51 protein-coding genes and 1 riboswitch are annotated in these 56,335 nt (G+C 63.3%); of the genes, 30 read left to right on the top strand and 21 right to left on the bottom strand.

Annotation, left to right across the window (positions count from 1 at the left end; genetic code table 11):
• Positions 1–5: 5 nt before the first annotated feature.
• Positions 6–905 (top strand): metallophosphoesterase, encoded by a 900-nt coding sequence (locus NKH38_RS13345; protein WP_352760983.1) that lies wholly within the window; start codon positions 6–8, stop codon positions 903–905.
• A gap of 144 nt (positions 906–1,049) precedes the next feature.
• On the opposite strand, the gene NKH38_RS13340 is transcribed toward NKH38_RS13345, so the two are convergent.
• Complete coding sequence (locus tag NKH38_RS13340; RefSeq protein ID WP_023700289.1) at positions 1,050–2,300, bottom strand: glycoside hydrolase family 5 protein; 1,251 nt, start codon at positions 2,298–2,300, stop codon at positions 1,050–1,052.
• Positions 2,301–2,365: 65 nt separating this feature from the next.
• Between NKH38_RS13340 and ybgC the strand changes: the two genes are divergently transcribed.
• From ybgC to ftsH, 9 genes are all read left to right on the top strand, one after another.
• Positions 2,366–2,836 (top strand): tol-pal system-associated acyl-CoA thioesterase, encoded by a 471-nt coding sequence (gene ybgC, locus NKH38_RS13335; RefSeq protein ID WP_023700290.1) that lies wholly within the window; start codon positions 2,366–2,368, stop codon positions 2,834–2,836.
• Positions 2,837–3,148: 312 nt separating this feature from the next.
• Positions 3,149–3,859, top strand: coding sequence for a protein TolQ (tolQ, locus tag NKH38_RS13330; RefSeq protein ID WP_023673844.1), 711 nt, complete (start codon positions 3,149–3,151; stop codon positions 3,857–3,859).
• Between the two features lie 9 nt (positions 3,860–3,868).
• Complete coding sequence (gene tolR / locus NKH38_RS13325; protein WP_023673843.1) at positions 3,869–4,321, top strand: protein TolR; 453 nt, start codon at positions 3,869–3,871, stop codon at positions 4,319–4,321.
• A 7-nt stretch (positions 4,322–4,328) separates the two neighbouring features.
• Positions 4,329–5,486 (top strand): cell envelope integrity protein TolA, encoded by a 1,158-nt coding sequence (tolA, locus tag NKH38_RS13320; protein WP_023700291.1) that lies wholly within the window; start codon positions 4,329–4,331, stop codon positions 5,484–5,486.
• 38 nt (positions 5,487–5,524) lie between these two features.
• Positions 5,525–6,829, top strand: a complete 1,305-nt coding sequence (gene tolB, locus NKH38_RS13315; protein WP_023673841.1) for a Tol-Pal system beta propeller repeat protein TolB — start codon at positions 5,525–5,527, stop codon at positions 6,827–6,829.
• 249 nt (positions 6,830–7,078) lie between these two features.
• A complete protein-coding gene (pal, locus tag NKH38_RS13310; protein ID WP_352760976.1) occupies positions 7,079–7,585 on the top strand; it encodes a peptidoglycan-associated lipoprotein Pal in 507 nt (168 codons plus the stop codon).
• Between the two features lie 213 nt (positions 7,586–7,798).
• The gene (ybgF, locus tag NKH38_RS13305; protein WP_023726183.1) at positions 7,799–8,881 is read left to right on the top strand and encodes a tol-pal system protein YbgF; all 1,083 of its coding nucleotides are present in this window, start codon (positions 7,799–7,801) and stop codon (positions 8,879–8,881) included.
• Between the two features lie 51 nt (positions 8,882–8,932).
• Positions 8,933–10,339, top strand: a complete 1,407-nt coding sequence (gene tilS, locus NKH38_RS13300) for a tRNA lysidine(34) synthetase TilS (RefSeq protein WP_352760973.1) — start codon at positions 8,933–8,935, stop codon at positions 10,337–10,339.
• Positions 10,340–10,442: 103 nt separating this feature from the next.
• Positions 10,443–12,368: an ATP-dependent zinc metalloprotease FtsH gene (ftsH, locus tag NKH38_RS13295; RefSeq protein ID WP_023673598.1), complete on the top strand. Its 1,926-nt coding sequence runs from the start codon at positions 10,443–10,445 to the stop codon at positions 12,366–12,368.
• Positions 12,369–12,434: 66 nt separating this feature from the next.
• Here the strand turns inward: ftsH and NKH38_RS13290 are convergent, their stop codons facing one another.
• Positions 12,435–12,803: a winged helix-turn-helix transcriptional regulator gene (locus tag NKH38_RS13290; protein WP_023704885.1), complete on the bottom strand. Its 369-nt coding sequence runs from the start codon at positions 12,801–12,803 to the stop codon at positions 12,435–12,437.
• 185 nt (positions 12,804–12,988) lie between these two features.
• Here NKH38_RS13290 and NKH38_RS13285 point away from each other — a divergent pair, with 185 nt between their 5' ends.
• The gene (locus tag NKH38_RS13285) at positions 12,989–13,753 is read left to right on the top strand and encodes an SDR family oxidoreductase (protein WP_352760968.1); all 765 of its coding nucleotides are present in this window, start codon (positions 12,989–12,991) and stop codon (positions 13,751–13,753) included.
• 28 nt (positions 13,754–13,781) lie between these two features.
• Complete coding sequence (locus NKH38_RS13280) at positions 13,782–14,651, top strand: NAD(P)-dependent oxidoreductase (RefSeq protein WP_502896593.1); 870 nt, start codon at positions 13,782–13,784, stop codon at positions 14,649–14,651.
• Positions 14,652–14,724: 73 nt separating this feature from the next.
• Here NKH38_RS13280 and NKH38_RS13275 read toward each other — a convergent pair whose 3' ends face one another.
• Together NKH38_RS13275 and NKH38_RS13270 are read right to left on the bottom strand one after the other, a co-directional pair.
• A complete protein-coding gene (locus tag NKH38_RS13275; protein WP_502896592.1) occupies positions 14,725–15,234 on the bottom strand; it encodes a hypothetical protein in 510 nt (169 codons plus the stop codon).
• 183 nt (positions 15,235–15,417) lie between these two features.
• Positions 15,418–16,416 carry a hypothetical protein gene (locus NKH38_RS13270; RefSeq protein WP_352760965.1) on the bottom strand — a complete coding sequence of 333 codons (999 nt, stop codon included), beginning with the start codon at positions 16,414–16,416 and terminating at the stop codon, positions 15,418–15,420.
• Between the two features lie 343 nt (positions 16,417–16,759).
• Here NKH38_RS13270 and glmM point away from each other — a divergent pair, with 343 nt between their 5' ends.
• From glmM to serA, 5 genes are all read left to right on the top strand, one after another.
• Positions 16,760–18,112 carry a phosphoglucosamine mutase gene (gene glmM, locus NKH38_RS13265; RefSeq protein WP_352760963.1) on the top strand — a complete coding sequence of 451 codons (1,353 nt, stop codon included), beginning with the start codon at positions 16,760–16,762 and terminating at the stop codon, positions 18,110–18,112.
• A 251-nt stretch (positions 18,113–18,363) separates the two neighbouring features.
• Positions 18,364–19,179, top strand: coding sequence for an outer membrane protein (locus NKH38_RS13260; RefSeq protein WP_023728610.1), 816 nt, complete (start codon positions 18,364–18,366; stop codon positions 19,177–19,179).
• 230 nt (positions 19,180–19,409) lie between these two features.
• Positions 19,410–20,180, top strand: a complete 771-nt coding sequence (locus NKH38_RS13255; RefSeq protein WP_352760960.1) for an outer membrane protein — start codon at positions 19,410–19,412, stop codon at positions 20,178–20,180.
• Between the two features lie 201 nt (positions 20,181–20,381).
• Positions 20,382–21,557, top strand: a complete 1,176-nt coding sequence (locus NKH38_RS13250) for a phosphoserine transaminase (RefSeq protein ID WP_352760957.1) — start codon at positions 20,382–20,384, stop codon at positions 21,555–21,557.
• A gap of 58 nt (positions 21,558–21,615) precedes the next feature.
• Positions 21,616–23,217, top strand: a complete 1,602-nt coding sequence (gene serA, locus NKH38_RS13245; RefSeq protein ID WP_352760954.1) for a phosphoglycerate dehydrogenase — start codon at positions 21,616–21,618, stop codon at positions 23,215–23,217.
• Positions 23,218–23,281: 64 nt separating this feature from the next.
• On the opposite strand, the gene NKH38_RS13240 is transcribed toward serA, so the two are convergent.
• Both NKH38_RS13240 and NKH38_RS13235 read right to left on the bottom strand, forming a co-directional pair.
• Entirely contained in the window at positions 23,282–23,746 is a 465-nt protein-coding gene (locus NKH38_RS13240; protein ID WP_352761371.1) for a DUF2231 domain-containing protein, read from the bottom strand.
• A 105-nt stretch (positions 23,747–23,851) separates the two neighbouring features.
• Complete coding sequence (locus NKH38_RS13235; RefSeq protein ID WP_023834649.1) at positions 23,852–24,757, bottom strand: DMT family transporter; 906 nt, start codon at positions 24,755–24,757, stop codon at positions 23,852–23,854.
• A gap of 209 nt (positions 24,758–24,966) precedes the next feature.
• Here NKH38_RS13235 and NKH38_RS13230 point away from each other — a divergent pair, with 209 nt between their 5' ends.
• Together NKH38_RS13230 and NKH38_RS13225 are read left to right on the top strand one after the other, a co-directional pair.
• The gene (locus NKH38_RS13230) at positions 24,967–26,265 is read left to right on the top strand and encodes an adenylosuccinate synthase (protein WP_023684197.1); all 1,299 of its coding nucleotides are present in this window, start codon (positions 24,967–24,969) and stop codon (positions 26,263–26,265) included.
• A gap of 76 nt (positions 26,266–26,341) precedes the next feature.
• A complete protein-coding gene (locus tag NKH38_RS13225; RefSeq protein ID WP_352760950.1) occupies positions 26,342–28,000 on the top strand; it encodes a hypothetical protein in 1,659 nt (552 codons plus the stop codon).
• A gap of 26 nt (positions 28,001–28,026) precedes the next feature.
• Here the strand turns inward: NKH38_RS13225 and NKH38_RS13220 are convergent, their stop codons facing one another.
• Genes NKH38_RS13220 through NKH38_RS13205 form a run of 4 tightly spaced genes read right to left on the bottom strand, consistent with a single transcriptional unit; the run spans position 28,027 to position 31,105 of the window.
• Entirely contained in the window at positions 28,027–28,326 is a 300-nt protein-coding gene (locus NKH38_RS13220; protein ID WP_023707245.1) for a CcdB family protein, read from the bottom strand.
• A complete protein-coding gene (locus tag NKH38_RS13215; RefSeq protein ID WP_023693600.1) occupies positions 28,326–28,568 on the bottom strand; it encodes a type II toxin-antitoxin system CcdA family antitoxin in 243 nt (80 codons plus the stop codon). Before NKH38_RS13215 ends, NKH38_RS13220 begins: the two co-directional genes overlap by 1 nt.
• 55 nt (positions 28,569–28,623) lie before the next feature.
• Positions 28,624–30,444: an ABC-F family ATP-binding cassette domain-containing protein gene (locus NKH38_RS13210; protein ID WP_352760946.1), complete on the bottom strand. Its 1,821-nt coding sequence runs from the start codon at positions 30,442–30,444 to the stop codon at positions 28,624–28,626.
• Position 30,445: 1 nt separating this feature from the next.
• Complete coding sequence (locus NKH38_RS13205) at positions 30,446–31,105, bottom strand: thiamine diphosphokinase (protein WP_023690494.1); 660 nt, start codon at positions 31,103–31,105, stop codon at positions 30,446–30,448.
• 162 nt (positions 31,106–31,267) lie between these two features.
• A riboswitch (TPP riboswitch) is annotated at positions 31,268–31,382 on the top strand.
• Positions 31,383–31,425: 43 nt separating this feature from the next.
• Here NKH38_RS13205 and thiB point away from each other — a divergent pair.
• The 4 genes from thiB (at position 31,426) to NKH38_RS13185 (ending at position 36,788) form a co-directional block, all read left to right on the top strand.
• On the top strand, positions 31,426–32,433 hold the full coding sequence (thiB, locus tag NKH38_RS13200) for a thiamine ABC transporter substrate binding subunit (RefSeq protein WP_352760942.1): 1,008 nt from the start codon (positions 31,426–31,428) through the stop codon (positions 32,431–32,433).
• A 249-nt stretch (positions 32,434–32,682) separates the two neighbouring features.
• Entirely contained in the window at positions 32,683–34,290 is a 1,608-nt protein-coding gene (gene thiP, locus NKH38_RS13195) for a thiamine/thiamine pyrophosphate ABC transporter permease (protein ID WP_352459870.1), read from the top strand.
• On the top strand, positions 34,287–35,051 hold the full coding sequence (gene thiQ / locus NKH38_RS13190; RefSeq protein ID WP_352459869.1) for a thiamine ABC transporter ATP-binding protein: 765 nt from the start codon (positions 34,287–34,289) through the stop codon (positions 35,049–35,051). The genes thiP and thiQ overlap by 4 nt, the downstream gene beginning before the upstream one ends.
• Positions 35,052–35,381: 330 nt before the next feature.
• Positions 35,382–36,788 (top strand): M48 family metalloprotease, encoded by a 1,407-nt coding sequence (locus tag NKH38_RS13185; protein WP_245260137.1) that lies wholly within the window; start codon positions 35,382–35,384, stop codon positions 36,786–36,788.
• Positions 36,789–36,870: 82 nt separating this feature from the next.
• Here NKH38_RS13185 and NKH38_RS13180 read toward each other — a convergent pair whose 3' ends face one another.
• Positions 36,871–37,728 (bottom strand): RNA polymerase factor sigma-32, encoded by an 858-nt coding sequence (locus NKH38_RS13180; protein ID WP_023693606.1) that lies wholly within the window; start codon positions 37,726–37,728, stop codon positions 36,871–36,873.
• 397 nt (positions 37,729–38,125) lie between these two features.
• Here NKH38_RS13180 and NKH38_RS13175 point away from each other — a divergent pair, with 397 nt between their 5' ends.
• From NKH38_RS13175 to NKH38_RS13165, 3 genes are all read left to right on the top strand, one after another.
• Complete coding sequence (locus NKH38_RS13175) at positions 38,126–38,899, top strand: amino acid ABC transporter substrate-binding protein (protein ID WP_023707253.1); 774 nt, start codon at positions 38,126–38,128, stop codon at positions 38,897–38,899.
• A 137-nt stretch (positions 38,900–39,036) separates the two neighbouring features.
• Positions 39,037–39,717, top strand: a complete 681-nt coding sequence (locus NKH38_RS13170) for an amino acid ABC transporter permease (protein WP_023693608.1) — start codon at positions 39,037–39,039, stop codon at positions 39,715–39,717.
• Positions 39,714–40,481 (top strand): amino acid ABC transporter ATP-binding protein, encoded by a 768-nt coding sequence (locus NKH38_RS13165; protein WP_023685808.1) that lies wholly within the window; start codon positions 39,714–39,716, stop codon positions 40,479–40,481. The genes NKH38_RS13170 and NKH38_RS13165 overlap by 4 nt, the downstream gene beginning before the upstream one ends.
• A 197-nt stretch (positions 40,482–40,678) precedes the next feature.
• Here NKH38_RS13165 and NKH38_RS13160 read toward each other — a convergent pair whose 3' ends face one another.
• The 5 genes from NKH38_RS13160 to NKH38_RS13140 form a co-directional block, all read right to left on the bottom strand.
• Positions 40,679–41,260, bottom strand: coding sequence for a CarD family transcriptional regulator (locus tag NKH38_RS13160; protein ID WP_023673664.1), 582 nt, complete (start codon positions 41,258–41,260; stop codon positions 40,679–40,681).
• A gap of 426 nt (positions 41,261–41,686) precedes the next feature.
• Positions 41,687–42,025: a ferredoxin FdxA gene (gene fdxA / locus NKH38_RS13155; RefSeq protein ID WP_013529180.1), complete on the bottom strand. Its 339-nt coding sequence runs from the start codon at positions 42,023–42,025 to the stop codon at positions 41,687–41,689.
• Between the two features lie 253 nt (positions 42,026–42,278).
• Positions 42,279–42,665 carry an RNA-binding S4 domain-containing protein gene (locus NKH38_RS13150; protein ID WP_023693611.1) on the bottom strand — a complete coding sequence of 129 codons (387 nt, stop codon included), beginning with the start codon at positions 42,663–42,665 and terminating at the stop codon, positions 42,279–42,281.
• 17 nt (positions 42,666–42,682) lie between these two features.
• Positions 42,683–46,228, bottom strand: a complete 3,546-nt coding sequence (locus tag NKH38_RS13145; protein WP_352761360.1) for a helicase-related protein — start codon at positions 46,226–46,228, stop codon at positions 42,683–42,685.
• Positions 46,229–46,863: 635 nt separating this feature from the next.
• Entirely contained in the window at positions 46,864–47,445 is a 582-nt protein-coding gene (locus NKH38_RS13140) for a TetR/AcrR family transcriptional regulator (protein ID WP_023693613.1), read from the bottom strand.
• An 82-nt stretch (positions 47,446–47,527) separates the two neighbouring features.
• Here NKH38_RS13140 and NKH38_RS13135 point away from each other — a divergent pair, with 82 nt between their 5' ends.
• A complete protein-coding gene (locus NKH38_RS13135) occupies positions 47,528–48,778 on the top strand; it encodes an FAD-dependent oxidoreductase (RefSeq protein ID WP_023693614.1) in 1,251 nt (416 codons plus the stop codon).
• A gap of 49 nt (positions 48,779–48,827) precedes the next feature.
• Here NKH38_RS13135 and phbB read toward each other — a convergent pair whose 3' ends face one another.
• Complete coding sequence (gene phbB / locus NKH38_RS13130) at positions 48,828–49,553, bottom strand: acetoacetyl-CoA reductase (protein WP_352760931.1); 726 nt, start codon at positions 49,551–49,553, stop codon at positions 48,828–48,830.
• Positions 49,554–49,682: 129 nt separating this feature from the next.
• A complete protein-coding gene (locus tag NKH38_RS13125; RefSeq protein WP_023673832.1) occupies positions 49,683–50,867 on the bottom strand; it encodes an acetyl-CoA C-acetyltransferase in 1,185 nt (394 codons plus the stop codon).
• Between the two features lie 302 nt (positions 50,868–51,169).
• Here NKH38_RS13125 and phaR point away from each other — a divergent pair, with 302 nt between their 5' ends.
• Positions 51,170–51,784, top strand: coding sequence for a polyhydroxyalkanoate synthesis repressor PhaR (gene phaR / locus NKH38_RS13120; RefSeq protein WP_023685813.1), 615 nt, complete (start codon positions 51,170–51,172; stop codon positions 51,782–51,784).
• A gap of 58 nt (positions 51,785–51,842) precedes the next feature.
• Here the strand turns inward: phaR and NKH38_RS13115 are convergent, their stop codons facing one another.
• Together NKH38_RS13115 and NKH38_RS13110 are read right to left on the bottom strand one after the other, a co-directional pair.
• Positions 51,843–52,277, bottom strand: a complete 435-nt coding sequence (locus NKH38_RS13115; RefSeq protein WP_352760926.1) for a GNAT family N-acetyltransferase — start codon at positions 52,275–52,277, stop codon at positions 51,843–51,845.
• 50 nt (positions 52,278–52,327) lie between these two features.
• Positions 52,328–52,747, bottom strand: a complete 420-nt coding sequence (locus tag NKH38_RS13110; protein WP_352760923.1) for a rhodanese-like domain-containing protein — start codon at positions 52,745–52,747, stop codon at positions 52,328–52,330.
• Positions 52,748–52,836: 89 nt separating this feature from the next.
• On the opposite strand from NKH38_RS13110, the gene ftrA reads away from it, so the two are divergent.
• Positions 52,837–53,829 (top strand): transcriptional regulator FtrA, encoded by a 993-nt coding sequence (gene ftrA, locus NKH38_RS13105; protein WP_502896596.1) that lies wholly within the window; start codon positions 52,837–52,839, stop codon positions 53,827–53,829.
• Between the two features lie 27 nt (positions 53,830–53,856).
• On the opposite strand, the gene NKH38_RS13100 is transcribed toward ftrA, so the two are convergent.
• The gene (locus NKH38_RS13100; protein WP_352639752.1) at positions 53,857–54,996 is read right to left on the bottom strand and encodes a citrate/2-methylcitrate synthase; all 1,140 of its coding nucleotides are present in this window, start codon (positions 54,994–54,996) and stop codon (positions 53,857–53,859) included.
• A gap of 93 nt (positions 54,997–55,089) precedes the next feature.
• On the opposite strand from NKH38_RS13100, the gene NKH38_RS13095 reads away from it, so the two are divergent.
• Positions 55,090–56,178: a citrate synthase/methylcitrate synthase gene (locus NKH38_RS13095; protein ID WP_352760918.1), complete on the top strand. Its 1,089-nt coding sequence runs from the start codon at positions 55,090–55,092 to the stop codon at positions 56,176–56,178.
• Positions 56,179–56,335: the final 157 nt, after the last annotated feature.

The raw sequence follows: 56,335 nt of genomic DNA, 5'->3' as shown, positions 1-56,335 counted from the left end.
GAAAAGTGATCACCAGACGCGGGTTCCTGAAATTCGCCGGAGGTTCGTTCCTCTCGCTGGCTTCGCTCAGTGCCTATGCGGTCGGCATCGAGCCGATGCTGTTGACGCATGTGAAGCGCTACCAGCTGACGCCGCCGTATTGGCCTGCAGATCTCAAGCTGCGCGTCGTAGCACTTGCCGATATTCACGCCTGCCGTCCCTGGATGACGCCTGAGCGGATCGCTTCGCTCGTCGAAGATGCGAACGTGCTGAAGCCCGATCTGATCGTACTGCTCGGCGACTATTTCTCAGGCATGTCCCTGGTGACGAACCGGGTGGAGGCCCATGAATGGGCGCCGGCCTTGTCAGGACTGAAGGCGCCGCTTGGTGTGCTGTCGATCCTCGGCAATCACGACTGGTGGCACGATCCTTTCGCGCAGCAGGCCGGAGCGGGGACTGTGGCGCGCAAGGCATTGGAGGAATCCGGCATCTCGGTTCTGGAGAACGACGCCGTGCGCCTGCAAAAGGATGGATACGGCTTCTGGATCGCCGGGCTCGCCGACCAGCTGGCACTGTTACCGAACAAGGCCGCAGGCCGCGACAGATTTGAAGGCCTGGACGATCTCGACGGCACGCTGGCCAAGATCACCGACCAGGCACCGATCATCCTGCTTGCGCATGAGCCTGACATTTTCCCGAAAGTGCCGTGGCGGGTTTCGCTGACGCTGTCGGGCCACACACATGGCGGGCAGGTCAGGCTGTTCGGCTATTCACCGGTGGTGCCGTCCCGCTTCGGCAACCGCTTTGCCTATGGCCATGTCGTCGAGAATGACCGCAATTTGATCGTGTCAGGCGGACTCGGCTTCAGCATCGCGCCGGTGCGCTTTGGCATGCGGCCGGAGATCCTGCAGATCGACCTCGGTTAGGGCATGCCGGTATTCAGGTGATGCCGGCCTGCAAATGAGGTGTTCCTGCGCTTCCGGTAGTCACGGACCAAAGTCCGCTCCGTTCCGGTTTTCGGACCCCTCATTTTCGACTCGGCCTGACCTGAATCTCGACATGCCCTAGGGCTAATGGAGCGAGCGGATCGCATCCATCACGGCGGGTTCGGCCTTTTCGCCGTTGAAAGCGTCGACGATGCCGAAGGCGCCGCCAAAACTCCACACCGACCATGAGAAGCCATGCGCCTCGGCGCGCGCGATCATGTCCTTGACATAGGCCGCGCGGTATTTGGGCGGCATCACATAGGGATTGCCATATTCCTGGCGGATCATGCCGAACTCGCCCAGCGTGATGTTTTCCGGCTTGATGGCGTTGGCCTTCGCCCAGGCCTCGACCTTTTCGAACGGCGCATCCATGACGCCGAGCAGCTTTTCGTCCGTGTCCATGCTGGCGACTTGTTCATCGAGATAGGCGAGCAGGCCGTTCCGTCTGGTCCGTGGCGCCTCGGCTTTTATCTTGGCGCGGATCGCATCCAGCGTCGCATCGAGCTCGGCGCGCGGCACCGCGGTCAGCGGATAGGGCAGGCCGGTAACATAGAGAATGAAATCGCCGGCCCAGGTCGCGCCCTGATGCGTCAGCAGGAACGGGTCGTAGGAGTGGAAGGTCCAGATGATGTTGTCGTCGGGGATCGACTTTGGGTCGATCCTGACCAGCGAAGCCGCACTGGAATAACAGGCGCCGGTCAGGATCAGCGTCAGCCTGGTGGCCGAGGCGCGCGCGGCCGCGAACAGCTTTTGCTGACGCTCCGGCCACAGGCTGGTGCCCTCGCTGTCGCAGTCGACGATAGGCTCGTTCATCGGCTCGAAAGCGACCTGCGCCGGGTCCTCAGTGGCAAGCGTGCGCGCCATTTTGCGGACGACCTCGACATAGGCCTCGAAGGTTGCGGGATCGTCCATCACCTGGCCCATGCCGATCTCGCGGCCGCCGCCGGCCGGGATCAGGTGCATGTCGACGATCACTTTCAGACCGGCCCGGTTGATCATGCGCGCCGAGTCTCGCACGCTGGCATAGAGGTCGTCGCGCAGCGCCAGCGTCTGGTCCGACATAAACGGCGAGGGGTCGACCGGCATGCGCAGAAAGTCGAAACCGGCGGCCTTCAGCGCCTTGAGGTCACCCTCGTCGAGGAACTTGCGCCATTCCGGATAGGGCAGGATGGCTTGTCGGTCGTTCCATTTGTCTTCCCCGACCCAGGTCGTCCACTGGTCGAGGTTGAGGCCGCGCTTCATCGAAAAGGTCGCGGCCTGACCGGGAAGCGCAGACGCCGCCAGCACCAGCAGCGCTGCCATCAAGGTCTTGATCATCGCCGTCAACAGTGCCATCCGGTTTGCTGCGCTGGTGATTTTGGCAAGACAGGTGCCCCGCCGGGGGCAAAAAGGAAAGCGCGATGGACGATCATGGTGAATCGGCGGCGCTTGCTGCCGGGCTTTCCGGAGCCTTGACGGAATTCGGCCATCGGCTGATGGCGCGAGTCTATTATGCCGACACCGATTTTTCCGGCGTCGTCTACCATGCGCGCTATCTCGAATTCTTCGAGCGCGGGCGCTCGGACTATCTCAGGCTGGCGGGCGTCCACCACACAGAACTTCACGAAGGCAAGCACGGCGAACGGATCGTCTGGGTGGTGCGGCGCATGGAGATCGACTTCCGCTCGCCTGCCCGCATGGACGACATCCTGACCATCGACACATCAACGCAGGATATTTCCGGCGCCCGCATCGTCATGGCGCAGCAATTGAAACGCGGGACAGAGGTTCTGGTCGAAGCAAAGGTCGAGGCGGCGATCATTGGCGAGAACGGCCGGCCGAAGCGCTTTCCGAAAGAATGGATCGCGGCCTTTCTACCAGGAGCAAGCTGATATCCAGGCCTGCCGGCCGGCAACGGGCGGCCAATCGGCAGCGCATTCGATTGTGGATGGATGGTCCGCGTCGTCCCTTGGCGCGGCAATGCGCCGCGCCATATTTCCTAACCCATCCTTAACCATAACGGTTCATGAAGAGATCGGTGAAGATTGGAAGAATCCGCGCGCCTTCCTTTCACCAATATTTGCCCTGAAAAGGCCGCCAACGGTGCATTTTGGGGTTAATCCGGAAGCCAAGCGCGAACGGACCACAAGGGATGCCCATGGGCCAGCCGCCAGCGATGCCCGGAAAATCTTAAGGACTGAAGCATGGAAACTACCGCACTCGCCGATCCGGCAGCGCAATTGTCGATTTGGGCGCTGTTCACACAGGCCAGCTGGGTGGTCAAGCTGGTCATGATCGGTCTGCTCTGCGCCTCGGTCTGGACCTGGGCGATCATCGTCGACAAGCTGGTCAGCTATGCCCGCATGCGTCTGTCGCTCAATCGCTTCGAACAGGTGTTCTGGTCGGGGCAGTCGCTGGAAGAGCTCTATCGCACGCTTGCCGACCGCAAGACCACGGGCATGGGTGCGATCTTCGTCGCCGCCATGCGCGAATGGAAGAAGAGCTTCGAGAAGGGGGCCAAATCGCCGCTCGGCCTGCAGACCCGCATCGACAAGGCGATGGACCTGGCGTTGACGCGCGAGATGGAGAAGCTGGAGGGCCGTCTCGGCTTTCTCGCCACCACCGGTTCGGCTGCACCCTTCATCGGCCTGTTCGGCACCGTCATCGGCATCATGACCTCGTTCCAGGCGATTGCCGGTTCGAAGAACACCAGTCTCGCGGTTGTTGCACCCGGCATTGCCGAAGCGCTGCTGGCGACGGCCATCGGTCTTCTCGCCGCCATACCGGCGGTTATCGCCTACAACAAGCTGTCATCCGACGCGAACAAGATCGCGGTGCGGATGGAAGGGTTCTCGGATGAGTTCTCCGCCATACTCTCGCGCCAAATCGATGAAAAAGTAGCGCCTAAGGGCTGAGGTAAGAAGATGGGTATGTCGGTTGGCATGGCAGGACGCGGCGGGCGCGGACACAGGCGGCGCGGCCGCCACCATGCATTGATGTCGGAAATCAACGTCACGCCGATGGTCGACGTGATGCTGGTGCTCTTGATTATCTTCATGGTCGCCGCACCTATGTTGACGGTCGGAGTGCCGGTCGACCTGCCGGAGACGAAGGCCAAGGCTATGAACGCCGACACCCAGCCGATCACCGTTTCGATCGACGCGGCCGGCAAGATTTTCCTGCAGGAGACCGAAATCCCAAGGGAAGAGCTGGTCGCCAAACTGCAGGCGATTTCCAAGACCGGCTACGAAGAGCGCATCTTCATCCGCGGCGACAAGGCGACTAACTATGGCGCCGCGATGGAGGTCATGGCCCTCATCCAGGCCGCCGGCTACAAGAATATCGGCCTGATTTCACTGCAGCAACAGGATCAGTAGACGCACGATGAAGACCGGCCTCACCACATCGGTGATACTGCATACGGTGGCACTGGCTTTCGGCCTGTTCACCCTGTCGGCGCCGGCCGCGCTGCCGTCCACGGATGTCGAGTCGATAGCGGTCGACATCGTTCCCATGGAAGCCATTGCGCAGACGCTGCAGGGCGACAAGAAGGCGGTAATGCACGAAAAGCCGGCGCCGATGCCGACCAAGCGTCCCGACATCGTGCCAGATGCACAGAAAATCGGCGAGAACAGCGTTGATACCGACAAGCCGGTGACGGACGATCCCAAGCCGAAGCCGGTGGAGAAAACAGCGACGGCTGCTCCGGCGCCGACGCCGACCGAAAAGCCGAAGACCGAGGACACGCCGAAGCCAAAGGAAGCGCCGAAGCCGACACCTGCGACGGAGGTGGCGCCGGAGCCGCAGCCGAAGGAAGAGGTCAAGCCCGAGCCGGTGAAGCAGGTTGAACCGAAGCCGACCCCGGTGAAGGAGCCTGCACCAACACCGCAGCCGGACACGACCGCCGCCATAGAGCCGAAGCCACGCGTGAAGCCCGATGCGGTCGCCGAAGCCATATCGGATCAGCAGCCTCTGGAAGAAGCGCAGCTTCCGACTTCCGCTCCTGCTCCCGAAGCACGGCCGAAGCCGCAGCCGGCGCAGGCCGAAAGCGCGAAGGCTCCGGACCGCAAGGACACCGACAAGCCGGTCAAGGAAGCCTCGTCGAAGCCGAAGTCGGATGACAAGCAGTTCAATGAGGCTGACATCAAGGCTTTGCTCGACAAGCAGAAGCCATCCGGCGGCGGCGCCAAGCGCTCGACCCAGCAGGCATCGCTAGGCGGCGACAAGGATCAAGGCCAGAAGCTGTCGAAGTCCGAGCAAGGGGCATTGGAAGAACAGCTCGGTGGCTGCTGGACCCTCCCGGTTGGGCTTGAGGGTTCTGAGGATTTCACCGTGGTGATCCGTTTCAGCCTGGATGCCTCCGGCAAGCTGGAGGGCCGTCCGACCGTCGAGAAGTCCAGCGGCAACCCCCAATTCGACAGCAGCGCGGTTCGCGCTGTGCAGAAATGCGATGTCGCCGGCCTGCAGGTGCCCGCCGGAAAGCATGACATTTGGTCCGACGTTCGCGTCAACTTCGATCCCAGAGCGATGCTTGGCCTGTAGCCTGAGCACCCAGAAATCAGCAAGAGAAGCGAGAAGACATGAAATCCATCCTCAAGCCGCTCCTGATGGTCGCCGCGATGGCGATGGGCATGAACGCCGTCGTCACCTTGCCTGCTCGAGCAACCCTCGAGCTCAACGTCAACAAAGGCAATGTCGAACCGATGCCGATCGCCATCCCAGATTTCCAGGGAGGGCTCGGCGCGCAGATTTCCGAGATCGTCACCGCCGACCTGAAGCGCTCCGGTCTCTTCGCACCGATAGACAAGAACGCCTTCATCGAGAAGATCGCCAATCCGGATGCGCAGCCCCGTTTCGACGACTGGAAGGTGATCAATGCGCAGGCGCTGGTCACCGGCAGCGTGAGCAAGGAGGCGGACGGCCGAATCCGCGCCCAGTACCGACTATGGGATATTTTTGGCAACCAGCAGATAGCCGGGGAGCAGTTTTTCGCCAACGACGCAAATCAACGCCGTGTCGCCCACATCATCGCCGATGCGATCTATGAGAAGCTCACCGGCGAGAAGGGCTATTTCGACACACGCGTCGTCTTCATCGACGAATCCGGCGCCAAGAATGCGCGCAAGAAGCGGCTCGCCATCATGGACCAGGACGGCGCCAATGTGCGCTATCTCTCCGATGGCCGCTCGATCGTGCTGACGCCGCGTTTCTCGCCGAATCGGCAGGAAATCACTTACATGTCGTATGAAAGCGGCCAGCCGCGGGTCTATCTGCTGCAGATCGAGACCGGACAGCGCGAACTGGTCGGCAACTTTCCCGGCATGACCTTTGCGCCGCGCTTCTCGCCCGACGGCCAGAAGGTGATCATGAGCCTGCTGCGCGATGACGGCAATTCCAACATCTTCGCCATGGACCTGCGCAGCCGCTCGACCACCCGGCTGACCAACTCGACCGCCATCGACACCTCGCCCTCTTATTCGCCCGACGGCAGCAAGGTGGTATTCACTTCCGATCGTGGCGGCCGTGCGCAGATTTATGTGATGGGCGCCGACGGCTCGGGCCAGACCCGCATTTCGTTCGGCGACGGCGTCTATTCGACGCCGGTGTGGTCGCCGCGCGGCGACCTCGTCGCCTTCACCAAGCAGACCGGCGGCGAATTCCAGATCGGCGTCATGAAGACCGACGGTTCGGGCGAGCGCATCCTCTCCTCGGGCTTCCAGCAGGAGGGACCGACCTGGGCGCCCAACGGCCGCGTGCTGATGTTCTTCCGCGACTCCGCCGGCGGCCCAAAACTGGTTTCCGTCGATCTCACCGGCCGCAACGAACAGTCGATCCCGACCGCGAATTTCGCGTCGGATCCCGCCTGGTCGCCGCTGCTGGAGTAGGTTCGGCCGAATTGCCACACCTGCTAAAAAGGGGCCCGTTTGGCCCCTTTTCCATTCATTAGTCGCGTTTCGGCCGCATTTCCGCCTAGGGTCCGCGCCAACTGTGACCGTGGATTTGAAGGTCGTGGACGGACGATCGAAACCAAACATTAACCGTATTTCTTGAATGCCGGTTAACCCAAACGTGGTTACTGGGTGATCAACGAAATCACTCGAAATACGATCACTCGAATACGAAGGAGAGGCGGCATGGGCCGTATCGCAGCACTTACCAGAAACCCGGCGATGATCGCCCTGATCGCAATGCTCGCCATCACCGGTTGCGCCTCGAAGAAAACCCCGAACAGCGCTGAAGAGCTCGGCCTCAACGGCGCGGGTGCGGCAACGCCCGGCTCGGCGCAGGACTTCACAGTCAACATTGGCGACCGCATCTTCTTCGACACGGACTCGACCGCGATCCGCGCCGATGCGCAGACGACGCTGTCGCGGCAGGCACAGTGGCTCAACCAGTACAAGCAGTACGCCATCGTCGTCGAAGGCCATGCTGACGAACGCGGCACACGTGAATACAATCTGGCTCTCGGCGCCCGCCGCGCCGCCGCCACTCGCGACTTCCTGGTCGCCAGGGGCGTCTCGGCGAGCCGATTGAAGACGATTTCCTACGGCAAGGAACGTCCGGTCGCGGTCTGCGACGACATCTCCTGCTGGTCGCAGAATCGCCGCGCGGTCACCACGCTCTCCGGCGCCGGCTCCTGATAGGCAAGACGGCGGCGCCTTAGTCGCATAATTGCAACACTTCCATGCGAAAGGCGGCCTTGTGGCCGCCTTTTTCAGTTTCGGTCCCGGAAACAAACCCGGAAACAAAATTTGGCCGAAGTCTCGCCTCCTGCTAAGAGCCGAGGGCGTCGTGCCGGTCCCACTGTGATCGGAAGGCGCGAACAGGCTCACGATATTCACGGCGAGAGGCACATGCATTTCAGATCGGTCTTGAGCGGCACGCTTGCGCTGCTGCTCGTATCAGGCTTCGCGGCTTCTGCGAGCGGCACCGGACAACCCGCGGATAGCGGCTTTTCCTTCCATCTGCCGACGCTCGGCATTTTCGGCAAGAAGGAGAAGCCGGAGCAGCAACAGATCGCGCAGCAGCAGGACGGCACCGCCGCCGCGGGGCTGGAAGATCAGCTCCGGCAGATGAACGGCAAGCTCGAGGAACTCAACTTCCAGATCCTGCAGATGCAGGAGCAGATGCGCAAGCAGCAGGAAGACAACGAGTTCCGCTTCCAGCAGTTGGAAGGCGGCTCCAGCGGGCAGCCGCCGGCCCAGAAGAAATCGGAGGCCGCGCCGCAGGACGGTGGCGCGGGCACCGGCGTCGCCGAGGCCCCGGCAGACCAGGCGCCGGCCGGTGCCGGCGCGCAGTCGGATGGCGGCCAGAGCGTCGGCGAGGTCATCGTCGAATCGCAGACCGGCGATCCCGGCAAGGTGATCAACGGCACGCCGCCCAAGACCTTCGGCACCATTACCGTCGACAAGAACGGCAATGTAATCGACGCCGGCGGCAACACGCAGGCAGCGGCGCCGGCGGAAGGTGCGGCTCCCGCCGCCGAGGCGCCGGCTGCCGGGGCTAAGACCGGCAAGTCGGACGGCACGGTGGTGGCGGCGCTGCCTGCCACCAACAACCCGGAAGAGATCTACCGCAACTCCTACCAGTTCATCCTGTCGGGCGACTACAGCACCGCCGAGCAGGGTTTTCGCGACCACATCGCCCGGTTCCCGAAGGACGCCAAGGCGGCGGACGCGCATTACTGGCTTGGCGAATCGCTGCTTGGCCAGCAGAAGTATCATGACGCTGCCGAGGTTTTCCTCTCCGCCAGCAAGGACTATCCGAAGGCCAAGAAGGCGCCTGACATGCTCCTGAAGCTTGGCGTGTCGCTGGTCGGCCTCAAGCAGAAGGATGTCGCCTGCGCCACCTTCGGCGAGATCGGCAAGCGCTATCCCGATATTTCGGCCGCGCTCAAGGAACGCGTCAAGCAGGAGAGGGCGCTGGCGGCGTGCTAGTCTTTGCCGTGTTGTCCCAGAACCGGGACCACTTTTGCGCGACATGCATTGATGCTCGATACCGAGCCTGACCTTTCGAATTTTTCGCAGATCGACTTTACCAACGGCGCGCTTGCGGCCGTGTCCGGCGGCAGCGACTCGACCGCCCTCCTTCTTCTCCTCAAGGCTCACCTCGACCGCAGCGCCCCGACAGCCCGGCTGCTGGCGGTGACGATCGACCACGGCCTGCGTCCGGAAGCAGCAGCCGAAGCGCGCAGCGTGGCAAAGCTTTGTGCCGAGCGCGGCATTGCGCACCGGACGCTCAACTGGTACGGCGCCAAGCCGTCGGCCGGCCTGCCCGCGGCGGCGCGCGAGGCGCGCTACCGGTTGCTGGCCGAGGCAGCGCAGGCGCAAGGCATTGGTGTGATCGTAACCGGCCACACCGCCGACGACCAGGCCGAGACCGTCCTGATGCGAGCCGCGCGGAATGACGGGCGAGAGCTTGCAGGCCGAGGTCTCGCCGGCATGGCGCCTGTCACCCTCTATGACTGGCGGATCTGGATCGCGCGGCCGCTGCTCGGCGCTCGGCGCGCGGCGTTGCGCGCCTTCCTGCAGCGCGAACATGTCGGCTGGGTCGAGGATCCGACCAACATCGACACGAATTTCGAACGCCCGCGCATCCGCGCCGTGCTCGGCGAAGACCGGAGCGGGCAGCGTTTTGCCGAAGCGATCGGCCTGGCCAGGCGGGCCGCCGGCGAGCGCGAACAACTCGGTCGCCGCGCCGCCGCCCTGATCGGTGAATTTGCCAGCCGGCCGGCGAGGGGTCTCATCCGTCTCGATCCCGGTCTTGCCGAAGCTGACGACACGCGAGCCTCGGTCTATGCGCTGCGTGTCCTGCTGGCGGCGACGGGCGGCACCGCCTTGTTGCCGGACCAGGCGCGCGGCGAAGCGCTGTTCGAGCAAATGCGGGCCGGTCGGCTTTGCGCCACATTGTCGCGGGCGGTCGTCGATATCAGGCGAAACGGCATCTTCCTGCGCCGTGAATCGCGCGACCTGCCGCGTTCCGCGTCGATAGCTGGCACTCTGCTTTGGGACGGTCGCCGGCGGATCACGCCAGACATCGAAGCCGGGGCGGTCACATTGGGCGACAGTCCGGGTGCATGGTTGATCGCGCCGCTTGGCGCCGCTGCCGCCGCCAGAACGCCGATTGCCGGGGATGGCGCGCCGCCAAGCCTTGTGCGCGCCGCCCTGGCTGCGGAACCGGCGCTATGGCGCGGCGGCGAATGCCTTGGTTTTGCAGGGGATGTAGCGGCGGCGGCGGCAATCGCCGTCAGTCCCGCCGTTGCGCCCTTTGCCCGTTTTCTGCCGTGCTTCGATCTGGTGTTGGCGCAGGCCGTGGCCGAGTTGATCGGCGCACCGCCTGTCCCGGCTTGCCCTTTGGCCGCCACAGTGCCGGTTGATCATGGCGCGAAAGCTTAACCCAGACGTGCTGTTATGCTTGGCAAGGGGGGGCGCTCTCCCTATGTTAGGCGCAAGTTTCCTCTCATGACGCGTGTCCCAGCGGGCACCAACGGGACAATTGATGAATCCGAATTATCGCAATCTCGCGCTCTGGGCGATCATAGCGGTCCTGCTCATTGCTCTCTTCAATCTGTTCCAGACGCCGCAGACTCGCGGGGCCTCGACCGACGTTCCCTATTCGCAGTTCCTGCAAGAGGTCGCGGCCGGCCGGGTCAAGACGGTGGTCATCGCCGGCGCCCGCATCACGGGCACCTACGCCGACAACGCCAATGGCTTCCAGACCTATTCGCCTGGCGATCCGCAGCTGGTCTCGCGGCTGCAGGACAAGAACGTCACCATCAATGCGCGGCCTGAGTCGGACGGTTCCAACTCGCTGTTCAGCTATCTGATCTCCTACCTGCCGATGATCCTGATCCTTGGCGTGTGGATATTCTTCATGCGCCAGATGCAGTCCGGCTCCGGCCGCGCCATGGGTTTCGGCAAGTCGAAGGCCAAGCTTCTCACTGAGGCGCATGGCCGCGTCACCTTCCAGGATGTCGCCGGCGTCGACGAGGCCAAGGAAGATCTGGAAGAGATCGTCGAGTTCCTGCGCGATCCGCAGAAGTTCCAGCGCCTCGGCGGCAAGATCCCGCGCGGCGTGCTTCTGGTCGGCCCTCCCGGCACCGGCAAGACGCTGCTTGCGCGCTCGGTCGCCGGCGAGGCCAATGTGCCGTTCTTTACCATTTCGGGCTCCGACTTCGTCGAGATGTTCGTCGGCGTCGGCGCAAGCCGTGTCCGCGACATGTTCGACCAAGCCAAGAAGAATGCTCCCTGCATCATCTTCATTGATGAAATCGACGCGGTCGGCCGCCATCGCGGCGCCGGCCTCGGCGGCGGCAATGACGAGCGCGAACAGACGCTGAACCAGCTTCTGGTCGAGATGGACGGCTTCGAGTCCAACGAGAGCATCATCCTGATCGCCGCCACCAACCGGCCCGACGTGCTCGATCCGGCGCTGCTTCGTCCGGGTCGCTTTGACCGCCAGGTGGTGGTGCCGAACCCCGACATCGTCGGCCGAGAGAAGATCCTCAAGGTGCATGTGCGCAACGTGCCGCTGGCACCGAATGTCGACCTCAAGGTGATCGCACGCGGCACGCCGGGCTTCTCGGGCGCCGACCTGATGAACCTTGTCAATGAATCCGCTCTGATGGCGGCGCGCCGCAATAAGCGCCTTGTCACCATGGCCGAGTTCGAGGACGCCAAGGACAAGATCATGATGGGCGCCGAGCGCCGCTCGTCGGCCATGACCCAGGCCGAAAAGGAACTCACGGCCTATCACGAGGCCGGCCACGCCATCCTGGCGCTCAACGTGCCGTCGGCCGATCCGCTGCACAAGGCGACCATCATCCCGCGCGGCCGCGCGCTCGGCATGGTCATGCAACTGCCAGAAGGCGACCGCTATTCGATGAGCTACAAATACATGATCTCACGGCTCGCCATCATGATGGGCGGCCGCGTTGCCGAGGAGTTCAAGTTCGGCAAGGAGAACATCACCTCGGGCGCCTCCTCGGACATCGAGCAGGCGACCAAACTGGCGCGCGCCATGGTCACGCGCTGGGGCTTCTCCGACAAGCTCGGCCATGTCGCCTATGGCGACAACCAGGAAGAGGTTTTCCTCGGCCATTCGGTGGCGCGCACGCAGAACGTCTCGGAAGAGACCGCGCAGATCATCGACGCCGAAGTGCGCCGGCTGATCGACGAGGCCTATGTCACGGCCAAATCCATTCTGACCAAGAAGAAGAAGGAATGGATCGCTCTGGCGCAGGGCCTGCTCGAATACGAGACGCTTTCGGGCGAAGAGATCAAGCAGCTGATCGCCGGGCAGAAGCCCGCGCGAGATTTGGGCGATGACACCCCCACAAGCCGCGGCTCGGCTGTGCCGAAGTCCGGCCGCCGCAAGAAGGGTCCCGAGCCCGAAGGCGGCATGGAGCCTCAGCCATCGAGCTGAGCTGACATCACTTGATGCAAGAAAACGCCGCGGCTCAATCCGCGGCGTTTTGCTATTCAGGGTCTCTCAAAGAGCATGCGGGACGGATGCATTTGCTTTGCCGGGGCGCACACCGTCAGTCCGGCCAGCATGTTGCTTGCCCCATCTGGCCAGCGGGATCAGGGCATTGTCCAGCTCGATGCCGAATTCGGTAATCGAGTATTCGACCCTCGGCGGCACCTCGGGAAAGATTTCGCGATGGACGATGCCGTCGGCCTCCATTTCGCGCAGCTGTTGGATCAGCATCTTTTCGCTGATGTCAGGCACCAGCCGCTTCAGCTCACCGAATCGTGCCGGCGCTTTGTGAATCTGCCAGAGCAGTAGCGCCTTCCATTTGCCGCTGATGACCTCCAGCGCCGGCCCCAATCCGCAACTATCTGGCTGTTTCTTTCCCATGTTTCATCCAATTCTGAGCAATCGGTGGGTAGCTTACATTTTTGTCGGTACTTGAGAAAAACCAAGCCGGTCCATAGCTTCAAACCAGCTCGCCGGCATCGGCGAACACCACAACATCATATCGGTACCTCGCTTCGACCTGCAAAGGCCGTCGGCGGCCGGATTTTGTCAAAAAGGGATGGATCATGACACGATACGCAAACAAGAAGGCCGTTGTCATCGGCGGGACGCACGGCATGGGGCTCGCCGTTGCCGAAACCCTGATCGAAAGCGGCGCCGAGGTCCTGGTCACCGGCCGCGACCAGCGCAACATCGAGGCCGCGCGAGCCAAGCTGCTTTCGCGAGCTCATGTCGTGCGGTCCGATATCTCAGACATGGCCGATATCGTCACGCTCGGTGCCGAAGTGGGGCAGAAGCTTGGCCAGATCGACTTCCTTCACGTCAATGCCGGGGTGGCCAATCTCGAACCCGTGGAGCGGGTCACCGAGGACAGTTACGATCGCACCTTCGACATCAACACCAAAGGCGCTTTCTTCACCGCGCAGCGCCTGCTGCCCCTCATCAGGGATGGTGGCGCCATAGTCTTCACCTCGTCGATCGCCGACGAATCCGGCACTGGTGGCATGAGCGTCTATTCCGGATCGAAGGCGGCACTGCGCGCCTTCGCCAAGGTCCTGGCCGCCGAGCTTCTGCCGCGCCGGATCCGCGTGAATGTGGTCAGCCCTGGTTTTATCGATACGCCGACGATGGGTGTGGCCGACGCCTCGGCCGAGGAGCGGGCCGCCTTCATGGCGATCGGCGACGCGGTCACGCCGATGAAGCGCCACGGCACGGTGGAGGAGGTGGCGCGCGCAGTGCTGTTCCTGGCGTTCGACGCGACCTTCACCACGGGCGCGCGGCTGACCGTGGACGGTGGCCTTGGCCAGGACCTGACCCCGACACCGGCGTAACCGCGCAACCAAACCAAGGAGAAGCAGAATGAGCGACATAACAGTAATCGGTCTCGGCGCCATGGGCACTGCGCTTGCCGAAGCCTTTCTGAACCAGGGACATGCGGTGACGGTGTGGAACCGTTCTCCGGCAAAGGCTGAGGCTTTGGCAGCCAAGGGCGCCATTGTGGCCAAGAGTGTCGAGGAAGCCGTCAGATCGAGTCCACTGATCGTGGCGTGCCTGCTTGTCTATGACACCGCTCGTGAGGTGCTCGGCCCAAGCCGAGACGCGCTGTCGGGCCGCACATTTGTCAATCTCACCAACGGCACGCCCGAGCAGGCGCGGGCGATGTCGGGCTGGGCGGTGAGCCAGGGCGCGAGCTATATCGACGGCGGCATCATGGCGGTGCCGCCGATGATCGGCGGGCCGCACGCCCTGATTCTCTACAGCGGTTCGCGCCAGGCGTTCGATGCTTGTTGGGGGCAGCTCGGAGCGCTCGGCACCAGCAAATTCCTCGGTGAGGATGCTGGCCTCGCGCCGCTCTATGATATCTCGCTTCTGAGCGGCATGTACGGCATGTTCGCGGGCGTTCTGCAGGCGTTGGCATTGACGGGCGCAGCAGGAATCCCGGCCGGCGAGTTCATGCCGCTGCTGGCTTCCTGGCTTCAGTCGATGCAAGGCCTGCTGCCGAAATGGGCGGAACAGATCGACAGTGGCGATCACACCAGCAATGTCGTTTCCAATCTGGGCATGCAGGCTGATGCTTACGTCAATCTCATCGATGCCAGCAGGTCGGCTGACGTCAGCACCGAACTCGTCTTGCCGATGCAAAGCCTGATGAAGCGCGGGGTGGCTGCCGGCCAGGCCAATGCCGATCTTACAAGCCTGGTCGCACTGCTCTCGAAACAAGGCGCTTGACGGGGCAAGACCCAAGAGAAGGCCCGCCAACCTTGCGGTTGGGGGCCGTCGATCTTCAAACGCTGCTGGTCGATCAGCTCTTCAGCTTGGCGTTGCAGAGGCTGTAACAGCCGCCGCCCTTCTGGATCCAGCGAAGGCCGTTCAACGTACCCGCGTCCTTGTTGCCGTGGTAGCCCTGCAGGCAGGTCTTCATCCGCGCCTTCGAGGGCTTCTCGGTCTTGAATTCGGCGGCGAGGGTGGTCGGGAATGTCACGCCCGTCGGCGCTACAGCGGGGGCGACCGCCGCGCTGGTTTCCTTCTGCGGCTGCGGCTCGGTTTTGACCGCATCCGCATTGGCACTCTCCGCAGCTGACGTCGCACACTTCTCTGTGCGGAAAGCTGTCCAATCCATGCCGTTCAGAGTGCCGCCCTCCTTGGCTGTGCGATAGGCCTCGCCGCATTCCTTCATCGTCAGTGCGCTTGCAGGGGCGACGCTCCAAGCAATCCATGCCGTCACAGCCAATGCCGCCAATTTCCATCTGGACATAAGACCCTCCTGGTTGACAAAAGTTTGATGTCCTTTTGTATACCATTTGTTCTTCATATGTTCAACTGGAATCTTTGCGAACCAACCATAAGTCTGCGGTGGGCAGTGTGGGCGAATAGATGATGCCAACACCTTCCGCGGTATGTAAACGCGGGCAACGCCAGGTGTCTTCGAGCGCAATAAAAAGGCCCGCGCATGCTGCGATGCGCGGGCCATTGTCTGGAGAATATGGCTACGCGATCAGCTCTTCAGCTTGGCATTGCAGAGGCTGTAGAAGCCGCCGCCCTTCTGGATCCAGCGCAGGCCATTGAGCGTGTTGGCGTCCTTGTTGGCATAATACACCTCGAGGCAGGTATGCATGCGGCCCTTGGCCGGCGTCTCGCCGGCGTATTTCTTTGAGATCGCGGCCGGGAACTTGACACCTTTGGGAGCGCTGACCGAGGGCTTCTCGGGCTCGCTGGTATAGGTCGCCTCGCTCGGAGCGGGCACGGTGTCGTCGTCATCTGCGCCGGCGCCGCATTCGGCCTTGCGGAAGTCGTTCCACTTCTTGCCGCCCAGCGTATTGGCAGACTTGGCAGCCTGGTACTTGGCGCTGCAATCGGCCATGCTCAGGCCCTTGCCGCTGCTGTCGGCAGTTGCCTTGGTGGTTGCCTTGGCGGGCGCTGCCGCGGCCGAGGCCCCGGCGGCGCATTCGGTCTTGCGGAAGTCGTTCCACTTCACGCCGTTCAGTGTGCCGGCGGCCTTTGCCGCCTGGTATTTGGTGCTGCATTCCTTGGCCGTCAGGCCCTTGGCGCCATCGTCGGTTGTGGCTGCGGCCTTGGTCGTGGCCTTGGCCGGTTCTGCCGCGGCGGATGCGCCGGCGGCGCATTCGGTCTTGCGGAAGTCGTTCCACTTTGCGCCATTGAGCGTACCGGCGGCCTTGGCAGCCTGGTACTTAGCGCTGCATTCCTTGGCCGTCAGACCCTTGGCGCCATCATCAGCGGCGGCCTTGGTCGTGTCCGTCTTGGCCGCAGCTGCCTTCTTGGCCGCCGGCTTTGCGGTCACGGTGGTGGCCGCCGCGTCGGTGCCGCACTCGGCCTTCCGATACTGATTCCAGGTCTGCCCGTTCAGCGTGCCGGCGTCCTTGGCGGCATTATACTTGGTACTACACTGGGCCATGGTCAGCGCGCTGGCGGGCGCCGCCATGAACAAGGTTGCGACGGCAAGACCCGTCAAGGTTGCAAGTCGGTGGATGAGCATGGCGTTCTCCCGTTGCTGCGCCCATAGGTTGTATCTGTGTCAATCAATAGCTCTCAACGCTAGGCTGCGCCAGATGCTAAACGGCGTTCTCCCGATAAGGTGATGGACCCTTGCGATCTGCCCCTCCAACAGTCCGGCTTACCGGCCCAATCTGCGCAGTGTGGCCCAGTGTGAATGTTATATTGCGGCAAGACCGTGTCATGATACGCTGCCAACGCTCCGAACAGCCTGCTACAATGATTTTCTAAGAATTGGTAATATACAATCACACAATGTGATAGTCGGGCTCGGACCAATTGTGGCATTACGAGCCGGCTGAAAACCGACGGGGATTCTGGTAAGCATGGAAGGACGTTATTTTGGCACCGACGGCATTCGCGGGCGCGCCAACAAGTTTCCGATGACGGCTGAGATCGCGATGCGGGTCGGCATGGCCGCCGGCCTGTCGTTCCAGCGCGGCAGCCATCGCCACCGCGTCGTGCTCGGCAAGGACACCAGGCTGTCCGGCTACATGATCGAAAACGCCATGGTGTCCGGCCTGTGCGCGGCCGGCATGGATGTGTTCCTGCTCGGCCCGATCCCGACACCGGCAGTCGCCATGCTGGTGCGCTCGCTGCGCGCCGATATCGGCGTCATGATCTCGGCCTCGCACAACCCTTATTACGACAACGGCATCAAGCTGTTCGGTCCCGACGGGTACAAGCTCTCCGACGAGATCGAGGAGCGCATCGAGAGCATGCTCGACAAGGATATCGAACTGGCGCTCGCCGATTCCGACGGGCTCGGCCGCGCCAAGCGCGTCGACGGCGTGCATGACCGCTACATCGAATTCGCCAAGCGCACGCTGCCGCGCTCGATGTCGCTGTCGGGTCTCAGGATCGTCGTCGATTGCGCCAATGGCGCAGCCTACAAGGTGGCGCCTGCCGCACTTTGGGAACTGGGCGCCGAGGTCATTGCCATCAATGTCGATCCGAACGGTTTCAACATCAACAAGGAATGCGGCTCGACCCATCCGGCCGGCCTGCAGAAGAAGGTGCATGAAGTGCGCGCCGATATCGGCATCGCACTCGACGGCGATGCCGACCGTGTCGTCATCGTCGACGAGAACGGCGCCATCGTCGACGGTGACCAGATCATGGCGCTGATCGCCGAGTCCTGGCACCAGAGCGGGCGATTGGCCGGCGGCGGCGTCGTCTCGACGGTGATGTCCAATCTCGGCCTCGAACGCTTCCTTGGCGACATGAAGCTGCAGCTGCATCGCACCAAGGTCGGCGACCGCTATGTCGTTGAGCATATGCGCGCGCATGGGTTGAATGTCGGCGGCGAGCAGTCGGGCCACATCGTGCTGTCCGATTTCTCGACCACTGGCGACGGGCTGGTCTCGGCGCTGCAGGTGCTGGCCTGCATCAAGCGGCAGAACCGGCCGGTCAGCGAACTGTCGAAGAAATTCGAGTCGGTACCGCAGCTGCTGAAGAATGTCCGCATCGCCGGCGGCAAGCCGCTTGAGGAAGCCACGGTCAAGGCGGCGATCGAAGACGCGCGCAACCGTCTCGGCAAGGCCGGCCGCCTGGTCATCCGGCCCTCCGGCACCGAGCCGCTGATCCGCGTCATGGCCGAGGGCGACGACCCGCAGCTGGTCGAGGCCGTGGTCAACGACATCGTCGACATCATCTCGGAAACGCGCAGCGCCGCCTGATTGCGCTGCCTCCGACGGCAGGGGCGAACTGCCGGCTCAAGACTTCAAGCCCGCCTGCAGGCGGGCTTTTTGTTTCGGCCAGGGTTGGTCCCAGCGTCATGCCGGCGGAGGCCGTTTGCTAAAATGTCGAGAATTCGTGGTTAATCGACAGGGTTAAACGCCTTTTAACTTTTCCAATTCATTATCCACAACTGAGGTCAATCACATTCGGGCAAGTTGGACTTTCCCGACGGTTCTCAGGGGTGACAAACATGTTCAATACAGCAAAAAAGGCCCTCCTTGCCGCGCTGTTCGCAGGTGTGGCCGGGCCAGTATTCGCCGCCGATCTGGCGGAGCCGCCGGTGGTCGAAGAGGCGCCGGCGCCGATCGCCTACGAGCAGCCGGCCGATTTCGGCGGCTGGTACATCCGCGGCGACATCGACTATCATAAATCGGATTTGCGCGGCATCGACTATATCACCTACGGGCCGCCTCCCGGCAGCAATGTTTTCGATTCCGGCGAGCTTAAGGGCGGCTTCTCACTCGGCGCCGGCATTGGCTACAAGATCAACGATCATTTCCGTACCGACCTGACAGCCGACTATTGGTTCGCTTCGGACTTCAACGGATCAACCAACGATGGCGTTACGACATCGGTCGAAGTGTCGAAAATGAGCGCATTGCTGCTCTTGGCCAACGCCTATTACGATATCGGCACCTGGCACGGCATCACGCCTTATGTTGGCGCTGGCATCGGCGGCGCGCACGTCAAATGGGATACCGTCCACGACCCGAACACAACCGAGACCAACCCCGGGTCGAAGAATTGGCGCTTTGCCTACGCGCTCATGGCCGGCGCGTCCTATTGCCTTACGAACAGGGTGATCCTGGATGCCGGCTATCGCTACTCTCACATTGAGGGGGGCCGCATGTTCGACTTCGACGTGAGCAGTTCCGGGCCCGGCTTCGACCATGGCATCAACACACATGAGGTACGAGGCGGTCTGCGCTATCAGTTCGGCGGCAATAATGGTTGCACATCGCCGGAGCCCTACGTTCCAGAGCCGGAGCCGATCTACACCAAGTAGTCGCTTCGAAATCCAGGAATTCGCGAACCGCCCGGTCTTGCCGGGCGATTTTCGTTTGCGGATGCTTGCGCGTTTTCAACCGACCGCGTGTGCCGAAGAAATCCAATCGAAATCAATTCGGTAACGCTCCGTTATCCTTAACCCTGACTTAACCACTATGGTTAACAATGCTTGGTGAAACGGCGCTTGCGATCAAAATGACGGGCGCCAATTTCAGGAGCCGGGGACCCATGAATTTCAAATCGCTGACAGCGCCGGCGCTCGCCGCACTCGTCCTTGTGCCGCTGACGCCGGCGCAGGCCGCGGACTACGATCCGCCGATCTATGTCGATCAGGCGCCGGACTATCAACCGGTCGAGGTCGGCTCGGGCTGGTATCTGCGCGGCGACGTCTCTTATCTGGCGCAGAAGAGCTACGAGGATCAGGATTTCACCTTCGCCCCCGCGAGCTTCAGCGAGAAGCAGGATCCGGCCTTTGCCAGCATCGGCTTCGGCTACCACTTCAACGACTATCTGCGCGGCGACGTCAATCTTGGCTATCTGCCCGGCAACAACATCGGCGTCGGCTTTGACGATTCGGCGACGCCGCCGCCGGGTGGTGCGACCATCGCGTCGGCATCGCTGCAAAATTATTCCCTGTCGGGCATGGTCAATGGCTATGTCGATCTCGGCACTTATGTCGGGATCACGCCCTACCTCGGCGCCGGCATTGGGCTGGTCCGGAGCAAATACAAGCTGTCGGCGAGTTACTTCACCGACAATGTCGACCCTACGGATGATTTCGTCCGGAACGACAACAAGACCCAGTATTCCCTCGCCTACACGCTGGATGCGGGCCTGGCCTATCAGGTGACCAAGAATGTTTCTGTAGATCTCGGCTACCAGTACTTCTCCGCGCCGGATGCCGAATATGTCACGGCCGAGAGCCTGACCTCCTATCCGATCCGCAAGGGCATCAGCAATCATCAGGTCAAGCTCGGCCTGCGCTACGACCTCTGGTAGGAAGCTTGCTGTTCGGAAGCCCAACGGCGGATCTCTTCGATCCGCTGTTTGCGTTTTAGCCCACGACATGCTGATCCCGTATCGCCGGTATCCCGCCAGCGACAAAAACTTTCCTCTTGACGCCTGAGGGCTGAACGCATATCGCCGTCCGTGGGCCACCCCTCCCCAACGAGGGGCCACTATCTGGAAGGATAGACCACGATGACGACGCATACGAAGCCCGGACTCCGTCCGGCAAACCCCAATTTCTCCTCAGGTCCCTGCGCAAAACGCCCCGGCTGGTCGGTCGAGGCACTGAAGAATGCTGCGCTCGGCCGTTCCCACCGCGCCAAGATCGGCAAGACCAAGCTCGAACAGGCGATCGAGCTGACGCGCGAGATTCTCCAGGTTCCGGCCGATTACCGCATCGGCATCGTGCCGGCGTCGGACACGGGTGCTGTCGAGATGGCGCTGTGGTCGCTGCTCGGTGAACGCGGTGTCGACATGGTGGCATGGGAAAGCTTTGGCTCCGGCTGGGTCACCGACGTGGTCAAGCAGCTGAAGCTCGCCGATATCAGAAAGGTCGAGGCAGGCTATGGCGAACTGCCGGATCTCACCAAGATCGATTTCGACCGCGATGTGGTCTTCACCTGGAACGGCACGACCTCAGGCGTGCGCGTGCCGAATGGCGATTTCATCCCGGCGGATCGCAAGGGCCTGACCATCTGCGATGCCACCTCAGCGGCATTCGCGCAAAAGCTCGATTTCCAGAAGCTCGATGTCGTCACCTTCTCCTGGCAGAAAGTGCTGGGCGGCGAGGGCGCACACGGCATGCTGATCCTGTCGCCTCGCGCCGTCGAGCGACTGGAAACCTACAAGCCGGCGTGGCCGCTGCCGAAAATCTTCCGCCTGACCTCGGGCGGCAAGCTGATCGAAGGCATCTTCAAGGGCGAGACCATCAACACGCCGTCGATGCTGTGCGTCGAGGACTATCTCGATGCGCTTCATTGGGCGAAGTCGATCGGCGGTCTCGATGCGTTGATTGCCAGAGCCGATGCCAATGCCGCCGTGCTCGATGGTTTTGTCGACAAGTCGTCCTGGCTCGGCCATCTCGCGGTCGATGCGGCGACACAGTCCAACACGTCCGTGTGTCTGTCCTTCACCGACGCCGATGTCGCGGCGCTCGACGCCGACGGGCAGGCGGCTTTCGCCAAGGCGATCGTCTCTGTGCTCGACAAGGAAGGGGTCGCCTACGACATCGGCTCCTATCGTGACGCACCTTCCGGTCTGCGCATCTGGTGCGGCGCCACCGTCGAGACCTCCGATCTCGAAGCGCTGCTGCCTTGGCTCGACTGGGCCTTCGCCACGCAGAAGGCTTCGCTGAAGGCCGCAGCCTGAGATTTCGTGGTGGCCTGCGGGCCGCCCTTTCCCGACAATCCAATTCAAGGAGGCCGCCATGGCGCCCCGCGTTCTCGTCTCTGACAAACTCTCCACCACCGCCGTCCAGATATTCAAGGACCGCGGCATCGAGGTCGACTATTTGCCCGATCTCGGCAAGGACAAGGAAAAGCTGCTTGAAGTCATCGACCAGTATGATGGTCTTGCCATCCGCTCGGCGACCAAGGTCACGGAAAAACTGATCAACGCCGCGACAAGACTCAAGGTCGTCGGCCGCGCCGGCATCGGTGTCGACAATGTCGACATCCCCGCGGCGAGCCGCAAGGGCATCATCGTGATGAACACGCCTTTCGGCAATTCGATCACCACAGCCGAACATGCGGTGGCGATGATCTTTGCACTCGCACGGCAGATCCCGGAGGCCAATGCCTCGACCCATGCCGGCAAATGGGAAAAGAACCGCTTCATGGGCGTCGAGATCACCGGCAAGACGCTGGGTGTCATCGGCTGCGGCAATATCGGCTCGATCGTCGCCACGCGCGGGGTCGGCCTGAAAATGCATGTCGTCGCCTTCGACCCGTTCCTGTCGGACAAGCGCGCCGAGGAACTCGGCGTCGACAAGGTCGAGCTGGACGAGCTTTTCGCCCGCGCCGATTTCATCACGCTGCACACGCCGCTGACCGACAAGACGCGCAACATCATCGACGCGGCGGCGATCGCCAAGATGAAGAACGGCGTGCGCATCATCAATTGCGCGCGTGGCGGGCTCATCGTCGAGGCCGACCTGGTCGCGGCGCTGAAGAGCGGCAAGGTGGCGGGCGCCGGCGTCGATGTGTTCGAGGTCGAACCGGCGGAAAACAATGCGCTGTTCGGCATGGAGAATGTGGTGGCAACGCCGCATCTCGGCGCCTCGACAGCGGAAGCGCAGGAAAACGTTGCGCTGCAAGTAGCCGAGCAGATGGCCGACTATCTGATCAAGGGTGCGGTTTCGAATGCCATCAACATGCCCTCGATCACGGCCGAGGAAGCACCGCGGCTGAAGCCGTTCGTCAAGCTCGCCGAAGTGCTCGGCGCCTTTGTCGGCCAGGTCACCGAGGACCCGATCAACGAGGTCGAGATCCTGTTCGATGGCTCGACCGCGACGATGAACACGCGTGCCCTGATCAGTGCCGCGCTTGCCGGACTGATCCGGCCGCAGGTCGCCGACGTCAATATGGTGTCGGCGCCCATCATGGTGAAGGAGCGCGGCATCATCGTCGCCGAGGTCAAGCGCGACAAGTCGGGCGTGTTCGACGGCTACATCAAGCTGACGGTGAAGACCGAGCACATGACGCGCTCGATCGCCGGCACCTGCTTCTCCGACGGCAAGCCGCGCTTCATCCAGATCAAGGGCATCAATCTCGACGCCGAGGTCGGCCAGCACATGCTCTACACAACCAATGCCGATGCGCCCGGCATTATCGGCCTGCTCGGCACGGTGTGCGGCGAGAACTGCGTCAACATCGCCAACTTCCAGCTCGGCCGCAACCGGCCGGGCGGCGACGCGATCGCGCTGCTCTATCTCGACGCGCCGTTCCCGGAGAAAGTGCTGGAACAGGTCAAGGCGCACAAGTCCATCGACTCAGCCAAGCGGCTGCAGTTCGACGTCAACGCAATGTAGTTGACGGCTTGGCGGATGCGGCGGTCCTCCCCCCATCATTGGGGCGGCCGTCGCAGAGGCCGGTTCAGGTCAATTCGTCTGAGCCGTCGGAGACGCCCACGCGATGCCGATAGACCAGTTCCCAGCCCTTCCACCCTGTAAACAGCAGGATCAGAACCACGATCAGCGATAAGATAAAGCCGGTCGGGATCACAGCCGCCGCTCCAGCGACATAACGCGAGTACCAGTTATAAAGCTCGATCAGCACGACGAGAGCGTTGCCGCCGGCATGGAGCCATGCCGTCGTGAGATTGCGGATCCGAACATCGCCGAGAACATCCGTCAGGCCGGTAAGAGCGGCCAAGGCGCCCATGATCAGGCCGGCGCCGAGAAGCCAAAGCGATCCGGTGACCCACCCTGGATCGGCTGTTTGCCAGAAAATCAGATCGCAAACGAAGGTGCCGACAAAGAAGGCGATCGGAAACGGAATCAGCATTGGATGAATGGGGTGACCGGCAATGCTTGCCGTGCTGCGAGGGTTGTGGCTCATCTTGTTGCCTCCCTCCCCAGCAAACTCCGCCAGAGGTAAAATGTTCCAGGTCGGCGCGCGGCAGCAGTTATCGCGACGGCGGCGCAGCGCGGCAGCGGCCAAATGTTATCCGCGGCGGTTCGGTGCCGCCATCTTGCGCCCGCTGTATTCGGCGAGCGAAATGCCGCCCAGCACCAGGACGAGCGCCAGCGCCTGGTAGAGCTGGAATGTCTCGCCGACGATCAGCACTGACAGCAACGTGCCGAAGATCGGCACCAGATTGATGAACAGCCCGGCACGGTTGGCGCCGATCAGTTCGTTGCCCCGGATGTAAGTGATCTGCGAAATGACCGAAGCGCCGATCGCGGTATAGACGATGACCACCCAGCCGCTGATATCGGGGACGATAACCTTGCCGGCGGCGACCTCCCACAGGAAGAACGGCAGCGAGGTGATGAGGGCAGCGATCGCCAGGGACAACATCAGGCTCTGCCAGCGCATGACCGGCTTCAGCCGCAGCCCGACCGAATAACCGCTGTAGAGGACGACCGCGACCAGCATGATGGCGTCGCCGAAATTGAGTTCCAATGTGAGCAGCCGGCGCGGATCGCCGTGGCAGGCAGTCAAGATGACACCGAAGATGGTCAGCACCACGCCCGCAATCTGAGCCCAGCTCACGCGCAGGCGGAAGAAGAAGAAATTGGCAACGATGATCAAGACCGGCATCGCCGCCTGTTCGATCGAGACATTGATCGCGGTCGTGTAGTTGAGCGCGGTGTAGAAAATGGTGTTGAACAGAGTGAAGCCGCTGGCGCCAAGTGCAGCCAGCACGAACCAGTGTTTGCGCACCACCGGCCAGTCCTCCCTGATCGTGCGCCAGCCGATCGGCAGCAGGATCGCAACGGCCAGCACCCAGCGCAGGAAGACCAGCGTCATCGGCGAGACGTGATCGACCGCCAGCTTGCCGGCGACGGAATTGCCGCCCCACAACAAGGTAGTCAGCAGCAGGAACAGGTAGGCGCGTCGATGCATTGCGGGATTCCGGCCGCTTGGGGAGTTGTGTTTGCCGGCCTATTGCCCCCGCCGACGCAAGTAAATGATGTCAAAGCCGAAAATTGTTGTGCCTCAGGGCATTTTCGGCGGCAAAGAAAGGTCGCGCTTGCGAGGTCTTGACGCTATAGAGGCCTGTCGTTTCGAACCATATCCAGGCCGCCAGGGCGGCATCTCAAGGGAAAAGAAACATGGCCAATGTGGTGGTCGTCGGCTCGCAATGGGGCGACGAAGGCAAGGGCAAGATCGTCGACTGGTTGTCGGAGCGCGCCGACGTGGTCGTGCGCTTCCAGGGCGGCCACAATGCCGGCCATACGCTGGTCGTCGATGGCAAGGTCTACAAACTGTCGCTGCTGCCGTCGGGCGTGGTGCGGCAAGGCAAGCTGTCGATCATCGGCAATGGCGTCGTCTTCGACCCGCACGCCTTTGTCGCGGAAGTGGCAAAACTCAAGGCGCAAGGCGTCGAGGTCACGCCGGACCGCCTGAAAATAGCCGAAAACACGGCGCTTATCCTGTCGCTGCACCGGGAGCTGGACGGATTCCGCGAGGACGCCGCCTCCAATTCCGGGACGAAAATTGGCACGACGCGTCGTGGCATCGGCCCAGCCTATGAAGACAAGGTGGGCCGGCGCGCGGTTCGGGTGATGGATCTGGCGGATTTGGAAACGCTGCCTCTCAAGGTCGACAGGCTGCTGACGCATCACAATGCGCTGCGTCGCGGGCTTGGCCATGGCGAAGTCACGCATGAGGCGATCATGACCGAGCTGACCTCGGTCGCCGATGAGATCCTGCCCTATATGGACCGCGTCTGGAAAATCCTCGACGACAAGCGCCGCGCCGGCGAACGCATCCTGTTCGAGGGCGCGCAAGGCACGCTGCTCGACATCGACCACGGCACCTATCCGTTCGTCACCTCGTCCAACACCGTTGCCGGCCAGGCAGCCGCCGGCTCGGGGGTGGGCCCCGGCGCCATCGGCTATGTCCTGGGCATCACCAAGGCCTATACGACGCGTGTCGGCGAAGGCCCGTTCCCGACCGAGCAGAAGAACGAGATCGGCGAATTTCTCGGTACGCGTGGCCACGAATTCGGCGTCGTCACCGGGCGCAAACGCCGTTGCGGCTGGTTCGACGCCGTGCTGGTGCGCCAGGCCGTCGCCGTCAACGGTATCAAGGGCATCGCCCTGACCAAACTCGACGTGCTCGACGGGCTGGATGAGATCAAGGTCTGCACCGGCTACCGTCTCGACGGCGAAACGATCGACTATCTGCCGGCCAGCCAGGGCGCGCAGGCGCGTGTCGAGCCGGTCTACGAGACGCTCGAAGGCTGGAAAGGCACCACAGCCGGCGCGCGCAGCTGGAACGACCTTCCGGCGCAGGCCGTCAAATATGTCCGTTACATCGAGGAGCTGATCGGGGCACCCGTCGCGCTCCTTTCCACCAGCCCGGAACGGGACGACACGATACTTGTGACCGATCCGTTTCAAGACTAGTTTTCTGAAGCCTTTCCGGGCATCGCGGCCGATTTGCGGGGGCCGGCGCGGAAACAAAATACAGGTCGACTGAAGCATGGCAGATTTCGTTGCTATTCTGAAAAAGGCGCTCGACAAGCACGGCGACGAAGCGCCCGAAAAGCGTACGCGGATCTATGACAGCGTTCGTACCATGCTGGCGAAGAAGCTTGCGGAGTATTCGCCGCCGCTGGCCGCCGAAGCCATAAGCACGCAGAAGCGATCCCTGGAAGATGCCATCTCGAGCGTCGAGCGCGACTATGCCAGGGCACTGCCGGCATCCGATCCGCTGGCGGAGCTGGAGCACATCTTCTCCTCCATAGACCGCAACAAGAACCAGTCCAGTCATGTAAAGCCTTCCGCCACGCCTGCGCCGGCCTGGCAGCCGGCGAAACCCGTGCAGCCGGCGCCGACCACCAGGACAGAGCCGAGCTGGCAGAGGCCCGCTCCGACACCGCCTCCGCCTGTGGCGCGTGCAGAAACCATCGACAAGCAAGCCGCGGAGCTGGACGCCGACGACGATAGCGCCGATGTCTTTGCCAATGACGAGCAGCCGGCGGCGGACACGTTCCAACGCCTGCGCCCCGCCGAGCGCAGGCGCAGCTATGGCGGGTTGATCGCGGCTGTCGTCGCGCTTTTGGTGGTGGCCGGCGGTGGCTATGGCATCTGGCTGAACAAGGATGCCTTTGGCTCGATGCTGGGCCTCGGCGGCGACACCAAGACGGTCTCGACCGAACCGCTGGTAAAGCCGGCGCCGGCCAAGCCCGCGGCCGATGCACCCGCACCGGCTCCTGCCGGCGAGGGAACGAAGTTCACCCAGCGCCTGTCGCCCGAAGGCGGTGAGACCGATCCCGGTCCCGCGGCCGGTCAAAGCGGCATCGGCGAGGGCGAGTCCGTCGCCGCGCTGACCACGCCGCCACCCCCGGCTCCAGCGCCACCTGCGGCTCCAGCGCCTGCGACCCCGCCGGCCGGCGACGCCGCAGCCACGGGCGCGCCCGCCACGCCGGCGCCCGACGCTTCCGCCACGCCACCGGCAACGCCGCGCGCCGATGGCGTCGCTCCGCCGGCCAACGGGGCAGCACCGGCTGATGCCGCCGCCACGCCGCCCGCGGCCGGCACGCCGCCCGCTGCGCCGGCGGCCGCCGCTCCCGCGCCGACCGTTGCGGTCGGCCAGAAGGCGATCTTCTACGAGGAACGCACCTCGACCGCGCAAGGTTCGGCCGAACCCGGCAGCATCGTCTGGTCGCTGGTGCAGGAATCGCCCGGCGGCGACCTGCCGCCCGAGCCGGCGATCCGCGCCGAGGCGACCATTCCCGGCAAGGACATCCAGCTGCGCATGACCATCCGCCGCAATACCGACCAGACGCTGCCGGCCAGCCACATCATCGAGATGATCTTCCTGACGCCCGAGGGCTTTGACGGCGGTGGCGTCGACAACATCCTGCGCGTCGCCATGAAGAGTTCGGAACAGGATGCCGGCAGCCCGCTGATCGGCATTCCGGCCAAGATCGCCGACGGCTTCTTCCTGGTGGCGCTCAACGACACCAAGGCCGACGAGGACGCCAATATGACCTTGCTTCGAGGCCAGGACTGGATCGACGTGCCGGTGGTCTACAAGACCGGACGCCGGGCGCTGCTGACCATGGAAAAGGGCATTCCGGGCGAGAAGGTGTTCGACGAGGCGCTGAAGGCCTGGCAGGCCAAGACGGCAGGTTGACGGGCGGCAGTAGCGGCTGCCTTCGCTCAGAAGCCCTGGAACAGCATGTCGAGCGCGGCGACGATGTCGTCGTGATGTCTAGAAAGGTTTCCCTCTGGCATCCGCAATTCGGACGCGCTGAAGGCCGACACAAACTGTGTCACCATCACAAGATCTTTGCCGTTTATAGCGAAGGTCGGGTTCAGGCGGCGGCCAGGAAGCGGGGCAATCTCGGGCGGCATCAAAGGAACGACCACCGTCGTGCTCAGCCCTTCAAGCATATCTGACTGCACGTCGAGAAGATAACCGTCGCTCTCGGTACTCCGATAGAAATCGTAACGCGCCATCAGAACGGCCGGTGTTTAGCCAATGGCAGTCCGTTCTTTCGGACATATTCGTTGGAGCTTTCGATGGCTTCCCTGTTTTCTTCTTGCCATCGACGCGTTTTCTCCGCCGCAATCGCTTTCGCGATCCCTGCTTCGGCAGCGCGGGAGATGTTGATGCCCAACGCTTTGGCGTCCTTGATCAACTGAGAGTCAATGGACGTGTTCACAGAGGTCCGCTGAGTTTTTGGCGTCGATTGAAGCACGGAGATGCCTCCTTTCATGCGCACAACATACGCGCATAAAAGACCGCAGGCAATGCTACCCCTCCATCTCCTCACGCAGCATTTCCAGTTCCAGCCACTCTTCCTCGAGTGCGGCCAGCGTGGCGCGTTCTTTGTCGAGGGCGGCGATGGTCTTTTGGAACGAGGCCGGGTCGCGCTCGTAATAGGCGGGATCGGCAATGTTGTTTTCCAACCGCGAGATCGAGGCCATTATCGCCTCGATCTTCTTGGGCAAGGATTCCAGAGCGAATTTCTGCTTGAACGACAGTTTCTTAGACGGCCCTTTTGGCGCTGCCGGCTCGCTCTTGCCCGGCGCCGGCGCATCGCTGGCTTCGGCCTTGGCGCGCGCCTTGCGGTCGTCGAGCCGGGTGCCGCCGCGCTGCGCGAGCATGTCGGAATAGCCACCGGCATATTCGATCCAGCGGCCGCCTCCGTCCGGGGCGATGATGCTGGTGACGGTGCGGTCGAGGAAGTCGCGGTCGTGGCTGACCAGGATGACCGTGCCGGCAAAGCCGGCGACAAGTTCCTGCAACAGTTCCAGCGTCTCCATGTCGAGATCGTTGGTCGGCTCGTCGAGCACTAGAAGGTTGGCCGGCCGCGCCAGAACACGCGCCAGGAGCAGCCGCGCCCGTTCGCCGCCGGACAGCTCGCGCACCGGGGTGCGCGCCTGTTCCGGCTTGAACAGGAAATCCTTCATGTAGGACACGACATGGCGCTGCTCGCCATTGATGACGAGGTTTTCGCCGCGCCCGTCCGTGAGATACTGCGCCAGGGTCTCGGCCGGATCGACCGCCTCGCGCTTCTGGTCGAGCGTGGCGATTTCCAGATTGGTGCCGAGCCGCACCGAGCCGGCGTCGGGCTTCATCCCGCCGGTGAGCATCTTCAACAGCGTCGTCTTGCCGGCGCCGTTCGGCCCGACAAGGCCGATGCGATCGCCGCGCTGGATGCGGGTCGAGAAGCCTTTGACCACGGTGAGGTCGCCAAAGCTCTTTTCGATGTTCTTGGCCTCGATCACCAGCTTGCCGGATTCGGCGGCGTCGCTGGCCACCATGGTGGCCGAGCCCTCGGCGCCGCGATGGCCGCGAAAACGCTGGCGCATGGTCTGCAGTTCGCCCAGGCGGCGCATGTTGCGTTTGCGGCGAGCCGTCACGCCATAGCGCAGCCAATGCTCCTCGCGCACGATCTGGCGGCCCAGCTTGTGCTGTTCGCGCTCTTCCTCTTCCAGCACAAGGTCGCGCCATTCCTCGAAATGGCCAAAGCCCTTGTCGAGGCGGCGGGTCTGGCCACGGTCGAGCCAGACAGTGGCGCGCGAGACGCGTTCGAGGAAGCGTCGGTCGTGCGAGATGACGATCAGCGCCGAAGACGTCCGGACGAGCTCCTCTTCCAGCCATTCGATGACCGACAAATCGAGATGGTTGGTCGGCTCGTCAAGCAGCAGAATATCGGGTTCGGGCGCCATGACGCGGGCAAGTGCTGCGCGGCGCGCCTCGCCACCGGAGAGATCGTTGGGGTTCTCCGTGCCGGCGAGGCCGAGATGCTCCATCAGATATGTGGCGCGGTAGGGATCGTCGGCAGGCCCAAGCCCAGCCTCGACATAGGCACGCACATTGGCAAAGCCGTTCATGTCGGGCATTTGCGGGAGATAGCGCACCGTTGCCGAAGGCTGGCGGAAGACCTCGCCGTCTTGCGGCTCGATCAGACCGGCGGCAATCTTCAGGAGCGTCGACTTGCCGGAGCCGTTGCGGCCGACGAGCGCGATCTTGTCACCGGCGGACGCCGTCAGTTCGGCGCCATCGAGCAGCGGCGTGCCGCCAAAGGTCAGTCTTATCCCGTCGAGGTTGAGAAGGGGCGGGGCCATGTCAGCTTTCAGGCAAGGGGTAGGGGTGGGCGAGCAGCAGCGCGCGGCCATGGCCGAGCGCGATTTCGAGGCCGCCCCCGGTCGTGTTGGACTTGACCTCGTTCGAGATGGTCAGCGACGAGCCGAACACGACCTCGACATGGTCGAGCGGCCACTTCGCGCCGGACACGGTGAGGCCCGAAAGATCGGAAAAGCCGAGCACCGAAAACAGCGTTCCGTCGGCATAGTCGAAGCCGGCCTTGCCAGGCAGCAGAGGGGCGCCTTCCTGCGCTCCGCTGGTCAACAGCAATTTTGTGCCGGCCTCGGCCAGCCGCAGGCTGAGCGCCAGATGGAGGAAGGCGTGGTCGGCGCGCTTGCCGCCGAAAGCGCCGGCCAGCACCAGGCTGGTGGCGCCGCGTTCCAATGCCGCCGCGATCGCCAGTTCGCCATCGGTCTTGTCCTTTTCGGGAGGAAACACCTCCCGCGGCACGGCGGCGAGATCGGCAGGCAGGTCCGCCGGCACGGAATCGAAATCGCCGACCCACAGCTCCGGCATCACGCCGAGCAGGCGGGCATGATCGATGCCGGCGTCGGCGGCGATGACGCGCGTGCCCGCGACCTGGCGGTCGAGCCGCGGCGTGCGGACGAGATCGCCGCCAAGCAGGATGGTGAATGTGCTCATATCCGCTGGCCCTTACCAGCCCCGCCGACGAAACGGAAGGCCGAGCGGCACCGTCACTCTTTGTTGGAGCATGATCTTTTTCCGGAAACGGATTCCACTTTCCGGGATCATGCTCGGGCAAACTTCCACTTGCGTGGCACCTTGGCCGGGCCTATGTGTCGAAACGCTCTAACGGGGTGCCGGACGCGATCTTCGCGGACCGGCTGAGAGGCAGTCTCGCCAACCCGCTGAACCTGATCCGGTTTGTACCGGCGGAGGGATTAGACGCTTCGGACAGCCCGACGCCTCAATTCCTTTCAACACGAATGAAGGAGGCGCCGATGCGCATGTTTTTGTCCCGTCTTGTCCCAGCGCTGGGGCTTGCTGTTTCGCTACTGGCAAGCTCTGCGTCCGCGCAGGAAAAACTCACGATCTATACCTATGAGAGTTTCACTGCCGACTGGGGTCCGGGCCCCCAGGTGAAGAAGGAATTCGAAGCCGAGTGCGGCTGCAGCGTCGACTTCGTCTCGGCGGCCGACGGCGTCGCACTTCTCAACCGCGTCAAGCTGGAAGGAGCCTCGACCAAAGCAGATATCGTGCTTGGCCTCGACACCAACCTCACCGCGGAAGCCAAGGCTTCCGGCCTGTTTGTCCGACATGGCGCGGTGGCTGAAAACAACGTGCCGGGCGGCTGGAGCGACGACACTTTCGTGCCCTATGATTATGGTTATTTCGCCGTCGTCTACGACACCGAGAAGCTGAAGAACCCACCGAAGAGCCTGAAGGAACTGGTCGAGGGCGATGCCGCCGACAAGATCGTCATCCAGGATCCGAGGACGTCGACGCCGGGCCTCGGCCTGCTGCTGTGGGTCAAGTCGGTCTATGGCGACAAGGCGCCGGAAGCCTGGGCGAAACTCAAGGGCAAAGTGCTGACGGTGACGCCGGGCTGGAGCGAGGCCTACGGCCTGTTCACCAAGGGCGAGGCGCCGATGGTGCTTTCCTATACGACGTCGCCGGCCTACCACATGGTGGCCGAGAACACCGGGCGCTTCCAGGCGGCGTCGTTCGAGGAAGGCGAGTATCTGCAGGTCGAGGTCGCCGGCATCACCACCACGGGCGCGAAGAACCCGCTGGCGGCGAAGTTCCTGGCCTTCATGACCGGGCCGAAATTCCAGGATGTCATTCCGGAGACCAACTGGATGTTCCCGGCCGGGAAAACCGACAAGCCGCTCAATCCGGCTTTTGATAGGCTGGTCAAGCCGGCGAAGACCTTGCTGTTCAGCCCGGAAGAGGTCGCGGCAAATCGCAAGGCCTGGGTGGATGAATGGCTGGCGGTGATGAGCAAGTAGGAATTCAGGATGGCGCTTGAACACCCCCCTCTGGCCTGCCGGCCATCTCCCCCGCAAGGGGGGAGATCAAGCGCTCGAAAGCTTTCGTCAACCTCCAACGCGGCGAGGATGGGGCGGGGAGCGAAGCTGCTAATCTCCCCCCTTGCGGGGGAGATGTCCGGCAGGACAGAGGGGGGTGGGCGGGAACTCGACCTCCGTGAAATATTTCCGTCAGCAGCCAACATGCGATGTAGGGTTGGATAGCACGAAATGCGTGCGCACTATCCCTCTGACCCCCGCATCACGGCCGGCATTGTCGCGCTTGCGGCAATCGCGCTGCTGATCGGTGGCGCCTTCGCCGGCCTTATCCGGGAAGGCGCGCACGACCTTTCCGGCGCCGCGTCCGCCTTTGACCTCTATCTCGTGCGCGTTGTCCGCTTCACGCTCTGGCAGGCTGCGCTCTCGACTCTGCTTTCCGTCGTACCGGCGCTGTTCGTCGCCCGCGCGCTGTCGCGGCATCCGCGCTTCTTCGGACGCGGCTTCATCCTGCAGCTGTTTACTGTGCCCCTTGCCTTGCCGGCGATTGTCGCAGCGCTGGGCATACTGGCGCTCTATGGCCGCGCCGGTTATTTCGCCGCGATCGGTGGCCAGAGCTGGCCCGACATCTATGGGCTGCCAGGCATCCTCGTCGCCCACGTCTTCTTCAACCTGCCGCTGGCCACCCGGCTGTTCCTCGAAGCGCTGGGAACGGTGCCGGCCGATCAATGGCGGCTGGCGAGCCAGCTCGGCATGGGGGCGAGGCCAGCCTTCCGGCTGATCGAGTGGCCGGTGCTGCGCGCCGCGCTGCCGGGCGTCGCCGGGCTTGTCTTCATGCTTTGCATCACCTCCTTCACCATCGTGCTGATCCTCGGCGGCGGGCCGGCGGCGACGACGCTGGAAGTCGCCATCTATCAGGCGCTGCGTTTCGACTTCGATCCGGCGCGAGCGGTGACGCTGACGGTGCTGCAGATCGCGCTGACTTTTGCCGTCATGCTGGCGCTGACGCGGCTCGGCGCCAATGTGACCGGCGACGCCAATTTGCCTGTCGCGCCGCGCCGCTATCACTTGGCCGGCAAAGCAGAAACAGCGTTCAACGCCGTCCTGATCGTGCTCGCCTTGCTGTTCGTCGCCGGACCAATGGCGGCCACCGTCGCGTCCGGCCTCGACGCCGATCTCGGCCGGTTGGCGGGCGAGAGTGCCGTGCGTCAGGCGACGCTGACCAGCGCCGGTCTCGCCTTCTCGGCGGCGCTACTTTCGGTGGCGCTGTCGCTGTCGCTGATCATGGCGCGTCGGGCATTGTCGCTGCGCCGCCGGTCCAGTGCCCGTTCATTGCTCGAGCATGCCACCGACACCGGCGCCGGCTTCGTCCTCGTCGTGCCGCCCGTCGTCATCGGCGCCGGCTGGTTTCTCCTGCTGCGCACGGTCAGCGATGTCTTTGCCATCGCGCCGGTCATGGTCGTCACCGTCAATGCGGTGATGGCGATGCCCTTTGCCATCCGCGCGATGCGCCCGGCCTATGATGCGGCCAGCGAGCGCCACGAGAAGCTGTGCGCGCAGCTCGGCATTGCGGGCTGGAACCGGCTGCTTCTGGTCGACTGGCCATCGCTCCGGCGGCCGCTGGCCACCGGCTTTGCCTTCGCCGTGGCGCTGTCGCTCGGCGATCTCGGCGTCATCGCGCTGTTCGGCAGCGATTCGGTGCAGACCTTGCCCTATCTCCTGCTGGCGCGCATGGGCAGCTATCGCACGGCCGATGCTGCCGGGCTGGCTTTGCTGCTCGGGGCGGTCTGCCTTGCATTGGTGGTCGCGGCAGACTGGCTGGGACGGGGAGAGAGATCGTGACGTCCGCTGTGGAGAAAGGCACGACTGTCCGGCTGGACAAGGTCTCGTTCAGCTATGGCGAAACGTCATTCCTGTTCGATGTCGAATTCGATACATCTAAGATCACCGCCATCATGGGGGCAAGTGGTTCGGGCAAATCGACCTTGCTCAATCTGGTGGCTGGTTTCGAGACGCCGGAGTCCGGTCGTGTGCTGATCGGCGGCGCCGATGTCGGCGCCGAGCCGCCTTCGGCGCGGCCGGTATCGATGGTATTCCAGGAAAACAATCTGTTTGCTCATCTCTCGGTGGAGAAGAATGTCGGGCTCGGCCGCTCGCCATCGCTCAACCTGACCGACGCCGATCGCGCCGCAATCGCCGAGGCGCTTGACCGCGTCGGCCTGGCCGGCAAGGAAATGCGCCTGCCCCGCGAACTCTCCGGCGGCGAAAGGCAGCGCGTGGCGCTCGCCCGCGTTCTGGTGCGCGACCGGCCAGTGCTGCTGCTCGACGAGCCGTTCGCTTCGCTCGGGCCAGCACTGCGCGACGACATGCTCGACCTGGTGGCCGGCGTTCATGCCGAGCGGGCGATGACGGTGCTGTTCGTCACGCATCAGCCGGAAGACGCTCGCCGTATCGGCGAGCAGATGGTTTTTCTGGACAATGGCAGGGTTGCCGCGACGGGACCTGCCGCCGATTTTTTCGACGGCACTGGCCCTGAAGCGTTTCGGCGCTATATCGGCGCAAGTTCGGGCGGATCACGCGATATTGCCCGGAAGCGGACATAATTTACGACCAAACCGGCTACAGGTGATGTGGCGCTTGCTTGCCATGGTCCAGTCGATGTGGCTAGGTCCGCTTAGTACTGGTCCGGCACGAGCCGTGATTTGCCCCTACAGCGCCGCACCCGGCCGGATGCGTAAACGCTGTAGGTTTTTTGATGTGTGCAGGATTGCCAACGAAAACCGATTTTTCGCTGGCGCGGACCCCGGTCCAAATCATGCGCCGAGAGCTGAAGGAACGCCGTGCTGCCGACCGGCACTGACACTTTGAAACGCAGACCGCTGGTGCGCTTCCTCGCGCTGGCCGGCCTTGCCGTGGCGCTGGCCAGCTGCCAGATGTTCACGCCTCCCGAAGTGCAGGAATCCGGCTTCCAGCCTTCCGACAAGCCGATCACGGTCGACAATGTCGCCGCCAACAGCAAGCTTGCCGAACTGGCGAAGGCGCAACATCCGCGTATCCTTGCCACCTATGGCGGCGAATATTCCGATCCCAAGCTCGAGCGCATGGTGGCCAAGGTTGTCGGCAGCCTGACCGTGGTGTCGGCCAATCCGACCCAGACCTATCGCATCACCATCCTCAATTCGCCCAACGTCAACGCTTTCGCGCTGCCGGGCGGCTATCTCTACGTCACCCGCGGCCTGCTGGCGCTGGCCAATGATTCGGCCGAACTCGCCGCCGTCATCGCGCATGAGATGGGCCACGTCACCGCCAATCACGGCTTGCAGCGCCAGCAGCTCGAGGCCGAGGAAGGCCTGGCGACCAAGGTGGTCTCCGATGTGCTGGGCGACAGCCCGACCGCCAAGCAGGCATTGATCCGCGGCAAGCTGAGGCTGGCGCAGTTCTCGCGCAACCAGGAGCTGGAGGCAGACGCGATCGGCATCAAGTCGATCGGCGAGGCGGGTTACGATCCCTATGCCGCCGGGCGTTTCCTGCAGTCGATGTCGGCCTATACCGATTTCCGCTCGATCAGCGGCGCCACCGACGCCAGCCTCGACTTCCTGGCCACGCACCCCAACACGCCGCAGCGAATTGATCTGGCGCAGCGCCACGCCCGCCAGTTCGGCGCGCCAGGCATCGGCACCCGCGACCGCGATTCCTTCCTGGCCGGGATAGACGGCCTGCTCTATGGCGACACGCCGGAAGAGGGCTATGTGCGCGGCCAGACCTTCCTGCATCCGGGCCTCGGCGTTTCGTTCACGGTGCCCGACGGCTTCATCATCGACAATTCGGCGGCGGCAGTGACGGCGACCGGTCCCGGCGACATGGCGATCCGCTTCGACGGTGTGTCGATCGACAAGGATCGTGCGCTGACCGACTACATCAGAAGCGGCTGGGTGGCCGGTCTCGACGAGACCAGTGTGCGCCAGGAGACGATCGACGGCAACCAGGCGGCGACCGCGCACGCCGGCGCCGATGGCTGGCAGTTCGACATTGCGGTGATCCGCGCCGGCGGTCAGGTCTACCGGCTTTTGACAGCGGCCCCCTCGGCCAGCACGACACTCGATCCGGTGGCACGCTCGGTCAGCGGTTCGTTCCGCGTGCTCAGCCCCGCCGAGAAGGCGGCACTGAAGCCGCTGCATATCCGCGTCGTCACGGTACAGGCCGGGCAGACGATGGGCACACTTTCGGCGCAGATGGTCGGCGTCGACCGCAAGCTCGATCTGTTCCGCGTGCTCAACGCGATGTCGCCGGGCGCCTCGGTTTCGGCCGGCGACAAGGTCAAGATCGTCACGGACAGATAGCGCCGGTCTTCGTCAGAAACCCCAGCCTTCGTAGTGCTTTTTTCTGAGATAACTCAGGGCGGTACCCCTGTTCCTGGCAATCTCACGCTGCCATGAATTCGGGGTTCTGCTTGACCAGCGCGAGCTTGAGCTTTTCCATGGCGCGGGCCTCGATCTGGCGGACACGCTCCTTGGAAATACCGAGGGTCTCGCCGAGCGCCTCAAGCGTCGCACCTTCGTCTGTCAGCCGACGCTCCTCGATGATCCTGAGTTCGCGGGCATTGAGCGCGCGGAGCGCCGTCTTCAGCCACATCAGGCGCCGTTCGACGTCGATGGTGTCGCCGGCGACCTCGTCAGGCAATGGATCGTCCGAAATCAGGAAGTCCATCCGCTCGGTGGTGCCGGCCTCATCGGCGAGCGGTGCGTTGAGCGAAGAGTCAGGTGCTGAAAGCCTGGAATCCATCTTCTCGACATCGGCCTCGGAGACGCCGAGGGCTACCGAGACTTCGCGGTAGAGCGTGGCGTTGGAGATCGGCTCGGCGCCATTGGCAAGACGGGCGCGCAGGCGCCGCAGGTTGAAGAACAGCGCCTTTTGCGCCGAAGAGGTGCCGCCGCGAACGATCGACCAGTTGCGCAGGATATAGTCCTGCATCGAAGCGCGGATCCACCATGTCGCATAGGTCGAGAAGCGCACCTCGCGCTCCGGCTCGAAACGCGCGGCTGCTTCCAGCAGCCCGACATGGCCCTCCTGGACCAGATCTCCGAGCGGCAGGCCGTAATGTCGGAATTTCGAAGCCATGGAGATGACCAGCCGCATATGGGCGACGGTGATCTGATGCAGCGCCTGCTGATCCTGGTCCTCCTTCCAGCGCAAGGCGAGAACATGTTCCTCATCGCGCTCGAGGTAGGGGGCTTTCATTGCCGTGCGGACCATGGTCCGTCCTGCCGTGTCTTCGATCATGCCGCGCTCCTGCTCCCGGACATTTTCGGACGGCCTGGCGGCCGTTATCTCTGTTTGACGCAATTCCGAAGGAAACCGCTTTCCCACTTTCCTGGAATTGCTTCGGGCCTAGCGCAGCCAAGGGTTCTTGAAATGGAAACGCGGCGCCCTACAACAAGCCATGAACGTGCCACACCGGGGATTGGTTCCGCCGCCGATGGCGGTTGTTTTGTGCGGTCCGACAGGGCGCATCGACACCGCAGATCGGGACTATTGGCACCGATCCGAGCTGCTTTGAGAATCTGATTTCTGGATCGTCGTTTTTTTGAAATCTGGTTCCTTATTTTGCTGCGCTGTATCTGTCAGTTTCCGGCTCTCACAAGCGCCGGACACCGGCCAAGGACGGGATCACACAGAAATGAAATGGCTCAATTCGCTCATCGTCGCCGGAACGCTTCAGGTTCTGGCTGTTACATCAGGCCATGCCGGCGCCAATCTTGACCAGATCAAGCAGGCCGGCACCCTCAAAGTCGGCACCGAAGGCACCTATGCGCCCTTCACCTATCATGATGCTTCCGGCGCGCTGGTCGGCTTCGACGTCGAGATCGCCAAGGCGATCGGCGACAAGCTCGGCGTCAAGGTCGAGTTCCTCGAAGGCAAATGGGACGGGCTGATCGCCGGCCTCGACGCCAACCGCTACGACGCCGTGATCAACGAGGTCGGCATCACCGACGCGCGCAAGGCCAAGTACGATTTCTCCGATCCTTACATCGCCTCCAAGGCCGTGCTGATCGTGCGCGGCGACAACACCGACATCAAGACCTTCGCCGACCTCAAGGGCAAGAAGTCGGCACAGTCGTTGACATCGAATTTCGGCAAGCTCGCCGAGACCAACGGCGCCGAACTGGTCGGCACCGACGGCTTCGACCAGTCGATCCAGCTGCTGCTCACCGGCCGCGCCGACGCCACCATCAATGACAGCCTGTCTTTCCTCGACTTCAAGAAGCACAAGCCGGACGCCAATGTGAAGATCGCCGCGCAGGAAGAGAACGCCGACTATTCCGGCGTCATCGTGCGCAAGGGTGATCCGGAGCTGGTCGCGGCGATCAACAAGGCGCTGGCCGACATCAAGGCCGACGGCACCTACAAGAGGATCGCCGATACCTATTTCGGCCAGGATGTCTCGCAGTAAAGACCATCTCCCGGCGGTTTGCCGGCAATGACCAATAGCGGCGGGCCGTCTTTGACGGCTCGCCGTTTTTCGCATGATATGAGAAGCACACAATCGCACTGCCGTCACCGCGGCGGTCTGTGAAGGAGGAGCCGTTCGTGCCGCACTGGCTACACCTGATGCTGGACTCGTTGCCGACACTGCTGTGGGCGGCGTTGATCTTCACCGTACCGCTGACATTGCTATCGTTCGCACTCGGCCTGTTCGTCGGCCTGGTTGTCGCCCTGGTGCGGCTGTTCGGTCCCAAGCCTCTGGTTGCCGTGGTCCGCTTCTATGTCTGGATCTTTCGCGGCACGCCGCTTCTGGTGCAGCTGTTCCTGATCTTTTACGGCCTGCCTTCGGTCGGCATATTGCTGGACGCTTTTCCGGCGGCGCTGATTGGCTTCACCCTCAACATAGGCGCCTACAGTTCGGAAATTATCCGCGCCGTGATCGGCTCGGTGCCGAAGGGCCAGTGGGAGGCGGCCTATTCGATCGGCATGACCTGGAGCCAGGCGATGCGGCGCACCATCCTGCCGCAAGCCGGCCGCGTCGCCGTGCCGCCGCTGTCCAACACCTTCATCTCGCTGGTCAAGGATACGTCGCTGGCCGCCGCCATCACTGTGCCGGAGATGTTCCAGGCGGCGCAGCGCATCGTCGCCACCACCTATGAGCCGCTGATCCTCTATGTCGAGGCGGCGATCCTTTATCTGGCGATGAGCTCGGTGCTTTCGGCCTTGCAGACGCGGCTGGAGGAGCGGCTCAACCGCTATGGCGGCTTCCTGGAGGCGCGCTCATGATCGGCCTCACCGACATCGAAAAGCGCTTCGGCGACAATCTGGTGCTGAAGGGCGTGACGGTCACCATTGCCGAAGGCAGCGTCACCGCGCTTGTCGGCCCCTCCGGCGGCGGCAAGAGCACACTGCTGCGCTGCATCAACCTGTTGGAGATCCCGACCTCGGGCATGGTGCGCATCGGCGACGAGACGCTGGAATTCCGTCCCGGCATCAAGATCCCCAGCCGCGACATCCAGCGCCTGCGGCTGCAGACCGGCATGGTGTTCCAGAACTTCCAGCTGTTCCCGCATCGCACCGCGATCGAGAACGTCATGGAAGGCCTGGTGACGGTGCTGAAATGGCCGACGGCAAAGGCGCGCGAGCGGGCACTGGCGCTGCTCGAGAAGGTCGGCATGGCACACAAGGCGGATGATTGGCCGGCAACGCTGTCGGGCGGCCAGCAGCAGCGTGTGGCGATCGCCCGCGCCCTGGCGCCGTCGCCGAAAGTGCTGCTCTGCGACGAGCCGACCTCGGCGCTCGATCCGGAACTGGCGCAGGAAGTGGTCGACGTGCTGGGAAAGCTCGCCAGCGAAGGCACGACCATGGTGATGGCCACGCACGACCTTCGCCTTGCCTCCAAGATTGCGCAGGAGGTGGTGTTCCTCGACGCCGGCGTCATCGTCGAGAAGGGGCCGTCCGCCGTGGTGTTCTCCAACCCGGAGCGTGAACGGACGAAGCGTTTTATTGCGACGCTGAAGCAGGAGGCGGAGAAGGAAGCCGGCGGCTGAGCCTTCTACCTCCCCCTTGTGGGGAGGTCGGACGGAAGGTCCGGGTCGGGTCTGGTGCCGTCCCCCATCCTCGCTGCTTCGCAGCGACCCTGCCTGGGCGAGCCACGGGTCTCGCCCGTCCTTGGAACCCCACAAGGGGGTAAAAACAAAAACCCGGCACAAGGCCGGGTTTTTCATGAATTCGACGGTGAAAGCGATCAGGCAGCTTCTTCCTGCTCGGCTTCCTCATTGTCGGCCTTGGCGCCGCGCTTCGGGCCCTTGTTGAGGTTGACCTCGATCAGGCGCACGGCTTCGGTTTCCGACATGCGGTTGACTGCCGCGATCTCGCGCGCCATGCGGTCGAGTGCCGCCTCATAGAGCTGACGCTCGGAATAGGACTGTTCCGGCTGGTTGTCGGCACGGTAGAGGTCGCGCACGACTTCCGAGATCGAGATCAGGTCGCCCGAATTGATCTTGGCATCATATTCCTGCGCACGGCGCGACCACATGGTGCGCTTGACGCGGGCGCGGCCCTGGACGACCTTCAGCGCGCGCTCGACATAATCCTCTTCCGACAGCTTGCGCATGCCGATGGAGGTCGCCTTGGCGACCGGAACCTTCAGGCGCATCTTGTCCTTCTGGAAGTCGATGACGAACAGTTCCAGCTTGTGGCCCGCAACTTCCTGCTCGTCGATCGAGACGATCTGGCCGACGCCGTGTGCCGGATAGACGATGTACTCGCCGGTCTTGAAACCGTGGCGTGCCGAGGTGGACTTCTTCTGCGGGGTGATCGTTGCCATTACGCCCTGAACTCCTTGTTGTGGCACCGGCGGCCTGCCGGTCCGAACGCATGCGACCGGGGACACCGATCGTTAGCCGCACAACAGATGAACCCATCGGAAAAAGCCGGGACCGGCAAACCGCATACATAGCGACTGCCTGGCCCAGATCGCTCTGGTCCGATTGGGGATTTCACCTTTCAGTGATTTGGGGCGCTTGCGCCATAAATCGACGTTGTGTCACCGGCATGTTTCAACTGGTGTAGCACAAAAAGTCGGAAGAATCAAGGTTTTGCTGCAAACGCGAAGGTCGAGCGCCATCGCCGCCTGTCAAGGCAGTTAATGTATGATGCGCGTTACGCAGCGTTATGACGATCCAATAGGCCGCACTTTTTTGCTTTGCGCATCACCCTTTCCGAAATCGATTCCGATTCCAGCGTCATGTGCTCAGTCGCCTTCGCCGGGCTCGGCGGAGAAATATTTCTCGAACTTGCCGGCCTCGCCGTCGAAGCTCTTGGCATCTGCCGGAGGCTCCTTCTTGGCGGTGATGTTGGGCCATTTCTCGGCGTATTCGGTGTTGACCTGCAGCCATTTGTCGAGGCCCGGCTCGGTGTCGGGCTTGATTGCATCGGCCGGGCATTCCGGTTCGCAGACGCCGCAGTCGATGCACTCGTCGGGATGTATGACAAGCATGTTCTCGCCCTCGTAGAAGCAGTCGACCGGACAGACCTCGATGCAGTCCATGTACTTGCATTTGATGCAGTTGTCGGTCACGACATAGGTCATTGGTCGGCTCCGGGACGTCCCGTTCTTGCTAGAGCGACGTGCGTCCACTTGGACGCATAAAGTACGCTCTGACACTTTGAATCTGCGCATCGTGCCTTCCGAAAAATCGATTTCCGATTTTCGGGCCGATGCGGCGGCTTTTTTGGTGAGGTAACGCCTTTGCCTGCCGCTTGCAAGGGCAGCCATTGCAGGCGGGGCCCGCGTGTCCGGAATGAAATTCCAGACCGCCGGCATGGCGCAGACGGCCAAGGCTTCAGTCTTCGCCGAACAGCCGGTCGGTTTGCCTGCGCTCTTTCTTGGTCGGCCGGCCGCTGCCGGCGTCGCGCAGCGCCGGAATGGCATCGGCAACAGCCTCGCCTTTTGGGGCCGGCGGCGGGGACATGTCCTCGTAGAGCGTGCGCGCTTCCTCGGCCGGACCGCGCCGCACGCCGGTGCCAAGCACCTTCCAAACGAAGATGCGGCGCTCGTGCGTAATGGTCAAAACGTCGCCAGGCTTGACCAGATCGGAGGCCTGCGCTGCTTTGTCGCTATTAATGCGGACGCGTCCGGCGACAACCAGCTTGGCCGCCAGCGAGCGCGATTTTATCGCGCGCGAAAAGAACAGCCACTTGTCGATGCGCTGACGACCTTCAGCAACCATCGCAGCGAACCTGGGGCTTATTTCTTCAACTGGTCGCGCAAGGCGGCGAGCTTGGCGAAGGGCGAGTCCGGATCGAAGCGCGCCGGGCATTCCTCGCGTGGCTTGGCCTGGAAAGCCGGCTTGGCGCCTTGCGGTCCGCCTTTGCCTTCCGGCCTGCCGCCTTTCCAGTCAGGCCGGCCCTCGCGCGGACGCTCGCCTTGCGGCTTGCCGTCGCGGCGCTGTTCGCCCTCGGCCTGCGGCTTGGGCTTGAACTTCGAACGGTCGAAGCGTGGCTTGGCGGCACCGTCGCGCTGGTCGCGCCGGCCCTGATAGGCCGGCCGTTCGCCCGGTGCCGGCTGTCCGCCGGCAGCGTCGGCCGGCGCATCGGCGCGGCTAGCCTGGCCGTTACGCGGGCGATTGTCTCTGCGGTTGTCTTGCCGATGGCGCGGGCGCTGCTCGAAACGACCCTGCCGCCACAGCAAGATGGGCTTTGGCGCTTCGGCCTCGGGGACAGGCTCAGCGCTTCCACCCTCCCCCTCGTGGGGAGGGTCGGCGCGCAGCGCCGGGGTGGGGGCAGCGTCGGCGTCGGCGGTTGCACTTGCATCGTTTGCACTATCTGCTTCGTCAGCGCTGTCACCCGCGTCGCTTTGCGCCGCGACCTCCGCCATCGAGGGAGAGGTAAGGGCGTCGGCGTTTTCGGCGACGGTGGCGTCGGCAGTGTCGTCAGCTTCCGCAACAGCCGGAGCTTCTTCCGCGATTTCTATGGGAGCTTCGACCTGTTCGTCCGCGACGGGCTCCGCCGTTGCTTCCTCGATGGCTGGAGCTTCGGCGGCGGCTTCAACGGCCGCAGTTGGCTCCGAACCCTCGGGAGGCGCGCCCGGCTGAGCGTCCGCAGCAACAGCCTCCGCTGCGGCTTCGGCGACGGGCTGCTCAGCCGCAGGCTCAGCGGCGGCAACCGCATCCGGCTCCGATCCAACGGCCGGCGCTTCAGCGGCGGCTTCTCTTGCAGCGGCTTCCGCCGCCTTGGCCTGTTCGGCTTTTGCAGCCGCGTCCGCAGCCAGCTTGGCGGCAGCCGCTTCCCGCGCCGCATTGTCCTGTGCTTCCAGCCGCGCCTTGACCTCTGCCGGCGGCTTCGGCTCGGCGCGGTAGCCAAGGCCTTTCAGGATCTCTTCCATGTCGTCGGCGGTTGCGCCGAGGATGGACATCATCGGCGGCGTCACCATGAAGGACTGGCCGTCATAGGCGCCGTCCGGGCGCTGTCCCAGACCGGGCTTCCAGTTGGTCGCAGGCCGGATCAGGTCGGCCAGCCGTTCCAGAATGTCGATGCGCACGGCGCGGCGGCCGAGATTGCGGTAGCCGGCGAGCTTGTAGAAGCTCTTGTCGAAAGCCGGATCGATGACCACCGAGGTGCGGCCGGAGGCCAGCGCGTGCACCACGTCGCCAAAGCCGGGCTTGTCCTTGCCGTCGTTCTTCAGCGCCCACAAAAGCGTGATCAGTCCGGCGGGCGCCGGCTTGATCAGCGCCGGCACGAAGACGTGGTAGGCGCCGAAGCGCACACCGAGCCGGCGCAAGGCGGCGCGACCCTCCTGGTCGAGCGACTTCATTTCCTCGGCGATGTCGCGGCGGTTGATGAGGCCGAAATGCTCGACGAGCTGGAAGGCGATGCCACGGCCGATGCCGGCGATCTGCTCGGCATTCTTCAAGTCGACCAGCGGCTTCAGCAAGGATTCGATCTGGAAATTGACGAAGCGCTCGGCGCGCGCGGCGACCTTGTCGCGGGCGGGACCGGTCAACTGCTCGTCGGCCAAAAGCACCAGGCGCGGCTTCAGCGCGTCCTCGCCGGCAACCAGCGTGCCGATCGGCGCGCCGATCCAGCGCAGCGTGCCGTCGGAGCCGAGCGCAAGGTCGCCATTGGCGCAGGCGCCGAAGCGTTCGGCACGTGCCTCGAACTCGGCGGCCAGCGCTTTTTGCGCTGCCGTACGCACGGCCTTGGCGTCTTCGCCGCCGGCGCTCTGATCGGCGGTGAAGCGGAACCCTTGCAACTCGCCGACATGATGGCCTTCGACAAGGACGGTTCCGGTAGGACTGATTTCGGCTTCAGGCATTGTATTTTCTCTAAGGCGCCGCATGAGGACGGAAGTCCTGCGGTCTACAAACCGTTTCGTCAACCGCTCATGCAGCGCATCCGACAATCTGTCTTCGATTTCGCGCGTCTTTTCCCGCCAGTGTGCCTGATCGGCCAGCCAGCCCGGCCGGTTGGACACGAATGTCCAGGTGCGGATCTGCGCAATGCGGTGCGACAGCGTGTCGATGTCCCCCTCGGTCGTATCGGCGCGGCGCACCTGCTCGGCCATGTAGTTCTCGTCGACATGGCCGTGTTTGGCGAGGTCGGTGTAGATAGAAGCGATCAGGTCGGAGTGCTGGGCCGGCGCGATCTTGCGGTAGTCCGGCAACGCGCAGGCTTCCCACAGCAGCGCGACGCGCTTGGCATTGGTAGCCAGCGCGCGGATGTCCTCGTCGCGGGAGAGATGTTCGAGCGCCTGGGCATCGACCGCCGGCAGCGCCCGCGTCAGGCCTTCGACCGGCGCGTTGGTTTCGATCGAGCGCTTCAGCGCGTCGAGGCTGGCGAAGTCGAAATGCGCGGTGCGCCATTGCAGCACCTTCACCGGATCGAACTCGTGCCCCTCGATGCGCTTGACCAACTCCTCGTCCAGCGGATCGACCTGGCCGGTGACGCCGAAGGTGCCGTCGCGCAGATGGCGGCCGGCGCGGCCGGCGATCTGGCCGAGCTCGGCCGCCGTGAGATTGCGGTACTGATAGCCGTCGAATTTGCGGTTCTGGGCGAAGGCGACATGATCGAGATCAAGGTTGAGCCCCATGCCGATGGCGTCGGTGGCGACGAGATAGTCGACGTCGCCTGCCTGGAACATTGCCACCTGGGCATTGCGGGTGCGGGGCGACAGCGCGCCGAGCACGACCGCCGCTCCTCCTTGCTGGCGGCGGATCAGCTCAGCGATGGCATAGACCTCGTCGGCGGAGAAAGCGACGATCGCCGTACGCCGCGGCAGGCGGGTCAATTTCTTCGAGCCGGCATAGGCCAGGTGCGACAGGCGAGGGCGCGTCACCACCGAGACGCCTCTCAGCAGCTTTTGCAGGATGCCATGCATGGTGGCCGCGCCGAGCAGCAGCGTTTCCTGGCGGCCGCGCAGGTGCAGGATACGGTCGGTGAAGATGTGGCCGCGCTCGAGGTCGCCGGCGAGTTGCACCTCGTCGATGGCCACGAAGGCAACGTCGGTCTCGCGCGGCATGGCTTCGACGGTGCAGACCGAATATTTCGCGCCGGGCGGCTGGATTTTTTCCTCGCCGGTGATGAGCGCCACTTTGTGGGCGCCGACCTTTTCGCAGACGCGGGCATAGACCTCGCGCGCCAGAAGGCGGAGCGGCAGGCCGATAATGCCGCTCTCATGTGCCACCATGCGCTCGATGGCGAGATGGGTCTTGCCGGTGTTGGTCGGACCCAGCACGGCAGTCACGTCGCGGCCCGACAGGATCAGCGGCTCGGTGTGTTTCGGCTGGATGTTCATCGGCCTGGAGATGAGGCTTTCTGCATCGTGTTGTCGGGAGCGCGCCTCGCGTGGCGCGTATGACAGGCGACACATAGGGATTTCAGGCGCGAAGCGAAAGCGGAATGTTCCGGCCGGCAGTCCCACGGTTCGTCGTTGAGGTCTCAATTAACAGTTGGAACGAGTCTGGAACGAATCGGCGACGAATCAGTGACTCCGGCAGATTCAGCTTTTGTTCACGGCTACATGTGGATTTTGCGAGCCTGAGTCTCACCATATGCTGAATCGCGGAAACTGGCCCGATTCCTGCAAGGCGACCATTGGCGTTAACCTTTGCCGGCGGGGCATCGTCGTGATCCGATACGCCTCGGCCAACATTATGAAATTGTTGAATTTTCTTAATCGGCCTTAACCATTTGCCGGTGATTTTCGGCCTTGGTCGTTAACGTTGCGCTCAAAGCCGGAACGAATCGGCGATGAATCAGCGATGGCGGGATTTTCCTGGTTTGTTCACCCCAACATGTTGTGTTATCCACAGCTTGTCCATCGAGAATTCACAGCTTGCGAACCGGGTTTTGCACAGGGCGCCTGGAAATCGTTAATCTTTGCGTGCCGGAACGGGTCAATCGCCGCGACAGCACTCGGTGCCCGCCGGTTCAGGCCGCGTCGTGGCCTGTTGCATAACGTTGCAACACCGGTCCCACATTCCGGATGATTTCCTCATGCGACAGGGCGACGACGGGCTCAAGCCGCAACAGATATCGGCAGGTCGCCAGGCCCAGCAGCTGGCTGGCAACCAGCCCGGCGCGCCGTCCGGCGTCCGCTGGGTCGCCTATCGATGCAACCATCGGCCTCACCTGGTTGGCGAAGACGTCGCGGACCTTCTCGGCCGCGTGCTCGTTCGACGCAGCCGAGCGTAGCAGGATTATCATGCCTGGCCCGTTGGCCTGACCTTCCCAGTTTACCAGAAAGCGCCTGATCAGCGTTTCACCGATGGCGGTAGGGTCTATCCGCTGATCCGGCAGTTGGAGGTCCACGACGGCGGCCCTGGCGAACAGCTCGTCCTTGCTGTGGAAATAACGGATCACCATGGCCGGATCGATCGAGGCCTGCGCCGCAACGTCGCGGATTGAGGTGCCGTCATAGCCGTGCTCGGAGAAAAGCCGGCGTGCGGCTTCAAGGATTTGGGCTCGTGTTCGGTCCGACTTGGTCTGCTTGTTCGGCTGCTTCTCGTTCATCCAGATTCATATGCCAACAGCCGTTGACAAATGCAATCCAACTTACTAGAAGTCAACACGTGTTGATAAATGGAGACGGGGAATGCTGCCTGAGACAACGGAAGTCCTTATCATTGGCGCCGGCCCGACTGGTATGGCGCTATCAATCGCGCTGCATCAAGCTGGCGTCGATCACGTGCTGATCGACAGACTGACGCAGGGTCTGCAAACGTCGCGCGCTGGGGTCATCCATGCGCAAACGCTGGAATCACTGGAGCCGCTCGGCCTCACGCAGCGGCTGAGTGAGCTTTCCGTGAATCTCGACGATTTCGCCATCCGCGATCGGAGCCGGGTGCTGCTCAAGCTCGATTTCGGCAAGCTGCCGTCAAAGCATCCCTACCTGATGATGCTGCCGCAGAACGTGACCGAGCAGGTGTTCGCTGAACGGATCGCGGTCCTGGGTGGCGTCATTCATCGCGAGGTCGAGGCTGTGGCCGTTGCTCAAGACAGTGACGGCGCGCGCGTGACAGTGGTCGAGCAGGGCCACGAAAAACTCATCTCGGCGCGATACGTCGTCGGAGCCGACGGCATGCAGAGCCTGGTGCGCAAGTCGACCGGCATCGAGTTCGATGGCGAGGCCTATGATGGTTCGTTTGTGCTGGCCGACGTTCGCCTGGACTGGCCTGTAGGACCGGCCGAAGTGTCGCTGTTTTTCGCACCGGCGGGCCTGGTGGTGGTGGCGCCGCTGCCGGATGGCTCGTACCGCGTCGTCGCGACGATGAAGGATGCGCCGGAAAAGCCCGGCACCGCCGACATCCAGGCATTGCTCGATAGCCGCGGGCCAACCACGACAAGAGCCCGCGTGCTCGACCTGACGTGGAGTTCGCGCTTTCGCGTGCATCATCGTCTGGTCAGGGCCTATCGCAAGGACCGGCTGTTCCTGATGGGCGATGCCGCGCATGTACACAGTCCCGCGGGTGGGCAGGGCATGAATACCGGCATCATCGACGCGGTCGTGCTTGGCCAGTTGCTTGGCGATGTGGTGAACGGCATTCGCTCGGCGACGGAACTCGACCTATACGAAAAGCTGCGCCGCCCAGCGGCTCAGGAAGTGCTCGATCTTGCGGGGAAGATGACGGAGATGGCGCTTGCCCATAATCCGGCGAAGCGGTTCGTCCGCAACCTGTCGCTTTCCTTGGTGAATCTTCTGCCGTTCGTGAAGCGTCGCATTGCGCTGAAGCTGTCGGGTCTCAGTCGGGCCTCAAACGCCCGGCTGCCGGCGCCCGCAAAGGCGCCTGGCTTAATTGCCGCCAGCAAGCCTGAGGCCAAATCAGGGCTGAAGCTCGCCGCCTGACAGTTGCGACGTTCAGGCGAATCGGCGCGTTGCCGAGTGCGGCATGACGTCAGACGAAGTACTGGCCGCCATTGGCTGTAATGGTCGAACCGGTGATGAAGCCGGCGTCTTCGGAAGCGAGGAAGACGACGCAACGCGCGATCTCTTCCGGTTCGCCGAGGCGGCCGACCGGAATCTGCGGGATGATGCGTTCATGCAGCACCTTCTCGTCGATCGCCTTGACCATCTCGGTGGCGATGTAGCCGGGGCAGATGACATTGACGGTGATGCCCGCGCGCGCGCCCTCCTGCGCCAGCGCCTTCGAGAAGCCGATGTCGCCGGCCTTTGCGGCGGAATAGTTGACCTGGCCGGCCTGGCCTTTCTGGCCGTTGATGGAGGAGATGGTGATGACGCGGCCGAATTTGCGGTCGCGCATGCCGCCCCACAGCGGATGCGTCATGTTGAAGACGCCAGACAGATTGGTGTCGATGACTTCCTTCCACTGCTCGCGCGTCAGCTTGTGGAACATGGCGTCACGGGTAATGCCGGCATTGTTGACCAGCACCGAGACCGGGCCGAGATCGGCCTCGACCTGTTTGATTCCGGCGGCGCAGGCGTCGTAGTCGGCGACCGACCATTTGTAGGTCTTGATGCCGGTTTGTGTGCTGAACTTCCCCGCTGCCTCGTCATTGCCGGCATAGTTGGCGGCAACGGTGTAACCGGCATTCTTCAGGCCGATCGATATGGCGGCGCCGATGCCGCGCGATCCACCGGTGACGAGCGCTACTTTGGTCATTGAAAGTTCTTCCTCCCTTTGGTCGGAAGAAGGGAATAGGGAGTAGGGAGTAGCGAGTAGGGATCGATATCCCGCCGCGCTGCTCCTTGTTCCCCATTCACTACTCCCTATTCACTACTCACTTCTCTTTCACAGCGCTTCCACGCACAGAGCGACGCCCATGCCGCCGCCGATGCACAGCGTGGCAAGGCCCTTCTTGGCGCCGCGGCGGCGCATCTCGAAAACCAGCGTGTTGAAGACGCGGGCGCCCGACGCGCCGATCGGATGGCCGATGGCGATGGCGCCGCCATTGACGTTGACGATCGACGTATCCCAGCCCATGCCCTTGTTGACGGCGCAGGCCTGCGCGGCGAAGGCTTCATTGGCCTCGACAAGGTCGAGGTCCTTGACCGACCAGCCGGCCTTCTCGAGCGCCCGCTTCGAGGCGGGAATAGGTCCGGTGCCCATGATCGCCGGATCGACGCCGGCCGTCGCCCATGAGGCGATGCGCACCAGCGGGGTGATGCCGCGCCTTGTGGCTTCAGCCTCGCTCATCAGCAGCGCGCCGGCGGCGCCGTCATTGATGCCCGACGCGTTGGCGGCGGTCACGGTGCCGTCCTTGTCGAAAGCCGGCTTCAGCTTGGACATGGCGTCGATGGTGGCGCCGTGGCGGATGTACTCGTCCTGGTCGACGACAGTGTCGCCCTTCCTGCCCTTGATCGTGAAGGCGACGATCTCGTCCTTGAACTTGCCGGCCTTCTGCGCGGCCTCGGCCTTGTTTTGCGAGGCCAGCGCAAACTGATCCTGGTCGTCGCGGGTGATCTGGAACTGGCGGGCGACGTTCTCGGCGGTGTTGCCCATGTGGTAGCCGTTGAAGGCGTCCCACAACCCGTCCTTGATCATGGTATCGATCATCTTGTAGTCGCCCATCTTGACGCCGGCGCGCAGGTGCTCGGCGTGCGGCGACAGCGACATCGATTCCTGGCCGCCGGCGATGATCACAGTGGCGTCGCCGGCGGCGATCTGCTGCATGCCGAGCGCGATGGCGCGCAGGCCAGAGCCGCAAACCTGGTTGAGCCCCCAGGCGGTGGTCTCCTTGGGCAGGCCGGCATTGATCGACGCCTGGCGGGCGGGGTTCTGGCCCTGCGCGGCGGTCAGCACCTGGCCGAGAATGACCTCGTCGACTTCACCCGGCTCGACGCCGGCGCGCGCCAAAAGCTCCCTGATGACGACGGCGCCAAGTTCATGCGCCGGGGTGGCGGCGAAGGCGCCGTTGAAAGAGCCGACAGCCGTGCGTGCGGCGCTGGCAACGACGATTGAATTGGAAGCGGACATTTTTCTCTCCAGACTTCGAGGTGTCGTGTTCTTGGGGCCTTGTTGGGACTTTTCTTGCCCGTTCCACACCCCAAGTCAAACCGGAAATGGGCATGCCGGCCAAGCGCCGCAAGCAGGGCGTGAGCGGCCGGCGGGATCGCCCAACCTTTGCTGCGCAGCATAATTGGCCGGCCATGCAGCAATAAATGATGCCGCACTGCACAAAGCGCTTGGAATTATAGAGCTTTTGCGCATATCCTTAAAAATGGCGCAATCGTTACCGGCGGCTTACTCAGGCGCGCCGGTGTCCCGGGAGGATGCTGATGGCCGCGAAAGACGACCCTATCATTATCAAGAAATATGCCAATCGCCGGCTCTACAACACCGGCACCAGCACCTATGTCACGCTCGAGGATCTGGCCGAGATGGTCAAGAAGGGCGAGGAGTTCACCGTCCAGGACGCCAAGACCGGTGACGACATTACCCATCCGGTGCTGACGCAGATCATCTTCGAACTGGAGAACAAGGATGGGCAGAACATGCTGCCGATCCCGTTCCTGCGTCAGCTGATCGCTTTCTATGGCGACCAGATGCAGCAGATCGTGCCGAGCTTCCTCGAACAGTCGATGATGGCCTTCTCCAAGGAACAGGAGCGGTTCCGCGAGCAGATGAAGGGCGCGATCGGCAAGTCGCCGCTGGATGTGATGAAGATCGCCACGCCGATCAAGGCGCTGGAAGAGCAGACACGCCGCAACATGGAAATGTTCCAGAACGCGATGCGCCTGTTCACGCCGTTCCCGACCGCCGCCACAAATGCTGCGGCCGCGGCTGCACCCGAGCCGGCCCGCAAGGATGTCCCGGAAAAGAGCGGCGACGACCTTCAGGAACTGAAGCAACAGATCGCCGCCATGCAGCGCAAGCTTGACACCATGTCGTAAGCGACCGCTGCATGATCGAACGCCTCAGTTTGGTGAGGCGGCTTTTACGGGTCGATTTTCAGCTGCCACGGTTCCCAGATATCGTCGGGCTGGCCGTCGAGCGAGCGGCTTTGGCCGGCGAGTTGGATTTCAGCACCGTCCATTTGATGGCGGAGGCGCCAATGCTCAAAGCGTGTTGGCGAAGCTGTTCAACAAGCGCATGGCCGACCCCCATCCCGCGCGTCGCTTCAGTGACGTAGAGTTCCTTCAGCCAGACAACCGGCTTCAGGTCGTAGGTCCAGGGGATGAGGTAGTGGACGGCGATGCCGACGATCACGCCCTCTCGCTCCGCCACCAACACGCCGAACCGGGGCGATGGTCCCAGCCCGTGCTCGAGGAGGTTCGCTTCGGTGACGCGAAGCTTGTCGTCATAACCCTCGAAGACAGCTAGCGCCCGCATGAGGGCGAGCACCGCACCGACATCCTGGCGCTCGAATGGACGAATTCTAACCATGGCCTTCTGCATGCTTGCCCAGTCTTCAAGGCCGACCATTTCGCGTGGCCTCACGCGTGCAAGACACCGGGCTCCTTGCCTGAAGCGAAAGGAAGGTCCTCGTCCTGCCAACCGGTTATGCCGCCGATCATGATCTTCACGGGACGACCGAGGCTGGCCAGCTTGAAGGCCGCCTGATCCGCGCCATTGCAATGCGGTCCCGCGCAATAGACGACGAACAGCGTCTTTTCGGGCCATTGCACCATCCGCTCGGCCGATATTTCGCGGTGCGGCAGATGCAGCGCGCCCGGCACATGGCGGCTTCCATAGGCTTCCGGCGACCCGACCACATGCAGGAGAACAAAGTCCGGCTCCCCGGCACGCAGTGCGGCGGCGACGTCGGAACAGTCGGTCTCGACGGAAAGCCGGCGCAGAAAATGGTCGCGGGCGATATCCGGCGATGCCGCCGGAATGTCTGTCACGTGGCTCATCCTCGTATCTCCATTGCTGATGCGACGGAGAGATAAGACAGGAAGCAGGGCGATTGCAGCTGGCAGCTTTGCCATATATCGTCAAGATCATGCCATCCTCTGCCAATCCGCGCCCTGCCAACTCTCTTGTCGTTGCCGTTGCCTATGACGGGCTGTGCACGTTCGAGTTTGGCGTGGCGGTTGAGATCTTCGCCTTGCCCCGGCCGGAAATGGGTGAGGATTGGTACCGTTTTGCCGTTGCCGGGATCGATGGCGGTGAAATGCGCGCGCTGGGCGGCGTGCGTATTGTTGCCGACGGCGGGATCGATCTGATCGGCCAGGCCGGCACGGTGATCGTACCGGGATGGCGCGGAACGGAGGCTCCGGTGCCGCCGGCGCTGATCGAGGCGCTGCGGAAGGCGAGCGAGCGCGGCGCTCGCATTCTTTCGATCTGTTCGGGCGTGTTCGTGCTTGCGGCGGCCGGCCTGCTTGCGGGCAAAAGAGCGACGACGCACTGGCGCTACAGCGAGAAGCTGACGGAGATGTACCCCGACATCACCGTGATTCCGGACGTTTTGTACATCGATGAGGGCAATGTGCTGACATCGGCAGGCAGTGCCGCGGGCATCGACCTCTGCCTGCATCTGGTTCGGCGCGACTTCGGCACCAAGGCTGCAAACATGGTGGCGCGTCGTCTGGTCGTGCCGCCGCATCGCGACGGCGGCCAGGCGCAGTATGTCGAGAGTTCCGTTCCCGAGCCACATGAGCGCAGCCGGCTTGGACCGTTGATCGACAGGATGCGCGCCGATATTGCCGCCGACTATCCCGTCGCCATCTTGGCCGAGCTTGCCGGGATGAGCGAGCGGACATTCCTGCGCCGGTTCGCGGCCGCGACCGGTGTCACGCCGGCGCGCTGGCTGCTGTCGGAACGGCTTTCGCGGGCGCGCACGCTGCTGGAAGACACCGCCATGCCGATCGAACGGATTGCCGAGACCGCCGGCTTTGGCGCGGCAGGCACGCTGCGGCATCACTTCCGCCGGCAATTCGCCACGACGCCTGTCGCTTATCGTGCGCGGTTTGGGAGCACGGCCAGGTCGGCCTGACGCATATCACCAGAAGGCAATGCGCGGTCAGGTCATGGATCCGACATAGCGGCCACGCGGCCTGATGATGCTGCCGCTAATGATCTGTTCGACCATATGCGCGGCCCAGCCGACGCTGCGTCCAAGCGCGAATAGCTGGAACGGTGCATCGCGCGGCAAGCCAAGGCCGCGCGTCAGAGCGGCCAAGGCAAAGTCGATGTTGGGGTGCGCGCCGGTCGCCGCCATGGCGGCTTTTTGCAACTGTTGCAGTGTCTCGTCGACAGGGATGACTGCCAGAAGTGCGGTGGCACGGGGATCGCCGTCGGGATAGAGCGGATGGCCGAACGCCGGCAAGGGCCGATCATGGCCGAGCCAGCGCCGGATCGCCGCATCCGCGCCGTGGGCTGCTGCATCTTCAGCCAGTTGCATCACCGCTTCGCCGGCGCCACCGTGGCGCGGGCCGGACAGCGTTGCCAGGCCGGCCAGCAGGCATGCGGCAGGCGAGGCGCCTGTGGACGCTGCGACGCGGGCGGCGAAGGTCGATGCGTTGAGTTCATGATCGGCGAGCAGGACGAGGGCGCAGCGGATCGCTTCCGCGCCGGCATCATCCACCGACCAGCCCTGCGCCAGGCGCTTATGGACGGGCGCTGTGCCGGCTTCAGCGCCCAGCGACTGCGCCAGCGCTCCGACTGTGCGCGCGGCCTCGGTGCACAGCGAGGCGGCGCTGCGTCCTAGCGAAGGCCGCCCGTGGCCTGCAAGCATGGCAAGCTGCGCAAAGGCCGAGGCGCGGCCGACTGGATGAGGCGCTTCAGATGACGGAGCTTTGAACATCACCGGTTCAGGCGAGGCCCAGAGCACAGCAGCGGTTTCCTCCAGCGTCGCCGCTTTGGAAAGCGCAACGGCGTCTTGCCCTCGGTAGGTCAGTCGGCCGTGCAGCACAGTCGAAATCGCGGTGACAATCGAGGGTTCGCCCCAGGCGATCGCACTCTCGGCGATGGCCGAGGGACTGCGGCCGCGCGCCCGGCGGGTCGCCAATGCCGCGATGTCATCGGCGCGGTACTGGCTGCGGCGCGGGTCGCTCTCATCCGGCCGCATGCCGATGCGGCCACGGCTGACATAGGCGTAGAGCGTCTGCGGCCGGACCTTGAGCCTTTCCAGCGCCTCTTCCCGCGACAGCCATTCGGACATTTTTAGCTCACATATTGATTATATTGATCAAGATTGATCGAGGCGCAGCCCAACCCTTATCTCCCATGCAGAAAAGCTGCAAGGAGATGAGATATGGCGAACGGGCTCGATGATGTGGTGGCGGCGGAGACCGTGCTCTCCGATGTCGATGGCCTTGGCGGCCGCCTGACGATCCGCGGTCATTCGCTGCCGGAATTGGCGGGACGCTGGCGCTATGCGCAAGTGGTTCGCCTGTTGCTCGACGGCTTCTTCGACGGCCTTCCCGGCGATGCCGAACTGGCAGCGAGGCTGGGCAAGGCTCGCGTCGAGGTGTTCGAGCGGCTTGCGCCCTCGCTGCCGCTGCTCGCACCGCTTGAGATCTATAGCGCCATGCGCGCCGGCATGGCGCTGCTGCCGGATGGCGAGACGCTGACGGACGCCTTGCGGCTGATCGCGGCGCCCGCCGTGCTGACGCCGGCTCTGCTGCGGCTGGCGCGCGGCGAGCAGCCGACCGCACCTGACGCTAAGGCCGATCATGCCGCCGACATGCTGAGGATGCTCGAGGGATCCGTCCCGTCGCCGGCGCTGGCAAGGGCACTCGACACCTATCTGGTGACCGTGTGCGATCACGGCCTCAACGCCTCGACCTTTGCCACCCGCGTCGTCGCATCGACGCTGGCAGGGCTGACATCGTCGGTGCTGGCCGGGCTCGGCGCGCTCAAGGGGCCGCTGCACGGCGGCGCGCCCGGCCCGGTGATCGAGATGCTCGATGCAATCCAGGCGCATGGCGACGCGGCCGGTTGGCTGCGCGAGAAGGTCGCGCATGGCGAGCGCATCATGGGTTTCGGCCATCGTATCTACCGCGTGCGCGATCCGCGCGCCGATGTGCTGAAAGCCGTCGTGCGGCAGCTCGGCAGCGAAGGCGAAGCCGGCCGCCGCCTGGCCTTCGCCGAACAGGTCGAGCAGACGGCGCTCGAAGTGCTGCGGATCGCCAAGCCGCAGCGCTCGCTGCAGACCAATGTCGAGTTCTACACAGCGCTTGTGCTTGAGGCGGCGGGCTTTCCGCCACAGGCGTTCAGCAATGTCTTTGCCGCCGGACGTGTCGCCGGCTGGATCGCGCATGCGCGCGAACAGCAGACGACCGGGCGGCTGATCCGGCCACAGTCGCGCTATGTCGGGCCGGTGCCGAAGCTTGTTGCTTGAGGTTTTTGCGAAGAGGACCCCCACCCTAGCTGTTTGATCCCAGGCTTTGATGGTGCATACTTTTCGTCCGAATCAAAGGATGCGCTATGGGCCAGGTTCTTCATGGGAGCGCCACGACGACAGAGGCGATCCGTCGAGCGATACAGCATAGTCAAGA

The organism is Mesorhizobium sp. M1078, from assembly GCF_040318615.1.
Taxonomy (GTDB): Bacteria; Pseudomonadota; Alphaproteobacteria; order Rhizobiales; family Rhizobiaceae; genus Mesorhizobium.
This window is presented reverse-complemented; position numbering and strand designations above follow the sequence as displayed.

Excerpts from the sequence above, each read along its gene's own strand:
- tolB (WP_023673841.1), top strand. The coding sequence starts at position 5,525 with ATGAAATCCATCCTCAAGCCGCTCCTGATGGTCGCCGCGATGGCGATG.
- tolA (WP_023700291.1), top strand. The coding sequence starts at position 4,329 with ATGAAGACCGGCCTCACCACATCGGTGATACTGCATACGGTGGCACTG.
- NKH38_RS13230 (WP_023684197.1), top strand. The coding sequence starts at position 24,967 with ATGGCCAATGTGGTGGTCGTCGGCTCGCAATGGGGCGACGAAGGCAAG.
- NKH38_RS13220 (WP_023707245.1), bottom strand. The coding sequence starts at position 28,326 with ATGGCGCGTTACGATTTCTATCGGAGTACCGAGAGCGACGGTTATCTT.
- NKH38_RS13235 (WP_023834649.1), bottom strand. The coding sequence starts at position 24,757 with ATGCATCGACGCGCCTACCTGTTCCTGCTGCTGACTACCTTGTTGTGG.
- serA (WP_352760954.1), top strand. The coding sequence starts at position 21,616 with ATGGCGCCCCGCGTTCTCGTCTCTGACAAACTCTCCACCACCGCCGTC.
- phbB (WP_352760931.1), bottom strand. The coding sequence starts at position 49,553 with ATGACCAAAGTAGCGCTCGTCACCGGTGGATCGCGCGGCATCGGCGCC.
- NKH38_RS13175 (WP_023707253.1), top strand. The coding sequence starts at position 38,126 with ATGAAATGGCTCAATTCGCTCATCGTCGCCGGAACGCTTCAGGTTCTG.
- NKH38_RS13100 (WP_352639752.1), bottom strand. The coding sequence starts at position 54,996 with ATGTCCGAATGGCTGTCGCGGGAAGAGGCGCTGGAAAGGCTCAAGGTC.
- NKH38_RS13185 (WP_245260137.1), top strand. The coding sequence starts at position 35,382 with ATGTTCACGCCTCCCGAAGTGCAGGAATCCGGCTTCCAGCCTTCCGAC.
- thiB (WP_352760942.1), top strand. The coding sequence starts at position 31,426 with ATGCGCATGTTTTTGTCCCGTCTTGTCCCAGCGCTGGGGCTTGCTGTT.
- NKH38_RS13145 (WP_352761360.1), bottom strand. The coding sequence starts at position 46,228 with ATGAACATCCAGCCGAAACACACCGAGCCGCTGATCCTGTCGGGCCGC.
- phaR (WP_023685813.1), top strand. The coding sequence starts at position 51,170 with ATGGCCGCGAAAGACGACCCTATCATTATCAAGAAATATGCCAATCGC.
- NKH38_RS13250 (WP_352760957.1), top strand. The coding sequence starts at position 20,382 with ATGACGACGCATACGAAGCCCGGACTCCGTCCGGCAAACCCCAATTTC.
- ybgC (WP_023700290.1), top strand. The coding sequence starts at position 2,366 with ATGGACGATCATGGTGAATCGGCGGCGCTTGCTGCCGGGCTTTCCGGA.
- NKH38_RS13165 (WP_023685808.1), top strand. The coding sequence starts at position 39,714 with ATGATCGGCCTCACCGACATCGAAAAGCGCTTCGGCGACAATCTGGTG.
- NKH38_RS13150 (WP_023693611.1), bottom strand. The coding sequence starts at position 42,665 with ATGGTTGCTGAAGGTCGTCAGCGCATCGACAAGTGGCTGTTCTTTTCG.
- NKH38_RS13340 (WP_023700289.1), bottom strand. The coding sequence starts at position 2,300 with ATGGCACTGTTGACGGCGATGATCAAGACCTTGATGGCAGCGCTGCTG.
- pal (WP_352760976.1), top strand. The coding sequence starts at position 7,079 with ATGGGCCGTATCGCAGCACTTACCAGAAACCCGGCGATGATCGCCCTG.
- NKH38_RS13135 (WP_023693614.1), top strand. The coding sequence starts at position 47,528 with ATGCTGCCTGAGACAACGGAAGTCCTTATCATTGGCGCCGGCCCGACT.
- NKH38_RS13095 (WP_352760918.1), top strand. The coding sequence starts at position 55,090 with ATGGCGAACGGGCTCGATGATGTGGTGGCGGCGGAGACCGTGCTCTCC.
- NKH38_RS13180 (WP_023693606.1), bottom strand. The coding sequence starts at position 37,728 with ATGATCGAAGACACGGCAGGACGGACCATGGTCCGCACGGCAATGAAA.
- NKH38_RS13205 (WP_023690494.1), bottom strand. The coding sequence starts at position 31,105 with ATGAGCACATTCACCATCCTGCTTGGCGGCGATCTCGTCCGCACGCCG.
- NKH38_RS13290 (WP_023704885.1), bottom strand. The coding sequence starts at position 12,803 with ATGGGAAAGAAACAGCCAGATAGTTGCGGATTGGGGCCGGCGCTGGAG.
- NKH38_RS13260 (WP_023728610.1), top strand. The coding sequence starts at position 18,364 with ATGTTCAATACAGCAAAAAAGGCCCTCCTTGCCGCGCTGTTCGCAGGT.
- ybgF (WP_023726183.1), top strand. The coding sequence starts at position 7,799 with ATGCATTTCAGATCGGTCTTGAGCGGCACGCTTGCGCTGCTGCTCGTA.
- NKH38_RS13255 (WP_352760960.1), top strand. The coding sequence starts at position 19,410 with ATGAATTTCAAATCGCTGACAGCGCCGGCGCTCGCCGCACTCGTCCTT.
- NKH38_RS13280 (WP_502896593.1), top strand. The coding sequence starts at position 13,782 with ATGAGCGACATAACAGTAATCGGTCTCGGCGCCATGGGCACTGCGCTT.
- NKH38_RS13125 (WP_023673832.1), bottom strand. The coding sequence starts at position 50,867 with ATGTCCGCTTCCAATTCAATCGTCGTTGCCAGCGCCGCACGCACGGCT.
- tolR (WP_023673843.1), top strand. The coding sequence starts at position 3,869 with ATGGGTATGTCGGTTGGCATGGCAGGACGCGGCGGGCGCGGACACAGG.
- NKH38_RS13270 (WP_352760965.1), bottom strand. The coding sequence starts at position 16,416 with ATGCTCATCCACCGACTTGCAACCTTGACGGGTCTTGCCGTCGCAACC.
- NKH38_RS13275 (WP_502896592.1), bottom strand. The coding sequence starts at position 15,234 with ATGAAGAACAAATGGTATACAAAAGGACATCAAACTTTTGTCAACCAG.
- glmM (WP_352760963.1), top strand. The coding sequence starts at position 16,760 with ATGGAAGGACGTTATTTTGGCACCGACGGCATTCGCGGGCGCGCCAAC.
- NKH38_RS13110 (WP_352760923.1), bottom strand. The coding sequence starts at position 52,747 with ATGAGCCACGTGACAGACATTCCGGCGGCATCGCCGGATATCGCCCGC.
- NKH38_RS13210 (WP_352760946.1), bottom strand. The coding sequence starts at position 30,444 with ATGGCCCCGCCCCTTCTCAACCTCGACGGGATAAGACTGACCTTTGGC.
- NKH38_RS13240 (WP_352761371.1), bottom strand. The coding sequence starts at position 23,746 with ATGAGCCACAACCCTCGCAGCACGGCAAGCATTGCCGGTCACCCCATT.
- ftsH (WP_023673598.1), top strand. The coding sequence starts at position 10,443 with ATGAATCCGAATTATCGCAATCTCGCGCTCTGGGCGATCATAGCGGTC.
- thiP (WP_352459870.1), top strand. The coding sequence starts at position 32,683 with ATGCGTGCGCACTATCCCTCTGACCCCCGCATCACGGCCGGCATTGTC.
- NKH38_RS13115 (WP_352760926.1), bottom strand. The coding sequence starts at position 52,277 with ATGGTTAGAATTCGTCCATTCGAGCGCCAGGATGTCGGTGCGGTGCTC.
- fdxA (WP_013529180.1), bottom strand. The coding sequence starts at position 42,025 with ATGACCTATGTCGTGACCGACAACTGCATCAAATGCAAGTACATGGAC.
- ftrA (WP_502896596.1), top strand. The coding sequence starts at position 52,837 with ATGCCATCCTCTGCCAATCCGCGCCCTGCCAACTCTCTTGTCGTTGCC.
- NKH38_RS13160 (WP_023673664.1), bottom strand. The coding sequence starts at position 41,260 with ATGGCAACGATCACCCCGCAGAAGAAGTCCACCTCGGCACGCCACGGT.
- NKH38_RS13225 (WP_352760950.1), top strand. The coding sequence starts at position 26,342 with ATGGCAGATTTCGTTGCTATTCTGAAAAAGGCGCTCGACAAGCACGGC.
- tolQ (WP_023673844.1), top strand. The coding sequence starts at position 3,149 with ATGGAAACTACCGCACTCGCCGATCCGGCAGCGCAATTGTCGATTTGG.
- tilS (WP_352760973.1), top strand. The coding sequence starts at position 8,933 with ATGCTCGATACCGAGCCTGACCTTTCGAATTTTTCGCAGATCGACTTT.
- NKH38_RS13285 (WP_352760968.1), top strand. The coding sequence starts at position 12,989 with ATGACACGATACGCAAACAAGAAGGCCGTTGTCATCGGCGGGACGCAC.
- NKH38_RS13140 (WP_023693613.1), bottom strand. The coding sequence starts at position 47,445 with ATGAACGAGAAGCAGCCGAACAAGCAGACCAAGTCGGACCGAACACGA.